The following is a 54,439-nucleotide window of genomic DNA, read 5'->3' on the forward strand; positions in this document are numbered from 1 at the left end:
GGACCGGGGCGGCCCCCCGGTCCCCGGCCTGCTGTACGCGCCCGCCCGGACCTCGGTCCGCCGTACCCGGACCCGCCAGGTTCCCGGTTCCCGGTTCGCCCCCGTCCGGTCCCCGGCCTGCCGTACGCGCCTACTCGGCCTGCCGTACCCGGGGACTATCACGATCTAGGTGTACGGCACCCGGTTGGCCTACGTGTTGATCTTCGTGGTGGGGTGTGGGCCAGGTGGCCTACGCCCGTCCGGCTGACAGGCGCCCGTCGAAGGCGATGTCGAAGGCGTTGAGGGCGGCCATCCAGCGGTTGCTCCAGCGCTGGCGGCCGCGTCCGGTGGGGTCGAGGGCGAGGGTGGCCAGGTAGAGCCGCTTGAGGGCCGCTTGGTCGTTGGGGAAGTGACCGCAGGCGCCGGCGGCCCTGCGGTAGCGAGAGTTCAGGCTCTCGATGGCGTTGGTGGTGCAGATGATCTTGCGGATCTCGGCGTCGAAGGCGAGGAAGGGGACCATCTCCGGCCAGGCCTTCTCCCACAATCGCACCACGGCTGGGTAAGTCGCCTCCCAGGCGGCCGCGAAGTCGGCGAAGCGGTCCAGGGCCGCTTGCTCGTTCGGCGCGGTGTAGACGGGCTTGAGGTCGCGGGCCACGGCCGCCCAGTCCCGCTTGGAGGTGTAGCGGAAGGAGTTCCGCAGCAGGTGGACGATGCAGGTCTGGACCACGGTCTGCGGCCAGACCTGGGCGACCGCGTCGGGCAGGCCGGCCAGGCCGTCGCAGATGAGGATCAGGCAGTCCTTCACGCCGCGGTTCTTGATCTCGGTCAGGACGGACTGCCAGTACTTGGCGCCCTCGCCGCCGCTGGAGGTCCACAGACCCAGGATGTCGCGGTAACCGTCGGCGGTGACGCCCAGGACCACGTAGACGGGTCGGTTGGCGACCTGGCCGTCGCGGACCTTGATGTTCACAGCGTCCACGAACAAGACCGGGTAGACCGCGTCCAGCGGGCGCGTGCGCCACTCGGCCATGCCCTCCAGGACCCGGTCGGTGATCGTGGAGACGGTCTCCTTGCTGGTCGTCATGCCGTAGACCTCGGCCAGGTGCGCGACGATCTCGCCGCTGGTCAGGCCTTTCGCGGTCAGCGAGACCACAAGATTGTCCAGGCCCTCGGTCCGGCGTGCGTGGCGGGGTACGACCTTGGGCTCGAATGTGCCGGCCCGGTCCCTGGGCACCTCCAACGTGACCGGTCCGGCCTCGGTCATCACGGTCTTCATCCGGTAGCCGTTGCGCGCGTTGCCGCCCTTGCGCACCGAGCGGCCCGGCTCCGCGGTCGAAGCCAGGTGTTCGTCCATCTCGGCCTCCAGGGCCTCCTGGAGCAGGTGCCGGGTCAACTGCTGCAGCAGCCCGCCGTCACCGAGCAGCTGCATCCCGCCGGCCCTGGCCTGCTCGGTCGCCAGCTCGGCGACCGAGGCCACTACATCCGACGCACCCGTACTCTTCCTCGGACCCATGCCCAAGGCATCGGCAGTTTCCGGCCCCGACGAAACCGACTCGTCAGGAACCGACCGATCTGCTGATCCGTCAGCGAGCTCATCAGTGTCTCCCTTGAACAGGGTGTCCACCTGATTCATGACACTCCCCGTACCCGTCCCCGCGGCCTCCGGTCTCCGGTCCGCCCCGGCGGGTCCCCGGCCTGCCGAGCGGTGCTGACGGTCTGTCAATTTCCGTGTGGTCGGTGTCTGGAGCTCCTTATTTCGACAGTTGTGGATGTTTGATTGGCGGGGTGTGTCCGGGTCGGCTGGGTGTGGATGCGGGCTGCTGGCCGTGTGTACCGGGGGAGGGGTTTGTCATGCCCGGGGTCGTTGTCGTCGAGACTGCCGGGGGGCGGAGGTGCCGGCCGTGTGTGAGGTGTCGTGCCCGAGCTCGGGGTGCGGCGGGTTGCGCCTGTGTCGTGGTGATCGGTCTCGACCCGGGCCGAGGCCTTCTTCCGTGCCGGTGCCTGCCTGGAGTGGCCGCGTCTGCCTGCCGTCCTCGGTGGCGAGGCCTGGGGTGCGGTGGAGGTCGTCGGTGAGGGCGTCGTCGCTTTCGTGTCCGGCCGGTGTCGAGACCGTGCCCGCGTTCTCCCGGAAGGACTACGGCGTCTGCGGCGCCTGCGTGCTGGTCCCCGCCCGCGCGGCCGTCCCCCGCCTCGAACACCTCGCTCCGGTCGTGGGGTGTCGCTGTGTGGATGTCCTGCCTCACTGCCTACGGCCCTCACCGCCTGCGGGGTGCTCGCCGGGGACGGCTGTCTGCGCCCTGGTGGCGACGTGCTGATCGCCGCCGTCTGTGGTGTGGGCCTGGCCGCTATTGGTGCCGTCCGTCGTCTGGGTGCCCACCCCGTCGCCACCACCCCCCGGCACCCGCGCCCGCGCGGCCGTTCCCTGCCTTGAACGCCTCGCCCTGGTCCCGGGGGTGTCGCTGTGTGGATGTCCTGCGTCACTGCCTGCGGGGTGCTCGCCGGGGATGGCTGTCTGCGCCCTGGTGGCGACGTGCTGATCGCCGCTGTCTGTGGTGTGGGCCTGGCCGCTATTGGTGCCGTCCGTCGTCTGGGTGCCCACCCCGTCGCCACCACCCCCCGGCACCCGCGTCCGTGCTGAGGCGCGGCGTCGCCGGCGGGGAGGGCTTTCTCGCCGGGGTCGATGCTGCGAGTGCCGGACGCGGTGTGTGCATCGTTTTCGGCCCCTGTTGTGGGACCTGGCGTCCTCGTTCTCGCGCGCGTCCTCGCCCCGACCCGGATGCCTGGTCGTCTACGGCGGCTTCGACCCGGGCGTCACTCCAGGGCCCGGCTGGGATGCCTTCGTCCTCGTCGCGGGCGGCTGCCTGCGCCCTGGTGGCGACGTGCTGGTCGCCGCTGTCTGTGGTGTGGGCCTGGCCGCTATTGGTGCCGTCCGTCGTCTGGGTGCCCGCCCCGTCGCCACCACCCGCGCCCGCGTCCCGTGCTGAGGCCCGGCGCCTGCTGGACGCCGGCGGCGTCGTTGTCACCGGCGGGGAGGGCTTTCTCGCCTGGGTCGATGTCGCGAGTGCCGGATGCGGTGTGTGCATCGTCTTCGGCCCCCGTCGTGGGACCCGGCGTCTTCGTTCTGGCGCGCGTCCTCGCCCCGACCCGGTCGCCTGGTCGTCTACGGCGGCCTCGGCCCGGGCGTCACTCCGCGACCCACAGCCGGTTCGGCGCCGTCGCGGTGAAGTCGCGCCGTCGCCGGCTGCTTTTTCGGTATGCGTGAGGTGGCCCGCGGTGACGAACGCCTGCGCTGCGCCCACGTGTTCGTCACCGCGGGCCTGGCCGGCGGCTCGTTCACCCCTCCCGGTCATCGACCGTGTCTTCGAGGACGCCTGGACGCCGTCGCCGAAGTCCACCGCTATCTCGAATCCGGTACCCGGATCGGCGAGATCGTCCTCACCGTCCGAGACCGACCCGCCCTCACGCCCCCGGGGCCCGACCCGCTCTCACGCTCCCGGGGCCAGGGTTCCTCTCACGCCCCTGGGGCCTGCTGTGCTTCCGCGTCCGCAGCGGCCACTACTGCCGACAGCAGGCCCGGGAAGCGCTGTTCCAGCTCCTCGGTGCGCAGTGCGTTCATCTTGGTGGTGCCGACGTAGTACTGGCGTAGTACGCCGGCTTCGCGTAGCACGCTGAAGTGGTGGCTGGAGGTCGAACGTCCGACCGGGAGGTCGAAGGAGCCGCAGCTGAGGTCGGCTCCGGAGTGCGCGAGTGTGCGCACCACCGTCCTGCGGGCCGGGTCAGCGAGTGCCTCCAGTACCTGCTGGACGCTCACGTCCTCCACACCAGGGTGCACGATCACCCGCGCCGCCACGCGTGCCCGTCCCACACCCACCACCCCTTCCCAATGCTCGACCCCCGTCCGTTCGATGGTCAAAGTCCGCGCGGTGCGCGTGACTTCACGCGCATGACGCTACCAGGGCCGATCGCCTGGCCTGCCGGTGTTCAGTGCGGTGGGTGGAGCCGCCCGCCCCCGCTGGGGCACCCGCGAGCGCGCCCCCCGCCGCGCGGCGGGGGCGTGCGACCCGCCGCGAACGACCCGCCGTGAACAGGACGGGCAGGACAGGACAGGACAGGGCGGGAGAGGGGGTGCGGGAGGGGAGGGGTGCGGGAGGGGGGTGCGTGAGGGGAGGGGTGGGCAGGGCAGGGGAGGGGAGGGGGTGCGGGAGGGGGTCTGTGGTCTTCGGGTGTCGGTGGGAATGCCGTGTCGCCTGGGGTGGTTGCGGTGGAGAGTCCGCGTGTCCGGTTGTCGGTGTGTGGTGGGCTTATTGACGTGTGGTCGCGGGAGGGTGTGCGGATGAGGATCGGTGGCATCGAGGTTCTGGCGGTCATGGACGGAACGGGTACGGAGAGGGCTGCGGATATCCTCACTCGTCCCGGTGTCGATGATCCGTGGGCCTGTCACGGTCATCATCTCGGGCCCGGCGGTACTCTTAACCTGCCGCTCGGCGGGTTTCTGGTACGTGGTGGTGAGCGTACGGTGCTGGTCGATGCCGGGGTCGGTCCGCACGACGACGGCCGTTACCGCGGGGGTGCCCTGCTGGACTCGCTCGCCGCGCACGGTACTGCCCCTGGTGACGTGACCGATGTCGTTTTCACCCACCTCCATTTCGATCATGTCGGGTGGGCCTGTGTCGAGGGCCGGCCCGTCTTCCCTAACGCCGTCTACCGTGCCCACCGCGCGGACTGGCGGCATTTCGTCACCGGTGACACCGCGACCCCCGAAGCCGTCGCCAAACTCAGCCCTCTCGAGGGCCGGTTGGAGCTGTTCGACACCGACTTCACCCTCGCTCCCGGTATCGATGCTCTCCACCTGCCCGGCCACACCCCGGGTACCACTGTCTACGTGCTCTCCGGTGGCGGGCGCCGGGCCCTGCTGCTCGGGGACGTCGTGCACTCCGTCGTCCAGTTCGGTGAACGGGACTGGCAGGTCGTCTGGGACGTCGACCCTGTCGCCGCTTCGGCCGTGCGCAACCGCCTCGCCGACCAGGCGGCCGACACCGACGACCTCCTCGTCGCCGCCCACCTGCCCGGTATGCGCTTCGGCCGTATCCTCGCCGCCGACGGCCACCGCCGCTTCGTCGCCGTCTGAACCCCCGGCCCCCGCCCCGGCACCGCCCCCGGCCCCCGGCCCCGGCACCGCCCTCGGCCCGGCACCGCCCTCGGCCCGGCGCCGCTCCGGCACCGGCGCCGCCTCGCCCTCGGCACCGCCCCCGGCCCCGACCCGGCACCGTCCCCAGGCCCGGCACCGCCCCTCCGGCACCGGCACCGCTCCGCTCACGTGCCGTCCCGCCCCCGGCACCGGTGCCGCCTCGCGCTCGGCACCGCTCCGCGCACGTGCCGTTCCGCCCTCGGCCTGGCACCGCCCCCCGGCCCGGCATCGCCCCGGCCCCGGTGCCGCCCCGGCCGCGGTGCCGGTGCCGGGTGCTGTCGGCTGTGGGGCGCGGCACACTGGGGGGCCGGACATGTGACGCCGTATGAGGGAGCAGTGATGGCACAGGTCGCCGTGGTCACCTTCGACGGGTTCAACGAACTCGACAGTTTCATCGCCTCCGCACTGATCAACCGCTGCCGCAACGACGGTCTGGAGGCCTTCATCACCACACCGACGCCGCAGGTCACCTCGATGAACGGTGTCCGGGTCGCCGGGCAGCGTCCGATCGAGTTCGTCGCCGAGGCCGACGTCGTGCTGATCGGCAGCGGGGTACGGACCCGCGACGTGGTCGCCGACGCCCCGTTGCTCGCCCGGCTGCCGCTGGAGCCCGCCCGGCAGCTGATCGGCTCCCAGTGCTCCGGCGCGCTGGTGCTGGCCCATCTGGGCCTGCTGGGTTCCATGCCGGCCTGTACCGACCCGACGACCCGGCCCTTCCTCGAGGCCCTCGGTGTCACCGTGCCCGACGCGCCGTTCCACGCCGAGGGCAACATCGCGACCGCGGGCGGCTGCCTGGCCTCCCAGTACCTCGCCACCTGGGTGATCACCCGCACCCTGGGCGAGGACGCCGCGCGTGCCGTCCTCGACTACGTCGCCCCGGTCGGCGAGCACCGGGAGACCACCGCCCGCGCCCTGCGCGCCGTCGGCGTGGGGGAGCCCGCCCGCGCCTGACGGGCCCTGCCGGCCGGCGGGCACCGATCCGCCCCCGACGCCCCGGTGTCGCCACTTTGCCCCGGGGCCGTCACTGCACCGCGGTGTCGCCGTACCGGAAGTGGCCGGCGCCGGGGCGCGGACCGCCACCACCCGCCGCCCGTCCGTCCGGTGGCCGCCCGCCGCCCGTCCGCCCGGTGGATGCCCGCCGCCCGCCGCTGCGCCGCCGCGCTGCTGCGCTGCTGTGCCGGGGCCGGGGTGGGTGTGCCCGGGGGGGGTGAACCGCTGGGACGGCATCCGGCCGCCGTGCGGTGGGGTTCCGGCCCGGGCGGCGGCGTGTGGAAACGGCCGCGCCGGGCCGGGCTGCGCACGCCGTGGTGCACGGCCGGGGTGTGGCCGCCGTCCCGGCCCCGCGTCGGGACGGGTCCCTGCGGTGGCGGACCGGCCCGCCGGCGCCCGGCCCTCCCTCGAGCCACTTCTCGTCCAGGGAGAGCGGGCACGTGCCGGGAGTCACCGCGGATGTCTGCTGCGGCCGGGCCGACCCGGTCGCCGCGCCGTCCTCGACGGCGTCGCCCTGCTCGGTGAGGAGCGGGCGGCTGTCGAGGACGGTCCGGGGTCACGGGCGCCAGACGGCGGCCATGTGGTGCGGGTAGAGGTTGCCGGCCATCCGGGGCAGCCACAGGCCGACGACCAGGCCGCCGTCGTTCACCAGGCGGGCGCTGTTGGTGGCACCGGTCGGGTCGAGGTTCTCGGGGGCGCCGCCGCTCGGGGCCCAGATCCGGCCCGACTGGTACTCGCGGGCGGGTATGCCGTCCCAGGCGTAGCCGACCGCGGTGCCGAAGTCGTTGACGTCCGTTGCGGTCGTCCGCCCGGCCGGCCGGGTCGGGTCGAGCGGGGTCAGCACGCCCTGCGGGCTCCACCGTGCGGCATACGTCCGCAGGACCTGGGGGTCCGGCTGGTAACTGCCCACCACGGTACCCGAGTTGTTGATGCTGCCGGGGTAGGTGTCGGGGCCCAGGTCGTGCAGGACGCCGTCGGCCGAGCGGATCAGCCCGTGCCGAACGCTGCCGCCGCCCGCGAGCGGCAGGTCGACCCCGCCGGTCACGGCTCCGGCCTCGTTGATCCGCGAGGCCCAGCTCCCGACGGCGGCGGCGTCGGACGTGAACGCGTGGGGGATGCCGTCGGGGCCCCAGACGGTGCCGTGCCTCGCCCCGATCCAGGTGTAGGAGACGCCGACCGCGAAGCCGGCGCTGTTGACGTCGAAGGCCAGCCCCTCGGCCTCGCCGGGCAGCGGGGCGAGGGCGACGGTGGTGCCGTCCGGATGCCAGGCGACGGGGTGGCGCTGCGCCCCGTGGGAGGACGTGCCGACCACGATGCCGCCGGCGCTGATCGCGACGGGCTTGCCGGCGGTGTCGCCGGGCAGCGGTGCCAGGGCGGTGGGCGTGCCGTCGGCGGCCCAGCGCACGGCCGTCGCCTGGTCGCTGCCCCGTGAGGCGGGCCAGGAGATGCCGATGACGGTCCCGGCGTCGTTCACCCCGAGGGCCTGCGCGTAGTCCTCGCCGGGCAGCGGGGGCAGGACGGTGGGCGAGCGGTCCGCGTTCCAGCGGATGGCGCTCGCCCCGCGGCCCTGCCCGTCGGCCCAGGCGTAGCCGACGACGACGTCGGCGTTGTTGAGCCCGGTGGGCTCGCTGTAGGGATTGGCGGGTATGCCGGTCGACAGCACCGTCATCGGCAGCGCGGCCACGGCCACGGCCGGTGCGGCGGGTGCGGCCGGTGCGGCGGCGGGGGGTGCGGCGGCGGCGGGGGCGGTCAGCAGCGCCCCGGCGGCGAGCGCGGCCACGGCGGCGGCTGCTGTCCGGCGGCGGACGGTGGGGACGGTCATGACACGGGCTTCCTCGTCTGCTCGGCGACATGGCGGCCCCGCCGTGGCGCCGGCCGTGCCGCGAAGGGCCGGACGCGCGCCGGGCGGGGCCGGTGGATGCGGTGGTGCGGGACGGGCCGTGTGCTGCCCGCGCCGGTGCGTGAACACCCCCGGCGACGGGCTGTCATGGCCGCGACTCTAGCCGCCCGTCTCCGCCCCGCGGAGCCGAACCGGGCACTCCGGTCGTCCGCGGCACCACCCGCCGACCCCCCGTCTCCGCGGCACCTCCTACCGACCCAGGTCGTCCGCTACGCCCGTGGTGTCGGCCGGGGCCGAACCCGCCTGCCCGGCGGTTCTCGGCTGCCGGGGCCCGCGCGTCGTTGCCGGCCCGCACGCCGCCGCCCCGGGGATCGCCGTGGGCGGCGGGGTCGTGATGCTGCCCGCCGCGGACGGTCCGCCGCGCCGCCTGCGGGACCCCGGGCGGGCCCTGGAACGCCGGCTCCTCGACCAGGGTGCCGGGGCCCTGGACCCCGTGGTCCTTGCCACGGCCTGCCGGGAGCTCGCGCGGGTAGCCCGCAGCGCAAAGGCGCCGGGGGAGGGGTTACCGCCCGTCGCCGCCCTGGGCCGGGGCGGCGGCACGCAAGTGCCGTCAGGTGGTGCGGAGTTCGCCGGTGCGGGCGGCGGTGACGAAGGTCTGCCAGGCGGGGGCGGGGAAGAGGAGGGTGGGGTCGTCGGGGTTCTTGGAGTCGCGGACGGGGATGAGGTCGGGGATGCTGTCGGCGACTTCGACGCAGCCGTTCTGGCCGCCGTTGTGGGTGCTCTTGCGCCAGACGACGGGGGTGCTGCTGCTCATGGCGGTTGCCTTCTGGATGAGCTGCGGAGTGGGAAGTCGGCGGGGTCGACTTCTCATGCCGGGTGTTCGGGGGAGGAGGGGCCCTGCCCGGACGGCACGAGGAGGGTCCGACATGCAAGTGCCGTCAGGTGGTGCGGAGTTCGCTGTCGCGGGCGGCGGTGATGAAGGTCTGCCAGGCGGGGGCGGGGGAGAGGAGGGTGGGGTCGTCGGGGTTCTTGGAGTCGCGGACGGGGATGAGGCCGGCGACCTCCATGCAGCTGTTCTGGCCGCCGTTGTGGGTGCTCTTGCGCCAGACGACGGGGGTGTTGTGGTTCATGGCGGTTGCGTCCTGGATGAGCTGCGGAGTGGGAGGTCGGCGGGGTCGACTTCCCGTGTCGGGTGTTCCGGGGGAGGAGGGGCCCTGCCCGTACGGTACGGGCAGGGTTGTCCGGCGTCGCTGCCCCGGGCCGGGGCGCGACGGGCACGTGCCGTCAGGTGGTGCGGAGTTCGCCGGTGCGTGTGGTGGTGGCGAAGGTCTGCCAGGTGGAGGGCGGGAAGTCGAGGCGGGGGCCGTCGGGGTGGTCGCTGTGGTGGGTCGGCTTCCCGGGCTCGACGGGCCGGCCGTGCAGCGCGCGCGTACTCCAGGGTTCCAGGGCGGTGAGGACCGGGTCGGCGTTCGCGTGTTCGGAGGTGTGCCGGCCCACGGTCCGGCGGGAGAAGGCGTCGCGGATCGTGGCCGGCCGCCACGGTCCCTCGTCGGTCGGGATCAGTGAGATGTCGGCCACCCGCAACCGGTTCGGCGCGGTCGGCGGTGGAATCGCGCTGCGCCAGGGCCGGGGCGGGGTCGGCGGCCGGGTCGCGGTGGGTGAGGGATCGGGGCCGGCGCGGGCCGGCGTGGGCTGACGCCCTGCGGGCCGGCCCGGCGCGTCAGGCGTTCGTCCGGCTTGCGGCCGACCCGGGTGTTCTCGTGGCGCAGGACGGCGTGGGCGCGCGGGGAGCCGTGGGTGGTGTCGGAGCCGGCGTGGATGCGGCGGATGTGCTCGGTGGGTTCGGCGTCGTGGCGTTTGCGCGCGCACGGCTCGGTGGTCTCGTGGCGTCGGCGGTGAGGAGGAGGCGGGGATGTGCGGTTCCCGCAGGTCGGGTTCGGCCCCGGAGCGGTCGTGGTGCTCGTCGGTGGGCTTCAGTGCCGTCGCCGGGTCGGGTCGAGCTCCTGGGCGAAAAGAGGCGAGAAGAGCCGAGGCGGCGTTGAGGATTTCGCGGGACCGGTGGAGTTCGGCGTTCTCCTTGCGCAGCGCGGCCGGTTCCTTCTTCTCCGTGGTGGTCTGCCGGTCGTCGCGCTCGCTTCGAGGACGAGCAGGCGCGGGGCGCTGACCAGGGCCTGGGCGACCCGTGGTCCGCGTCGTCCTGGTGGATCCGGTGGTGCGGGGCCTCGTGGTGTGCGCTCGGGTCGCGGGCCGTCGTGCGGTCGGCAGTGCGGTGCATCTCCACCGCACGTCGTCGCAACTCGGGCGGGTGCTTCATTGGTGCGGCCGTGGCAGAGGCTCCCTTGTCATGGCCGACCAGGCCGTTTGCGGCAACCTTGCGCACGTCGGGGGAGTCTCGGGTCGCTGTTCTCCGGTACGACGGGCCGGCGGCCGGCTGCCAGGCACAGCTGTGTGGGAGGCGGGTTCTGCGGTGGGGAGTCGATGACGTCCGGGTCGTGGTCCGTAGCGATGTTCTGGCGCGCGACCGCCGGCATCGGCGACTGCGTGATCGGCTTGTTCGCCGAAGCGCGGCGCGAGGTGCCCCGGCAGGTCGCGGTCCGTTTGCCGTCCACGATCACGTGGGGGTTCGGACGGTGACACGGCGAGGGCCTGAGCGCAGGCGGCGGGTTGGAGGACAGCCGCAGCTTGCGCGCCCCCCTGGTCGCGCGGCGATCAGGGGGGCGCGGTACCGGCGGCCGGCGGCTTCGTCTGAGGCGCGGTGAGTGGTGTCGCTGGTCCGCCACCGGGGCGAGGAGAGCCGCTTCGCCGTCGCAGGGGACGCGGCCGCCCGTCGCCCGTCGCCCGTCGCCCGTCGCCCGTCGCCCGGCCGCCCGTCGGCCGGGCGGCCGGGCGGCCGACGGGCTGAGTGGTGTCGGGCGGGAATAGTCGCCGGCTGTTCGGACAGACGCCGGGTATGGCGCTGTTTCGCAGACGTACGCGTGGCTTGACGGGCGACGAGCCGCAGGCCCGCGGCCCGGGCGGCGAGAAGGCCGCTCCGAAGGGCCCGTCCGATGTTCCGGGGCGGGGTTGGTTCGCTGTGCTGAGGCGCACCGGGCGGGAGTTCTTGGACGATGAGCTGCCGGACCGTGCGGCCGCTCTCACCTATTACGGTGTGCTGGCGATCTTTCCTGCGCTGCTGGTGCTGGTGTCGGTCATGGGTCTGGCGGGCAGCTCGGCCACCAACCAGATCCTGGACAACCTGCAGAAGCTCACCCCCGGGTCCGCGCGGGAGATCCTGCACTCGGCCGTCACGCAGGTGCAGGGCAGTCGTGGCACCGGCGGCGTTCTGGCGGTGGTGGGTCTGGCGGGCGCGCTGTGGTCCGCCTCCGGGTACGTGGCGGCGTTCACGCGTGCGGCGAACGCCGTCTACGACATCCGTGAGGGCCGGCCCGCGTGGAAGGTCACGCCACTCAGGTTGGGCCTGACCCTGTTGATGATGGTGCTGCTGGCGGCAAGCTCCGTGATCGTGGTGTTCACCGGTCCGCTGGCGAAGCGGGTCGGCGACGTCCTGGGCCTGGGCGACACGGCGCTCACCGTGTGGGCGATCGCGAAGTGGCCGGTGCTGGTCGTCCTGGTGGCGTTGATGATCGCCCTGCTGTACTGGGCGGCGCCGAACGTGCGCGGGCGGGGTTTTCGCTGGATCTCGCCCGGCAGTGTGCTGGCCGTGCTGCTGTGGATGCTGCTCTCGGGCGGCTTCGCCCTGTACGTGGCCAACTTCGGCTCCTACAACAAGACCTACGGCACCTTCGCCGGGGTGATCATCTTCCTCGTGTGGTTGTGGCTGTCGAACCTGGCGATTCTGCTCGGCCTGGAGTTTGACGCCGAGCTGGCCCGCGAACGCGCCATCCAGGGGGGCATGCCGTCGGCCGAGGAGCCCTATGTCGAGCCCCGCGACACCCGCAAGTGGCCGCACGACGAGAGGGACGGCCGTCAGCGATGAAGCCCCCGGGCGGCCGCGGGTGGCCACGCCGCACCGCGGTAGGCGCGCGGGGTCCGGGAAGGGCGACGTGATCCCGGAGGGGAGTCTCGGGTGACACGACGGGTCGGGGCCGTGCGGGCCGGAGCGCAGGGAACGGCGATCGCGGGCCCCGCTGCCCGAGGGCCCGCTCGCCGACTGCTCGACCCCGAGCGGGGACTGCGCCCGCGACGCCGAGCGCCGCCGCGACGCCCGAGAGGTCCTCACGGTCCTCGTGCGCCGCAACGCCCGCCGGCCCGCGGCGGCCGATGGACGGCCTCGGTCCCGGACACCGGCTGGTGTCCGGGACCGAGGCCGTCGCGCTCGGGGCAGCACGGGCGGACCCGGCCTGCCATGCGCCGGCGCTCCCGGCTGACATGCGGGGGCCGGAAGCCGGCCCCCGCCGAGGGGCCGCAGCCCGTACCGCTGCGGTGCGTCGTTCAACCGGGCGTCGCTTTCCGGAAGGGCGCTCGCGCAGCAAGGGCGCTCGCGCAGCTCGGCCGGGAGCCCGGCGGGCGGTCGGCTCAACGGGCCTCCTCGGTCAGGGGCCACACGCCGAACCACTGCTCGGCGTCGAACTCCTCGAACCTCTCCGCCTCGGTGAACCCCGGCTTCACCGCCGGGCGCACCGGGCGGTCGTGGGCGGCCTGCGTGCACAGCGCCACCGGCTCCCCGGGCAGCGCCCCGGCGAACCGGCCCAGCGCCACCGGCTCCCCGGGCAACGCCCCGGCGAACCGGCCCAGCGCCGCCGCGCACGCCTCGGCTGCATACCGCCGCCCCCGACCCGATGCGAGCGGGCCTCGCTGCCGGCGCCTGGCTAATAGTGGAAGAGTACTTCCGGGTTGTTCGGCGAGGGGCCGTCCAGCAGCGGACTGTGGATTCCCTTCAGTGTCTGGCCGAAGAACGCTGTCACGTACTCGCGGGTGATCGCCACCCCGCGTTCCGGGGCCAGGGGCGGCGTCGGGAACCCGGCCTGCTCCAGGAGGAGGTCCAGGTCGGTGAAGCTGGTGTGGTCGGCGTCGGTGACCGTCAGCCACTTCTTGTAGCCGCCGAGGGCGGCCCAGGTCTGCTCCCACGTGCGGTCGGCCGAGTGGTGGTCGGCGGTCGCGCCCAGCATGAGGAACGGCCGGTTGATCTGGCCGGGCATCGGGGCGGGGTGGAAGGAGCCGTCCATGTTCACTGCGGCCCGTACTCGCGGGTCGGCGATCATCGTGGCGGCGGCCGCCGCTCCGCCGAGGGAGTGTCCGGCCATGCCGATCTCGTGCTTGTCGATGAGGTGTGCCAGGCGCCACGAGGTATTGCCGTGCGTCAACTGGTCGATCACGAAGGACACGTCCAGCGCGCGGCCGGCGGCGACGGAGTCGAAGTCGAGGCCCGCCGGGCCGTCGCAGATCGCGCACGGCGGCGTCTGGCCGTTCGCCAGCGTCTCGCCGCTGTCCTCGTAGGTGTGGCCGACGAGCGCGACGACGTAGCCGTGACTGGCAAGGTCGGTCGCGAGCGAGGTGAGCGTCATGCGCGGGTTCTCGTACGCGGGTGAGAGGACCACCAGCGGATGCTTGCCGCTGTGCGGCCGCGCGCCGTCGAAGGCGTGGGTGGTGACGCCGGCGAGGTTCTGCGCCGTGATGCCGGAGCTCGCCGGCGTCTTCTGGCGCTGGAGGATTCCGGCTGCCTCGCCGAGGGTCATGTAGGGGGCCGGAGTCCCGGTCCCGGGGACGGCCGGGTAGATCATCGTGACGGTCAGTTGGCGGGGGCCGGATGACGGCACCCAGGGGTCGGGACGGCTCGCGTCGGTGAGGTGGATGATGTCCTCGCCGGCGGCGTAGGGGCCGGTCGGCGCGGGGAGCGTGCCGTGGAAGGACCGCGTGGGCGCGGTGGCCGTGGCCGGTGCGGTGTCGAACGCGTGCGTGGCCACCGGCGTGGCCACCGGCGTGGCCGACGGTGTGGTCGTGGCGGCGAACCCGGCGCCGGTTGCGGTGGCGAGGGCGGCGAGCGCCAGCACCGCGACAGCGCTGATACGGCGATTGCGTCTCATCCTGCCGACCGGGCAGGGGCGGCCGGCGGCTTTCGAGTGTCGATCGGTCATGGCCCCACGGTGTCGCACCGGGCGGCGCCGGGTCGGCAGCGTGAACCCACCGGCCGGACGGGGGGTAAACCCTACCCCCCGCTGGTGGGCTCTCCTTGCTGTCGACGGGTGGTCGGGTCGGTACCGTCCCCTTGTCGAATTCGAGGCGCGGACGGTGACCTCCAGCCGCCCTGTGACGTCCGCCGACTCCGGTAGCGTCCTTGACGCATCGTCACGCGACACGCTGGCGCGGCTGGAGGGAACTCGCGGCGCCGACGGCGATGGTCCTCACTGGGACACGACCTGCGTGGGACACGGCGGGTGCAGTGACAAGGCAGGTGCGGACGGCGGTGACGAAGGCCGGCCGGGGGAGGGCGGGACGTCGAGGCGGGGGCCGTCGGGGTCCGCGCAGTCCCGCACGCGGCCGGGGCGCGGGTCGTCCACTTCGACGCACAGGCCGCCGCCTCCGCTGTGGTGCTCTTGCGTCAGGCGGTGGGGGTGGTGCGGTTCACGGCGGTTGCGTCCTGGGCGAGCTGCGCAGTGGGAAGTCGGCGGGGCCGACTTCCCATGCCGGGTGTCCGGACGAGGGGCCCTGGCCGTGTGGTGTGGGAGGGTTCTCCGGCGTCGCTGCCCCGGGCCGGGGCAGCGGCGCGCAAGTGCCGTCAGGCGGTGCGGAGTTCGCCGTCGCGGACGGCGGTGACGAAGGCCTGCCAGGCGGGGGCGGGGAAGAGGAGGACGGGGCCGTCGGGGTCCTTGGAGTCGCGCACGGGCATGAGGCCGGGGACGCCGTCGGCGACCTCCACGCAGCCGTTCTGGCCGCCGCTGTGGGTGCTCTTGCGCCAGGTGACGTGGGGGGTGGGGTTCAAGGGATTCCCTCCGGGTCGGGCCGTGTGGGTGGAGTGGGAAGTCGATGGGGTCGACTTCCCACTCCGGGGGCCAAAGAGGGAGTCGGGCCACGGCACTTGCTCATCAACCCCTTGCGCTGGACCGGCGGTGGGACCGCTGCGCGCCGCCGCCCCGGGCAGGAGCGGCGGCGCGCGGACAGGATCAGCCGGCGTCGAACTCGCCGGTGCGGACGGCCGTGACGAAGGACTGCCAGGCGGCGGAGGGGAAGACGAGGGCGGGGCCGCTGGGGTCCTTGGAGTCGCGCACGGGCATGACACCGTTGAAGCCGTCGGCGACCTCCACGCAGCCGTTCGACCCGCCGCTGTAGGTGCTCTTTCGCCAGCCAGCGTGGGTCAGGTCAACATCCATCCTCATAGTCCTTCCGTACCGCTCGCATCTTCTCCACCGACGCGGCCTGGTTCAGCGCCTCGATCTGAAGCCGATCGTAGCCCCTGGACAGCGGAAGAACGGCGTTGATATCGCGATCAAGGTACCCGCGCAGCTCGGTTTCCGTATATCCGAGCAGCTTTCGGTCGGGCATAGTCAGGAGAATCACGGGAAGTGTGAACGGACGGTCCTCGCCCAGGGAGAAGGGGGCTACCTGCAGCAGGATGTTCGGAGACGCGGCGAGCTGTTCGAGGTGCAGCAGCTGTTCGATCATCACCTCCGGCCCGCCGACAGGTCGGCGCAGGCAGCTTTCGTCGAGAACCGCATGAAGCAGCGGTGTCGGCGTGCGGGCCAGGAGTTGCTGGCGCGTCATGAGGAAGTTGACCCGCTCCTCGGCCTGTTCGGGAGTCGCAGTGCCGCGCCTGACGTTCGCCGCTTCCCAGGCGTCAGCGTAGGCACGGGTTTGCAGCAGCCCGGACACGATGTCGATCGAGAACAGCCTGACCTCTGAGGCGCGGTTCTCGTAGTTGGCGTACTCCGGGAAGCCCGGCACGAGCGCGGTGTGCTTGTGCTGCCACCACATCAGCATCAAAGTCCCGCCCGTTTCCAGGACTTCGTCGGCCTTGGTGGCAAACTTTTCACTCGGCGGTCGACGCGCAAGTTCAACGAACGAGACGTACGACGCGCTGACTCCGCACTTGCGCGCGAGCTGGTGCTGCTTGAGGCCCTTCGCCCGCCGTGAGTTGCGGAGTTGGATGCCGAAAGGGGCCCAGGGGCTCGACGACGGCTCGATCTCCTTGATGTTGACCATAGGTGCTCCGACTCAACGTGGCCTCGAAGTCAAGTTGTTTGCGCTTCCGATGCTAGGGGTCGCTGGGCCACGATGTACACAGAACGTGAAACTCCGATCGCAGAGGGTTCCATCCGTATGCCCCACGACCAAGCCCCCCGCCTCCACGGCTACGGCGTCCGCTTCGACACCGAGGCCCAGCGCTACCGGGTCCGCAACGAACTCACCGGCGAGTGGCTGCGCCGGCCCGGCGGCGAACTCGCCGCCTTCGTCTTCTTCGGCGACGCCTACAGCGCCTGGCGCGCCTTCGAGGTCCACAAGCGCCCCGGGGAGCGGTGATGTCCACCCTCTCCCGCGCCACCGCCGAGCAGCGCCGCGAGGCCGCCGACGTCCTGGACGACCTCACCACCGTCCTCGACCTCGGCGGCGTCTGCCTCCCCACCCTCGAAGTCGACTGGGAGGGCGGCCGCCTGACGTGCAGCTACCTGCTGCACCTCACCGCCCGCCCCCTCGACCTCCTGCGCCTGGTCGACCTGCTCCGCAAGGGCCTGCGCTACGAACGCCTCACCCACCACCACCCCCACGGCCACGACCCCCACCACGACGGCTGAAAGCGACCACCCCCGTGTACGACCCCCGCCTGCTCGCCAAGCCCCCCGTCTGCCGGCTCGGCTGCCTCGTCCTCGTCCGCAACCCCCGCGGCGACGTCCTCCTCGTCGACCCCGACTACATGGACGGCATGATCCTCCCGGGCGGCTCCGCCCGCCCCAACGAGCCCCCGCACCTCGCAGCCGCCCGCCACCTCAACGCCGAGACCGGCCTCCACCTGCGCCTGACCGACATCCTCGCCGTCGACTTCACCCCCGCCGACCGCTACCTCCAGCGCCTCAGCCTCGTCTTCGACGGCGGCACCGTCCCCGACACCACCCCCCTCACCGTCCCGCCCCGACACCACAGCGGCCTGCTCGGCGCCCGCTTCGTCCCCGTACGCCAACTGCCCGACACCATGGCCCCCGCCCAGTACGCCCGCACCACCGAAGCCCTCGCCAACCGCACCCTGCCCGCCCTCGTCCACGGCCAGCGCACCACCTGACAACCCGCCCACCCGACAACCCGCCCACCCGCCCGCCCGACAACCCGCCCACCCGGCAACCCGCTGCTCGGTGACACCATCGGGGAACCTCGACCGCGCGCTGCGCACCTTCCCCGAGCGCGACGCCCTGGCCGACCGGGCCACCGCCCGCCGCCGGACGTGGGCCGAACCCGCCAACGACGTCGACGCCCTGGCACCCGGCCTGCTGGAGCTCGGGACCGCCCAAGGGAACCGGGTCGGCATCCGGGCCCCCGACTGTGCCGGGTGGACGCTCACCCAGTACGCCACCGCCAAGCTCGGCGCGATCCTGGTGTCGGTCAATCCGGCCTACCGGCCCATGAGTTGGAGAACGGTCCATGGCCCGCTTCGCCGGGGCCCGTGCCGCAAAGGTTGAACCGGTACTCCGGGTCGCCGGTCGCCTTCCGGCCGCTCGATCGTCATGCCCCAGCCCACACCCGCCGCCCCCGCTGCCCTGTCCGCCCTGTTCGCGGTGCGGCACCCGCACGAATGCCGGACACACCGTAGGGCCCGCGACGGCGCCCGGACCGGCGGCTTCCGCGCCCGGCCCACCGCGCGGACCGCCACCGCCGCGCGGTGGGGCGAGAGGAAGCGCACCGGCGAATCCCGGGGTGACACCCGGCCGCCGGGCGAGGAGACCGCCGACCGGCACACGGACGCGGCGACGCGGCACGGACCGACCGGAAGACAGCACGGTGACACGGGCCACGAAGGGAACCCGGCGCATCGTCGTCGACGGCGCCGAGTACCGCCGGCGCGTCAGCCGCCGGCACTGGTGCCGCGACCACGAGGGCACCACCCTCGGCTACGCGGTGCAGGACGCGCGCCACCCCGCGACCACACTCGTCGTGGACACCGGCCGGCCCACCGCCCGCGCCCCGGCCGCGGTACCGGCGCAGGTGGTCATGCCGCAGGTGGTCATGCCGCGGGAGGTCGCCGCCGGCATCCGCCGCGCGCGGGCGAACGGCTGGACACCGCGCACGGCCGGGCCGCCGTTCAGGCTGCGCCTGTCCGCGCTCTGACGCACTCCCCTCCGGGCGCCCGGCCCCTCCCCGGACTCCCGGACGCCGCCCGGCCCCCCGGGCTCCCGGGCTCGCCGGGTTCCCGTGGGTCGGTGCGGGCGGGTCAGGAGAGCCAGTCCGTGTAGCGGGTGGGGGCGAGCCGGGCGTTCCCGTCGGTGAGGACGTCGCCCCGGACGGCGGCGAACATGCCGGCGGTGGGGTCGGTGACGACGGTGCGGTGGTCGCCCTTGGCGGCCAGGGTGATCCGGCCCAGCTCGTCCAGGGGGAAGACCTCCGGGCCGGCGATGTTGCGGATGCCGTTCAGCGGGGTGCCCGCCGCGACCAGCGCCACCGCTTCGGCGACGTCCTTGGAGGCGATCGGCTGGATCGGCGTGGCGGGCAGCCGGACGGTGTCGCCGTCCGTGGTCCAGGACAGGACGGCGTCGACGAAGTCCATGAACTGCGTCGCCCGGACGATCGAGTAGGGCAGCGGCCCGGCCGCGAGGATCTCCTCCTGGAGCGCCTTGGCGCGGTAGTAGGCCAGTTCCGGCACCCGGTCGGTGCCGACGATCGACAGGATCACGACGTGGCCGACGCCGGCGCGCTCGGCGGCGGCCAGCAGGTTGTCCATCGAGGTCCGGAAGAAGGCGGGGGAGGCCTCGTCGAAGGTCGGGGAGTTCGTCAGGTCGACGACGACGTCGGCCCCCGCCACCGCCTCGTCCAGCCCCCGGCCGCTGATGACGTCGACCCCCGTGGACTTCGAGTGCGCCACCGCCTCGTGACCCGCGGCGTTCAGGTTCCTGACGACCTGCGACCCGATCAGCCCGGTGCCGCCGATGACTGCGAACTTCATGACCTGCCCTCTCGTCGTGACCATGTCCGCAATATGGCACAGCGGCACCGGGCGGGCGCCGCATCGCCGCCGGACGCCGCCACGACCCCCGGACGCGCCGAGGACGCCCCGGGGACGCCCCGGGGACGCGCCGCCGGGACACCGGGCTGACACCAAGCCGGCAGTCCCGTGGGTGACAACCCGAAGCCGTTCCACCCGCTGCCCCGGGCCCACAGGATGGTGACCACAGGATGGTGACCACAGGATGGTGACCACAGGAACGGGGGTGAGGACGACCCCCGGATCCGGGCGGGTCCGCGCCGGCGGCCCGCACCACCGAAACGTTTCTCCGGGGGAACCGCCAAGCTCCGCGCCGTCCCGACCACCATCACCGCCGCCGCCACCGGGCCCGCCCTCCCGCACGCCGCGGCCGGGGCCGCGGTCCGCGCCGACACGGGCTCCTCCTCGACGGTCATCGGCTGGGACTGAGCCCCCGCCCGCCCCCCGCCCGCCCGCCGGCGGCCCGCCCCCCTTTTCACCACCACCGCCCCGGACGAACAACGCACCGGCCCCCGGGCGCGCCCCCAACCGCCGCCCCCCGCCCGCCGCCCCCCGCCCGCCGACCCCCGCCCGCCGACCCCCGCGCCGGGGGAGGAGGGGACAGGCCGCCGGGCCGCCCGCACCGGCGCGGGCGGGCCGGCGCCGGCGCGTCAGGACGCGTGGATGCCCTGCCCGGGCGTCAGGATCCCCGCCGGGTCCCAGCGCCGCTTGGCCGCCACCACCCGCTCCCACAGCCCCCCGTAGTGACGCTGCCAGTCCGCCCGCGTCATCCCCGGCACCGCCCCGATCAGGTACCGCTTGCCGCCCAGCTCCACCGCCAGGTCGTACAGCAGCCGGTTGCGCTCCAGCATCGCCGCCGTGTCCGCCCCCGGCCCCGGGAACGCCAGCAGGTCGAAGTGCCAGCCCACCTCCTCCTGCCCCGGCAGCACCGCCAGCGGCGCCCGGACCTTCGAGCGCAGGTACGGGTAGAACAGCAGCAGCCCCGCCCCCAGGTCCGCCGCCGTCAGCACCTGCGCGGCCCGCGCCATGAACGCCCGCGCCGACGCCGCCGGCAGGAACACGCTCAGCCACGGCTTGGGCAGCGCCCAGAACCCCGCCGCCCGCAGGTACCCGGAGAAGCCGTCCACCCGGTACGCGTACTCCCGCCAGCTCTGCTCCACCACCTCCGTCTCCACCGGGACGAGCCCCGCCAGCAGCGTCGCCCGGTCCACCTGCTGCCCGGCGTCCGCGAACGCCACCAGCTCCGCCTTGTAACGCCAGCGCGAACCGTCCGCGCTGCGCACCACGTCACCGACCTGGAAGTCGAAGCGCCGCCCGGCCAGCACCTTCTCCTGGTCCGCGAGGTAGGCGTCCAGGTCGTCGTAGTACAGCGAGAACACGTGGGCGCGTTCGCGTACCTTCACCAGGGCGAGGGTGACGCGCACGATCACGCCGACCTGGCCGCCGCCGGCCAGCACCGCCTCGAACAGCTCCCGGTTGCGGGTGGGGGAGGCCGTCACCAGCTCGCCGGTGCCGGTCACCACGTCCAGCTCCAGCACGTTGTCGACCTGCATGCCGTAGCGCTGCACACCGCCGCCGATGCCGCCCACGCTCAGCGTGCCGCCCACCGACAGGTGCAGGTAGTCGGTGAGCACCGGCGGCACCCAGCCCGCCGCCAGGCCCGCCTCGGTCACCTGCGCCCACGTCGCCCCGGCCTCCACCACGGCACGTCCCGCGCTCACCGACACGATCCCGGACAGGCCGCGGGCGTCGATGGCCACGCCGCCGCGCGGGTTGGCCTGGCCGTAGCTGGAGTGCGACTCCAGCCCCTCCTCGCCGAGCTGCGCGAGGTCCCCGCTCTGCCCGTTGACGGCCACCGGGATGCGGTGGCGGCGGGCGAAGGCGACCAGCTGCTGCACGTCGCGCACCGAACCGGGGCGCAGCACCGCCCGGGGCGCGGCGGTGACCAGGTGCCCGAAGTCGCCGCAGAAGCGGTCCAGGCCCTGGCCCTGCAGGGTCACCGTGCCGTCCAGGGCGGGCAGCCGGGCGATGTCGGGTACGGCTGCGTCGTCGGCTTCGGTGGCCCACGCGGCGGTGGCGGTGTTCCAGCCGATGACGGCGGTGACGGCCCCGGCGCCGGCGGAGGCGAGGAGGGCGCGGCGCGACAGCCCTGAGCTGCTCATATCAGGTCTTCTCCGATCAGTCGTCAAATGAAGGATTGTCGTTTGTATCGCACCTTCCGGGTGATCACCTACTGTCCTGCACAGCCGTTCTGCTGCTCCCTCAGCGCGGCGAGGCCGTGGAACACGGCGTCCACGACCACCGGCCGGTACGCCGGTCGCGTCCTGGTCCACCCACGCGGTCGCGGCCGCGGCCTCCTCCAGCAGGGCCGGCCGGGCCTGGGGCAGGTCGGCGACCAGCGGTGAGCGGCCGGCGTCCGGCAGCGTGTGGACGAGCTTGTGGGCGTACACGTGCGGGCTGACCGCGAACAGCGTCCGGTACACCCACAGCGCGTCCTCGCCGGTCAGGATCCACTCGTCGCTCAGCAGCAGCCGCACCCGCGTCCTCGGCACCAGGTCCTCGTGCACGCGCATCCGCCCGTCCCCCTCTTGTCGTCGTTCCTGTGGCCCCCTGTGCCCGTGCGCGGGCAGCACGCCGTGCGCGCCGGGCGCCCGCGAAGGGGGCGGCGGCGCGGTGGGCGCGAAGGGGGATGCGCACGAGTCTGCGGGCGCGCCCCCGCGCGGCAAGGCGAGAACGGGGTGTGCCGGGTCCTACCGCGGGGCCTTGCGCGAGGCGGCAGGACGGGGGTCGGCACCCTCCCGGCGGGCGCCGCGCGGGCAGGCCCTAGCCTGGGCCCCATGTTCGTACTGGAGCTGACGTACACCGCCGACCTGGAGTCGATCGACGCCGTGCTGCCGCAGCACGTGCAGTGGCTGCGGGAGCACTACGCGGCGGGCACCTTCCTCGCCTCGGGGCGCAAGGTGCCGCGCGACGGCGGGGTGATCATCGCGGTGGGCGAGGACCGGGCGTGCGTCGAGGCGCTGGTGGCCACCGACCCGTTCGTGCGGGCCGGGTTGACCGAGTACCGGGTGACGGAGTTCCTCGCCACCACCACCGCCGAGGAGTTGGCGGCCCACCGCCAGCAACTGCCCGCCTGACGCCCGCTCCGGCGCCCGCCCGGCGGCTTGCCTCAAGCCCGGCCGGGCGCCGCCTCAGCCCGTTGCGGCCGCCTGCCTCAAGCCCGTTGCGGCCGCCCGCCTCAAGGCCCGTTGCGGCCGCTTGCCTCAAGCCCGCCTGAAGCCCGCCTCAAGGCCGTCTCAAGGCTGCCCGTCCCCGTCCGTCGCCGCCCGTGAGCGGTGTCCCGGACCGCTCGCGCGGTTCGGGGCACGGTCGCGTTCTGGCTACGATCGGTGAACGCGCAGCGACGACGTATCGCGAGTACCGACTTTCGGCGGGAGAAGACGGATGGCACACGCACGGGCCGGGCAGCCGGCGCAGCCGGGCGACCTGGTGGACGTGGCAAGGCTGGTGACGGCGTACTACGCGCTGAACCCGGACCCGCAGGAGCCCGGGCAGCGGGTGTCGTTCGGGACCTCGGGGCACCGCGGCTCGTCGCTGGACGCGGCCTTCAACCAGGACCACATCGCCGCGACCACGCAGGCGATCTGCGAGTACCGGGCCGAACAGGGCGTCGCGGGCCCGCTGTTCCTCGGCGCCGACACCCACGCCCTGTCCGAGCCCGCCAAGGTCACCGCCCTGGAGGTGCTGGCCGCCAACGGCGTGCAGGTGCTGATCGACGCCGCCGACGGCTACACCCCCACCCCGGCGGTCTCGCACGCCATCCTCGCCCACAACCGGCGCAGCCCCCGGGCGCTGGCCGACGGCATCGTGGTCACCCCCTCGCACAACCCGCCGCGCGACGGCGGCTTCAAGTACAACCCGCCCAGCGGCGGCCCGGCCGGCTCCCGGGCCACCGGCTGGATCCAGGACCGCGCCAACGAACTGATCCGCGAGGGCATGCGCGGCGTCAAGAGGGTCCCCTACGCGCGGGCGCTGGCCGCCGCCACCACCGGGCGCCACGACTACCTCACCGCCTACGTCGAGGACCTGCCCTCCGTCCTGGACCTGGACGCGGTGCGGGACGCGGGACTGCGCATCGGCGCCGACCCGCTGGGCGGCGCCTCGGTGGCCTACTGGGCGCGCATCGCCGACACCCACCGCCTGGACCTGACCGTCGTCAACCCGGTGACCGACCCGACCTGGCGGTTCATGACGCTGGACCGGGACGGGAAGATCCGCATGGACTGCTCCTCCCCGGCCGCGATGGCCTCCCTCATCGGCCGCAGGGACGAGTACGCCATCGCCACCGGCAACGACGCCGACGCCGACCGGCACGGCATCGTCACCCCCGACGGCGGCCTGATGAACCCCAACCACTACCTGGCCGTCGCCGTCGACTACCTCTACCGCCACCGCACCGACTGGCCCGGCGACGCGGGCGTCGGCAAGACCCTCGTCTCCTCCTCGATGCTCGACCGCGTCGCCACCGACCTCGGCCGCCCCCTGGTCGAGGTCCCGGTCGGCTTCAAGTGGTTCGTCGACGGCCTCCTGGAGGGCTCGATCGGCTTCGGCGGCGAGGAGAGCGCCGGCGCCTCCTTCCTGCGCCGCGACGGCGGGGTGTGGACCACCGACAAGGACGGCATCCTGCTCGCCCTGCTCGCCTCCGAGATCACCGCCGTCACCGGCGCCACCCCCAGCGCCCACTACCGCGAGCTGACCGAACGCCACGGCGCCCCCTCCTACGCCCGCGTCGACGCCCCCGCCGACCGCGAGCAGAAGGCCCGCCTGGCCCGACTGTCCCCCGAACGGGTCGGCGCCGGCGAGATCGCCGGGGAGAAGATCACCGCCGTCCTCGCCAAGGCCCCCGGCAACGGCGCCCTCATCGGCGGCATCAAGGTCTGCACCGAGAACGCCTGGTTCGCCGCCCGCCCCTCCGGCACCGAGGACGTCTACAAGATCTACGCCGAGTCCTTCCACGGCGACGAACACCTCGCCCGCGTCCAGGACGAGGCCCGCGCCCTGGTCGGCGAGGTCCTGCGCGGCTGACCCCCCACCGGCACCCCACCGGCACCGCCACGGGGCGCCACCGCACCGGCTGCCACCGCCACCCGGGGTGCCACCACACCGGGTCCACCGCCACGCCGGATGCCACCGCACCGGGTCCACCGCCACGCCGGGTGCCACCGCGCCGGCTGCCCCGGTCCGTCCCACGGACCGGGGCACCCGCCCCCTTCCGGGCCCCGCCCGGGCGCCCGCCCCCGCTCAGGCGCGCACCGCACCCCGGCCCGGCGCCGCCGCCCGCACCGCCCGCACGTCCCGGGTCGACGCCGCCGCCACCGCACACGCCACCAGCGCCAGCCCCGCCGCCGCGAAGGGGAACCACCGCCCGCCCAGCACCGCGATCGCCGCCGACCCCGCCACACCCCCCGCCGCCGTCCCCAGGTACAGCGCACTGCTGTTCAACGAGATCAGCAGCGGCGCGTTCGCCGGATCGATCGACGCCAGCCGGTGCGGCAGCGCCACCGACACCGCCCACCCCGCCAACGGCACCACCAGCGCGTACCCCAGCGCCCCCGGCATGCTGCGTCCCAGCCACGGCAGCGCGGCGAACGCGCCCGCGGCCACCGCCGAGCCGGCCAGCAGCACCCGCCGCACCCCGATCCGGTCGACCAGGCGCCCGCCCAGCCAGCTGCCCGCCACCGACATCACGCCGCAGGTCAGCAGGACGACGCTCAGCCGGTCGGCGTCGCCGCCGGTGGCGCCCGAGACGGCGGTGGCCAGGTAGATGTAGACGCTCTGGAAGGCGAGGAAGAACACCAGCGTGGTGGCCGCGGCGCCCAGCACCCGGGGCCGGCCCAGCGGCGCCAGGCGGGCGCGCAGGGTGGGCGCGGCGGTGGGGGCGGGCAGGTCGCGCAGCAGCAGCGCCAGGCCGGCCAGCGCCGCCAGGCCGAGCGCGGTGACCAGCCACATCGTCATCCGCCAGTCGGCGCGCCCCACCCAGGTGCCCAGCGGCACGCCGAGCGCGGTGGCCACCGTCATCCCGCCGAGCACCGTCGCCAGCGCCCGGCCGCGCCGCTCGGGGGCGACCAGGGTGGTGGCCACCGCGTTGGCGGTCGGCGTGTAGAGGGCGGCGCCGGCCGCGGCCAGGACGCGGGTGGCCAGCAGCAGCCCGTAGGAGGGGGCGAGGGCGCTGAGCGCGTTGGCCGCGCTGAACACCGCCAGCGCGGTCAGCAGCAGGCGCCGGCGCGGCCAGCGGGCGGTGAGCGTGGCCAGCACCGGGGCCAGCAGCGCGTAGCCGAGCGCGAAGACGGTGACCAGCTGGCCGGCGGCCGGCACCGACACCCCCAGGTCGGCGGAGATCGGGCCGAGGATGCCGGCGACGACCATCGAGTCGGTGCCCATGGCGAAGGTGCCGAGGGCGAGCAGGAGCAGACGTACGGGCACGGGAGGGCCCCCCGGGGCGCAAGAAACGATTGTTGGATAGACATGCAACAGTTTGACGCTCGCCAAACACTCGGGCATGGGTGGATGATTGTCAAACCGTCCTGATCCCCCTGCGGCCCCCGAGGAGCGTGCGCCATGAGCGACGACGAGCGGCTTCCCCAGCCCGCCACCGCCGACATCGAACTCGTCACGGTCCTGCACGCCCTCGGCGACCCCGTGCGCATGACCCTGCTGCTCAGCTACGCCGACGGCGGCGAGCACTCCTGCGACCCGCGCGGCCTGGGCCTGGAACACCTCCACAAGTCGACCGTCTCCCACCACATGCGGGTCCTGCGCGAGGCCGGCGTCACCACCACCCGCGTCGCCGGACGCAACCGCTTCGTCAGCCTGCGCCGCGCCGACCTCGACGCCCGCTTCCCCGGACTGCTCGACGCACTGCTGGCCTCGTCGGCTGCACCCGCGGCAACTCCCGTGCCGTAGCGGCCGGTTGACCCCTAGGGGAAGGGGCCGCGGGGGTGGCGCCGCAGGCGTAGGCCCGCGGACGCAACCGCCCCGGGGCGACTCCTGCCGCGGGCGGACGCGCCCGGGCGGGCCCACGCGGCACGGTGGACGCGCACCCGCCGCACCCGCCGCCCCGCCCGCCGAAGGAGCCACGCCCATGACCGGACCCCAGCCCGGCCGCCCGCCCACCCGCCGCCGCGTCCTCGGGGCACTCGCCCTGGGCGCCGCCGCCACCGCCGCCGGCGCCGGGCCCGTACGCGCCGACACCGCACGCGCCGACACCGCACGCGCCGACACCGTACGTGCCGACACCGCGCCCGCCGGCGCTCCCGCCGGTGGGGCGGGGGAGCCCCGCCTGAGGCTGCCCGCGCCCACCGGCCCGCGCCCCGTCGGCACCACCCTGCTCCACCTGACCGACACCGCCCGCACCGACGCCTGGGCCCCCACCCCGCGCCCGCGCGAACTGCGCGCCCGCCTCTGGTACCCCGCCGCGAGCGGCGCCCGGGGCCCGTACGCGCCGTGGATGAGCCCCGCCGAGACCGCCCACCTCCAGGCCGCCTACTTCGGCGTCCCCGACGCCCGCCTTACCTGGCCCACCACCCACGCCCGCCCGGGCGCCCCCGCCGACCGCACCCGCCGCCACCCCGTCGTCCTCAACTCCCACGGCTCCGGCGCCGACAGCGCCTTCAACACCGCCCTCGCCGAGGAACTCGCCTCCCACGGCCACGTCGTCGCCGCCCTCGACCACACCTACGACGCCGGCGAGGTCGAATTCCCCGGCCGGCGCCTGGAAGTACGCGACAAGGCCCGCGTCCAGGCGATGACCGACGCCGAGATCGTCGCCTACCGCGCCGCCGACGTCCGCTTCCTCCTCGACCACCTCGCGAGCGGCCCGCTGCCCGCCGGCCTGGACACCGCCCTCGACCTCGACGCCGTCGGCATGTTCGGCCACTCCATGGGCGGCGCCACCACCGCCCAGGCCCTCCACGACGACCCGCGCATCCGCGCCGGCGCCATCCTCGACGGCCCCCTGTTCGGCACCAGCGCCACCGCCGACCAGACCCGCCCCCTGCTGCTGATGGCCTCCGCCTGGGACAGCCCCGCCCGCGACACCATGTGGGACACCCTGTGGCCGCACCTGACCGGCTGGCGCCGGCGCCTGACCCTCACCCACTCCGGACACCTGTCCTACTGCGACCTCCAACTACTCGTCCCCCAGGGCCAAGGCGCCTTCGCCTGGCCCCCCGACCAACTGGAGCACTTCCTCGGCACCGGCGACCCCCACCGCGCCGTCGCCGCCCAACGCGCCTACCTCACCGCCTACTTCAACCTCCACCTGCGCGCCGTCCCCACCCCACTGCTGGACGGCCCCACCCCGCACTGGCCCGAGATCCGCTTCGACGCCTGAACAGGCACCGACACAAGGACCCCCCCATGCCGATCCGAGGCGTGCTCTTCGACGTCGACGACACCCTGTTCGACTACTCCGGCTCCGAACAGGCCGGCATCCTCGCCCACCTGCACCACCTCGACCTGCTGCGCCGCCTGCCCGGCCCCCAGGCCGCTGTGGCGCTGTGGCGCGAGGTCACGCGGGAGCAGTACGCGCGCTTCCTGTCCGGCGAACTGACCTTCACCGCGCAGCAGCACGAACGCACCCGCCACTTCCTCGCCCGCCTCGGCGAGGACACCGCCGCCATGCCCGAGGAGACGGCCGCCGCCTGGTTCGCCGGCTACACCGCCCACCGCGACGCCGCCCAGGCGGCCTTCCCCGACGCCGCACCCGTCCTCGCCGCCCTCGCCCCCACCCACCGCCTCGGCATCGTCTCCAACTCCTCCACCGCCCACCAGCGCCGCAAGCTCCACGCCACCGGCCTGCTGCACCACTTCGAGGACACCGCCATCGTCTGCTCCGACGAACACGGCGAAGCCAAACCCGCCCCCGGCATCTTCCTCACCGCCTGCGCCCGCCTCGGCCTGCCCCCGCACGAGGTCGCCCACGTCGGCGACGACTACACCCTCGACGCCCTCGCCGCCCTGGACGCCGGCCTCCACCCCTTCTGGCTCGACCGCACCGCCACCCACCCCGCCCCGGCCGAGCACGACATCCCCGTCCTGCACACCCTCACCGCTCTGCCCGCCGCCCTCCCCGCCTGAGACACCCCCTGCGCACGCTTCCTGCGCCGGGCCGCACCGGAAGCCGGCGGGGCCGACTTTCCACTCCCGGGTGAGTCGGCCGCAGGGCGCCCGCCGGTCGGGCTGCCGGTCCGGGGGGGCGTACCGGAAGCCGGCGGGGCGGGCTGCCGGCGCGGGGGAGCCGATGGTGGCGGGCCGGTGCGGGGCCGTGGCCGCGCGCCGGGGACGGCCGGGCGAGTCGCCCGCTCGTGCGGGAGGTCAGCCGGGCAGGCCGAACAGGGTGCGGCAGCCGTCGCTCAGGCCGGTGACGGTGACCGGGGTGCGGGCGTGCTCGGCCCAGGCCTCGGGAGTCAGGCGCAGGCGCCGGGAGACCACCACCCGGCCGTCCAGGACGTCGCGGTCGATGCCGTCGTCGCGGTAGCCGAGCTTGCGGGAGACGGCCAGGGAGGAGTGGTTGTCGGCGAAGGACAGCGAGGTCGCCGACCGCGCGCCCAGCTCCGCGAAGGCCAGGTGGAGCATCGCGGCGCGCATCTCGGTGCCCAGCCCCTTGCCCTGGTGCTCCAGGCCGAGCCAGGAACCGGAGACGATCTCGCGCCGCACCCCGAACTCCTTGGCCCGCATGTCCTGGATGCCCACCGGGCGTCCCTCGTGGAAGGCGACCAGGTTCAGCGTCCAGTGCTCCGGGCTCCGGCTGCCCAGCCGCGTCCAGTGCAACTGCAGCACGTGCCGGGCGCGTTCGGCCGCCGGCAGCTCGCCCCAGGGCGTCAGGAAGGGACGGTCCTGGGGCAGGTGGACGCCCCGCGCGGCGACGTCCGCCACCTCGGCCAGTTCGTCCTCGCCGGGCAGGCGCAGCTCCAGGCGGGGCGAGGTCACGCGCAGCCCCCGCAGGGGCCAGTGGTCGGTCATCATCGGATCAGTGTGCCCAGCGGGCCCGCGCCGCGCACCGGCATTTCCGCCTCCCGGCCGCCTCCCGGCCGCGTCCCGGCCGCGTCCCGGCCGCGGGCCGGGCGTCAGCGGCCGCCGGGGCCGGGGCGGGGGCCGGGGTGGTCGAGGGCGGCGACCTCGCGGACGGCGTCGGCGACGGCACGGAAGTCCTTCTTCAGGATCGTGTCGTGGGTGGAGGGGACCTTCGCGCTGAGCCTGATGTGCGGGTTGCGTTCGGTCACCGCCGGCACCGCCGCGCGGATCAGTTCCTGCTCGTCGCCCTTGCTGCCCAGCGAGGCGCCCGAGGCGAGCACGTACCGGGTCGGCACGGTGACGGCGTCCAGGACCGCGCCCAGCGCGTCGGCGCCGCCGATCCTGCCCAGCTCGATGTTGCACTGCGCCATCTGCCGGGGCGTCATCCGCGGGGTCAGGCCGGTGGGGCGCATCAGCACCATGAGCGGGTACCACAGGCGGAACTGGCGGCGGATGCGCTGTTCCAGGTCCTCGGTGAGCCAGTCGTACGGTTCGGCGCCCTCCACCAGGACCGCGCCGACGGCGCGCTGCGGGTTGCGGGAGGCCCAGTGCGCGGCGACGAACGCGCCGTAGGACCAGCCGACCGCCAGGGCCCGCTGCACGCCGCGGGCGGCGAGGACGGCGTCGACGTCGCGGACGGCGGCTTCGAAGGAGTAGTCCGCGGAGCGCCGGGACCTGCGGCCGCGGGCCCGCTCGTCGTAGGTGATGTGCCGCAGGTTCGGGCCGAGTTCGCCGATGACGCGGCGCCAGTAGCCCTGGGTGGCGAACTGGCCGTTGAGGTAGACCACGGGCAGGCCGGGGCCGCCGGTGTCGGTGACGGCCAGGGCGGTGTCGTCGACCGGGACCATGCCGGTCCAGGTCTTCGCGGTGGTGGTGGGTGCGGTGTCGGCGGTCATGGCGTTTCCCCCTGGATGGTGTCGGGTCCGGGCGGGTGTCGGAGGCTGGGGGCGGGTGTCAGAGGCTGCGGGCGGTGATGTCGCCGTGGGCGGTGGTGGCGCGGACGGCGAGCGCGGGGGTGCCGTCGTTGCGCAGGGCGTTGTCGATGCGGCCGTGGCCGGTGCCGGCGTCCAGGGCGGCGCTGACGCCGGCGGCGGCGCCGACGGTGATGTTCCCGGACTGGGTGCTCAGCTCGACGGTGCCCTGCCGGGCCTCGGTGACGCGGATGTCGCCGCGGGTGGTGGTGATCCGGGCGGGGCCGGTGAGGCGGGCGACCTCGACGTCGCCGTCGACGGCGCTCAGTTCCAGGCTCGCGGCCTCGTCGATCGTGGTGCTGCGGTACGCGCCGTCGAAGGCGACGGCGCCGAGGCGGCCGACGGTGCGCAGTTCGGCGGCGGCGGCCTTGCCCCGGACGGCGGAGCCGGCCGGCACCTGGACGGTGACCTCCAGCGAGCCGGTGGGGCCCACCGGCTGGTGCCCGGCGGCGGCGGTGACGATCCGCAGGACGCCGTCGGCCAGGTCGACGGTGGTCCGCTCGGCGGCCCGCGCGTCGCGGCCGCTGCCGGCCTCGGCGGGCCGGACCTCGACGGTGGTGTCGCCGCGCTCGGCGGCGATGAGCCGCACGCGCCCGCCGGGGATGTCCAGGACGACGGTGACGGGGGCGGGGGTGTCGAACTTCTGCACGGTGCTCTCCTGTTGTGACGCGGTCCATCGGTGTTTCCGACATTGGAAACGCTACGTTGCTTTCAAGATCTCGGCAAGCAGTTCATTGCATCAAAACACCATTGCCGCAGGTGAATTGTGGGAAAGTGTTGCAACGGGCATGTCCGGTAATGCAACGATGAGGGAGGCGATCATTGCAATGAGTGAAAGGTGAACGCTATGGTGGGCGCGACGGCGCGGGAACCGCCCGCCCACCCACCACCGAGGAGAGACGCGATGCCGGGAGGCAGGCTCACCCAGCAGGAACGCCAGCAGATCGCGCTCGGGCTGGCCGACAGCCTCCCCTACGCCGAGATCGCCCGGCGCCTGGAACGCCCCACCTCGACCGTCACCCGCGAGGTCATGCGCAACGGCGGCCCGCTCGCCTACCGCGCCGACCTGGCCCACCGCGCCACCGAACACCGTGCCCGGCGCCGCCCCGCCGCCCCCGGCGGGCCGGCCAGCGCGGCACGCCCGCACGGGCGCGACGACGAGGCCGTCGCCGCGTACGAGGAGCAGCTGACCACCGTCCTCATGGCCTCGGGCCTGAACCGGATGGCGGCCCGGGTGGTCACCTGCCTGTCCACCACCGACGCGGGCAGCCTCACCGCCGCCGAACTCGCCCGGCGCCTGCAGGTCAGCCCCGCCTCCATCTCCAAGGCCATCGCCTTCCTGGAGAGCCAGAGCCTGGTACGCCGCGAACGCGACGAACGCCGCCGCGACCGCTACATCGTCGACGACGAGCTCTACTACCAGGCGGTCATCGCCAGCGCCCGCGCCAACGACAGGATCATCGACACCGCCCGCCAGGGCGTCGCCGTCCTCGGCCCCGACACCCCCGCCGCCGTCCGCCTGGAGAACATCGCCCGCTTCCTCGCCTTCATCAGCGAGAGCATCGTGCGCGCCGCCGAACAGGCCCGCGAGGTCCTCCACACCAAACCCGCCACGGCAGCCGAGGACCCGGCCGACCCCGCGGGCCCGGGCCGGCCGGCCCCCGCGGACCGCGGCCGGGCGCCGGGTGGGGCGGAAGATCGACCGCAGGGCCGGCGTACGCTCGGGAACCTGTGAGCCGCCCCGCCCCCGAAGCCCGCGCGGCCGTCGCCACCCCCCGAAGCCCGCGCGGCCGTCGCCACCCCCCGAAGCCCGTGCGGCCGTCGCCGCGCGGGCTTCGGCCGTGGCCGGGCGCGGCCGTCCGCAGGCCGCGCCGGGCGGCCGGTGGCCGCCAGGGTGGAGCCGGCCGGCGGGGCACGGCGGGTCGAGGGCCCGCGGCGTGGTGAGGCCGTCGGGCCGGCGGTCCGGCCGGCCGTCAGGCCAGGGCGGCGGCCAGGCGTTCGGGGAGGGTGGCGTACGGGCGGCAGTCGACCACGGGCAGGGCGTGGGCGCGGGCCTGGTCGGCGAGCCAGGTGCTGTAGCGGGCGCTGACGGCGGCGCGTTCGGGCTGGGGGCCGCAATCCGGCTCGCGGTCGGCGTAGTTGGCGCCGATGCGCCGCGGGTCGTCCTCGTGCAGGAAGACCGCGCGCACGCGCCGGCCCTGCCCGGCGGCCTCGGCGCCGGCGCGGGCGGCGGCGGCCGGGGTGAGGTAGTCGCCCTCCACGATCGCGGGCACGTCGACGGTGAGCCGGTTGCGCACGACGCCGAGCAGCGCGTCGTCCAGGGCGCGGGCGGTGGCGATCTGCAGCTCCAGGATGCGGTCGGCGGGCAGCGCGTCGGGGTCGGGCACGGCGGCGAAGTGGTGCAGGGCGGGGTGGCCGGCGGGGGTGGTGGCGGCCTGCAGGGCGGCCACGACGTCGTCGAACTCGACCACGAACGCGCCGTGCCGGGCGGACAGCAGGGCGGCGGCGCGGCTCTTGCCGAGGCCGGACGCGCCGCCGATCAGCAGGACGTCCCACGGGCTTTCGTCGGTATGCATACCGGCACGGTAGACGGTCCGGAGAACGGACCGGCCCCGAGGGGCGGGGCGAGAGGGCGGGCCCGGGCGGGTCAGGTGCGGTCGCGGGCGGCGCGGCGGCGCACCGCCCAGGGCAGGGCGAACCACAGCACGGCGAAGATCAGCGCGATCGCGCAGGTGATCGGCACCGCCGGCGCCGGGCCGAGGACGACGTCCAGGACCAGCAGCACGGCCCCGGTCAGCGCGCAGGCGAGCAGCAGCAGGCCCACCTGGGCGATGCGGACCGAGACGGTGACGATCCGTTGCTTGCCGGGGTGGTGGTACAGGCCGCGGTGCAACGCGACCGGGGTGGCCAGCACGGCCGCGGCGACGACCGACAGCAGCAGCGTGGCGACGTAGATGTCCTGCTGGGCGTCGGTGAGTTGGGTGAAGCGCGGGGTGAAGGCGACACCGAGCAGGAAGGCGAAGACGATCTGCACACCGGTCTGGAGCACCCGCAGCTCCTGGAGCATCTCCACCAGGCGCCGGTCGGCCCGCACCTCCGGATTCTCCCAGCCGGGCGGGGGAGCGGGGGAGGGCGTCGGGGCGTCCGGCGGCGGGGGTGGGGGCGGTGCGCTGGTCATGCGTCAGCTTCCCACGGCCCGCCCTCCCCGCCGACGGAGCCGCCGACGCAACCGCCCCCGACGGAGCCGCCCCCGACGGAACCGCCCCCGGTGCCGGCGCCGTCCAGGCGGTGCTGCCAGGCGGCGAGCAGGCCCCGCAGGGCGGCGGCCTCCTCGGGGCTCAGGTGGGCCAGCAGCCGGTGCTCGTTGCGGATGTGGGCGGTGAACGCCTCGTCGAACAGCCGCCGCCCGGCATCGGTGAGGGCCACCACCCGCCCGCGCCGGTCGTCCACGGCGGGACGACGGGTGACCAGCCCGGCCCGCTCCAGACGGTCGACCCGCTTGGTCATCGCCCCGGTGGTCACCATCGTGTGCGCGGCCAGCTCGCCCGGGGCCCGCTCGTACGGGGCGCCGGCGCGGCGCAGCGCGGCGAGCACGTCGAACTCGCCCTCGCCCAGCCCGTAGCGCTGGTACACCAGGGTCAGCTCGGCGGTCAGACGGGCGGCGAGGCGGTGCAGGCGCCCGATGACGGCCAGCGGCGAGACATCGAGGTCGGGACGCTCACGCCGCCACGCGGCCTGGATCTGGGCGACGTGGTCCGCGTACGGGGCCTCGCGGGGGTCCGCGTACGGGTCCTCGGGCTGGTCGGGCTCCATGGACACCACCCTACCCGCAATCGCTTCCCAGGAAGCTATATTGCCTTCCATGGAAGCCAATGCGCGGTGGGTACTGCTCACCGCCCTCGCCCCCGTCGCCTGGGGCGCCAACTACTGGGTCACCCACACCCACCTGCCCGCCGACCGCCCCCTGTGGGGCGCCGCCCTGCGCGCCCTGCCCGCCGGCCTGCTGCTGCTCGCCCTCGCCCGCCGCCGCCCGCACGGCGCCTGGTGGTGGCGCAGCGCCCTGCTCGGCCTGCTCAACACCGCCGCCTTCTTCGTCCTGCTCTACCTCGCCTCCCAACTGCTGCCCACCAGCGCCGCCGCCACCGTCATGGCCGCCTCCCCGCTGGCCATGCTGCTCACCGCCTGGGCACTGGTCGGCCGGCGCCCGCGCCGCGCGCACCTGGCGGGGTCGGTGGTGGGCCTGGCCGGGGTCGCGCTGGCACTGGCCGGCCCCGGGGAGGGGATCGGCTGGGCCGGGCTGGCGGCCTCGGGCGCGGCGATGCTGGTCTCCTCCGTCGGCTACGTGCTGGCCGCCCGCTGGCGCGAGGGCGCCGACCCGCTCGCCGCCACCGCCTGGCAGCTGACCGCGGGCGCCCTGGTGCTGCTGCCGCTCGCCGCCGCCGTCGAGGGCGCGCCCCCGCCCGCGGACGCACCCACCCTGCTCGCCTTCGGCTACAGCACCGTCGTCGCCACCGCGCTCGCCTTCACCTGCTGGTTCGCCGGACTGCGTCACCTGCCGGCCGGCACGGTCGGCCTGCTCGGACTGCTCAACCCGCTCACCGGCGTCCTGCTGGGCGCCGCGCTGGACGGCGATCCCTTCGGGGCGCGCCAGGGCGCGGGGCTGGCCCTGGTGGTCGCCGGAATCCTGCTCGGCCGCCCCCGCACCCGCGCCGCCGGGCCCGAGCCCTCGGCGGGGCCCGGCACCGCCGCGGGGCGGGACGGGTGCGGGTCCCGAGACCTTGATCTCAAGTCGACTTGAACTCCTAGGCTCCGTGGTGCGCGGCCGCACCGGCCGCGACCCGCACCGCGATCCCGGGGAGCCCCGCCATGACCGCCGCCACCACGACCGCCGCCACCGGCACGCCCACCGCCGCGGACTTCGCCGCTCTCGAGCAGCGGGTCCGGGTCCTCGCCGACCGCGCCGACATCACCGGCCTCATCGACGGCTACCTGCTCAGCCTCGACGCGGTGCCCAGCGGCGGCGGGCGGTTCGACGAGGCGTGGTCGCGGCGCTACTTCACCCCCGACGTGCGGATCACCTCGCCGGTGGGGGAGCACGAGGGGATCGACGGGCTGGCCGAGTCCGAGCAGGCCACCCTCGGCAAGTTCGAGCGGACCCAGCACGTGGGCGCCAACTACATGATCGACCTGGACGGGGACCGGGCCGCGGTGCGCTGGAACGCCGTCATGACCCACGTCCACCTCGCCTCGACCCAGCAGGCGCGCGGCGAGGAGCCCGGCGGCCACTTCGACGTCGGCGGCACCTTCACGGGTGAGGCGGTGCGCACCCCCGACGGCTGGCGCCTGCGCAGCCTGGACGTGCGGGCCGTGTGGACGACCGGCAAGGGCCCGCTCACCTTGACCCCGAAGGCCGAGGCGACCCTGCGCGACCTCGCCGGCGGACAGTGACACCAGGCAGCGACGGCGGGCAGTGGCGGCGGCCCGGAGACCGGCCGAAACCGGCAGCGCGCTTGCCCGCCGGTCGGGACGCGTGATCGGATGGCGTGAGCATCGCGTGCCGGTGACGGGCTGCGTCAGGCATGGAGGTGCGCAACCGAAGGGACCGCCCCCGTGGCCTCCCGCCCCACCGGCCGTACGGCCGCCCTCAGCCTGCAACTCGCCCGCGCGCACCAGGACTTGCGCCGCCGCCTCGCCGACCTGCGCGCCGACCTCGGCCGCCCCCGCCGCCCGGACGGCCCGGACGGCCACGACGACCCGCTCCTCGCCCACTGCCTGGCCTTCTGCACCGCCCTGACCCACCACCACCAGGGCGAGGACACCGGCCTGTTCGCCCAACTCCTGCGCGAACGCCCCGACCTGGCACCGGCCATCGGCAAACTCGTCGAGGACCACGGCCTCATCACCCACATCCTCACCCGGGTGCGCGACCTCGCCGACCAGGCCGCCACCACCGCCACCGCCGAGGCGGCCCTCAGCGCCGACCTGGAGGCCGTCGGACGCGAACTCGACGGTCTCGCCGCCATCATGGACTCCCACTTCGCGTACGAGGAACGCGCCATCGGCGCCGCCCTGGACGCCGGGGCGGGCGACGACGGCTGGTCCGAGGCGGTGCTGCGCTTCCGGGCCCCGTGAACCGCAAACCGCGAGCCGTAAGCCGCGAGCCGCAAGCCGCGAGCCGTAAGCCGCGGGCCGTGAAAACCCGTCGCCCCGTACGGCCCGCCTTCCCTACACTCGCCACGCGGCCGCGCCCCGATACGCGGCCGGACCGCGACGACCGCGACGACGACAGCAACGAGGAGAGGGGCGGGCGGCCATGCCGAAGCGCAGCGCCGCCGCCCCCTCTCCCGCGTCGCGGTACGAGGTGATTCTGGTGTCCCGCCCCTCCCGGTGCCCGCTGCGCGGCCGGCACCGGAGCAGTGCCGCCACCGTCTGACACCCCAAGCGCCCCGCCACGTCCTCGCACGAGCCGGCCACGACACCGGATCTGACGGTCGATCAGCGGCACTGCACGATCGCGCGCCCACCCAGAAGCGAACCGCCTCGAAAGGCACCCGGGCCATGCGCACCCACACCACCACCGCCGCGAACGCCACCGCCGCGAACACCACCACCGGCACCGCGAACGACGCCATCGCCGCCGTCCGCAACCTCGGCATCCTCGCCCACGTCGACGCCGGCAAGACCACCGTCACCGAGCGGATCCTCTACCTCACCGGCACCACCCACAAGCGCGGCGAGGTCCACGACGGCACCACCGTCACCGACTGCCACCCCCAGGAACGCGAACGCGGCATCACCATCTTCGCCGCCGCCGTCACCTGCGCCTGGGCCGGGCACCGGATCAACCTCATCGACACCCCCGGCCACGTCGACTTCGCCGACGAGGTCGAGCGCTGCCTGCGCGTGCTCGACGGCGCAGTGGCGGTGTTCGACGCGGTCGCCGGCGTCGAGCCGCAGAGCGAGTCGGTGTGGCGCCAGGCCGAACGCCACGGCGTGCCGCGCATCGCCTTCGTCAACAAGCTCGACCGCGCCGGCGCCGACCTGGACGCCGCCGTCGACGCCATCCGCGAACGCCTGCACCCGCGCCCGCTGGCCGTCCAACTGCCCATCGGCGCCGAGGAGTCGTTCACCGGCGTCGTCGACCTCGTGCACCTGCGCACCCTCACCTGGCACGACGACGGAACCCCGCACGAGGGCCCGGTCCCCGCCCACCTCGGGGCCGAGGCCGCCGAGCGCCGCCACGCCCTGGCGCAGGCGGTGGCCGAACTGCACCCCGACGCCCTGGAGGAGTTCTGCGCCGACGCCACCCTGAGTGCCGCCACCCTCACCACCGCCCTGCGCGACCTCACCCGCACCGGCGAGGCCGTCGTGGTGCTGTGCGGCTCCGCCTACCGCAACCGCGGCATCGAACCGCTCCTGGACGCCGCCGTCGCCTACCTGCCCTCCCCGCTCGACGTCCCGCCCACCCGCTCCGCCGACGGCACCCAGCAACGCGAGGCCGACCCCGAACAGCCCCTGACCGCCCTGGCGTTCAAGGTCACCGCCGCCCCCACCGGGCGCCTGACCCACCTGCGCCTGTACGCCGGAACCCTGCGCAAGGGGGACACCGTGCTCGACACCACCACCGGCCGCCGCGAACGCGTCGCCCGCATCTTCACCGACCCGGCCGGCCGCCACACCGAGACCGACGAGGCGCGCGCCGGCGACATCGTCGCCGTCGCCGGCCCCAAGCACACCCGCGTCGGCGCCACCCTGTGCGACGCCGAGCACCCCATCGTCCTGGAGGCCCCCGTGAGCACCGAACCGGTCGTCACCGTCGCCGTCGAGGCCCGCCGCGCCACCGACACCGACAAGCTCGCCACCGCCCTCGCCCGCCTCACCGAGGAGGACCCCGCGCTGCGCGTGGCCACCGACCCCGAGACCGGCCAGCGCACCCTGTCCGGACTGGGCGAACTGCACCTGGAGGTCGCGGTGGAGAAGATCCGGCGCGAGGCCGGCGTCGAAGCCGTGGTCGGGCGCCCGCGCGTCGCGCTGCGCGAGGCCCTCCTCCAGGGCGTCACCGGCTTCACCTACCGGCACGCCAAACAGGACGGCGGCGCGGGCCAGTTCGCCCACCTCGTCCTCGACGTCCACCCCCTGCCGGCGGGCACCGAGGGGGACTTCGCGTTCACCTCCACCGTCACCGGCGGACGGGTGCCGCGCGAGTACGTCCAGGCCGTCGAGGCCGGCTGCCGCGACGCCCTGACCGACGGCCCGCTCGGCGGGCACCCGGTCACCGGCGTCGCCGTCACCCTCACCGACGGCGCCACCCACCCCAAGGACTCCTCCGAACTCGCCTTCCGCACCGCCGCCCGCCTCGGCGTGCGCGAGGCCCTGCGCGCCTCGCGCATGCACCTGCTCGAACCGCTCGCCGAGGTGAGCGTCACCGTGCCCGAGGACGCCCTGGGCACCGTCCTCGGCGACCTCGCCGCCCGCCGCGGCCACATCCGGGCCACCGAACCCGGCCCCGGCACCGCCACCGCCCACGTCAGCGCCCTGGTCCCGCTCGCCGAACTCTTCGGCTACGCGGGCCGCCTGCGCGGCCGCACCCACGGCCGCGGCACCTTCACCACCCGCCCGGCCGGCTACGCCCCCGCCCCGGCCCCCACACCGGCCGGCTGACCCGCACCGCCCGGCCCTCCCCACCCCGGGAGGGCCGGGCACCACCGGCCGCCAACCCCGCACACACCGCCAACCCCGCACACACCGCCACCCCGGCCCCGCCCCCGCCCGGGCCCCGCCGCCCACCCCGGGCCCCGCTGCGCCCGCGCCCGGGCCGGGGCCCGTAGGCTGGTCCGGGCCGTCGGCGGCACAGACCGTCACCAGTAGGGCGGAACACGACAGAAACGGGCAGGCAGGGGCACATGCAGTTCGACGACCAGGGCGACCTCGACACCTCGCAGGTGGACGACCGGCGCGGCATCCCCGGCGGGAAGCTCGCCATCGGCGGCGGGGCCGTGGGCCTGATCGCGGTGCTGGTCGCGGTCGTCCTCGGCGTCGACCCGCAACTGCTGGGCCTGTCCTCCGGCTCCGGCTCCTCCACCAACTCCTCCGGCGTACGCACCGAAGGCGAGGCGCAGAAGGCCTGCAAGACCGGCGCGGACGCCAACAAGCGCCAGGACTGCCGGATCGTGGCGGTCACCAACAGCCTCCAGGAGTTCTGGCGCACCGAACTGCCGCGCGCCGCCAAGGTCCCGTACAAGAACGCCGAGACGGTGCTGTTCACCGGCCAGGTCTCCACCGCCTGCGGGCCGGCGACCTCCTCGGTGGGCCCGTTCTACTGCCCCGGCGACAAGAAGGCCTACTTCGACCTCGGGTTCTTCAACGACCTGTCCGCCCGCTTCGGCGCCAAGGGCGGCCCGTTCGCCGAGTCCTACGTCGTCGCCCACGAGTACGGCCACCACATCCAGAACCTCACCGGCGCCATGCAGAAGGTCGGGGGCGACCGCCAGGGCGCCACCAGCGGCTCGGTGCGCCTGGAACTGCAGGCCGACTGCTACGCCGGGGTGTGGGCGCACCACGCGACCACCACCCCGCAGCCCTCCACCGGCCGTCCGCTGATCGCCTCGCTCACCGACCAGGACATCGCCCAGGGCCTGGACGCGGCCGCGGCGGTCGGCGACGACCGGATCCAGCAGCAGGCCACCGGCCGGATCAACCCGGAGGCCTGGACGCACGGCTCCGCCGAGCAGCGCAAGGCCTGGTTCACCACCGGCTACCGCAGCGGTGACCTCGCCCAGTGCGACACCTTCTCGGCCGCCAGGCTGTAGGCCCGGCGCCGGTTCTCAGAAGCCCCCGCCCGCCCGACCGTCCGCCGGCCCGCCCCGCTCCCAGTCCCACCCGGTGACGGCGTCGCGCAGCAGGCGCGCGGCGGCGGGCAGGCGCTCCCCGGAGCCCCAGAAGAGGGTGAGGGCGCGGCGGCAGTCCGGGGCGTCGACGCCGACCCACACCAGCGGCAGGCGGGGGGAGGTGCGCCGGGCGACGTCGGGCACCAGGCCGATGCCCAGGCCCGCGCCGATCAGCTCGGCGATGGCGCTGACCTCGTCGCACTCGCAGACGATCCGCGGCTCCAGGCCGCGGGCCGCGAACAGCCGCTCCAGCAGGCGGCGCTGCCAGTGCCCGGGCCGGGCGGCGATGAAGGGCTGGTCCGCGACCTCCTCGATGCCCACCGCGGTGCGCCCGGCCAGCGGGTGGCCGTGGGCGACGGCCAGCCCGACCTCCTCGTCCAGCAGCAGGGCGGACTCCAGGCCCTCGGCGGCGATCGCCTGGGAGACCACCGCGAGGTCGACGTCCTGGGCCCGCAGCCGGCGGGCCATCTCCTCGGCGGACAGCTGGTGCAACTCGACCTCCACGTCCGGGTGGGCCGCCTTGAACGCGGCCAGCGGCCCGCTGAAGGCCAGGAAGGTCTCCGAGGCCAGCCGCACCGTGCCGAAGCCCTGCCCGGCGGCCTCCGCCACCGCCCGCCGCCCCGCCGCCAGTTCACCGAGCGAGCGCTCGACGTAGCCGCGGAACAGCTGCCCGGCCGCGTTCAGCCGCAGCCGCCCGCCCCGCTCGAACAGCGGGGTGCCCAGCTCGGCCTCCAGACGGGCGATGGAGCGGCTCAACGACGGCTGGGCGACGCGCAGTTCCTCGGCCGCCCGGCTCAGGTGCTCCAGCCGCGCCACGGCCAGGAACTGGGTGAGCGTGTGCAGATCCACCGGGTGCTCCCATGTCTCCTTCGGCATAACGCCATAGCAATATTGATCTTAGACGCGATAACAGGGGAGTCATATCTTCGGGGGTGGGTCGGCGCGGGGACACCGCGCACCCGAGACCCGCGCGCCGCAAGCCGCACGGGAGACGGCGCGGCCCGACACCGTACGAGGAAGGACGCCCCCCATGGCCACAGCCGCCGACAGGACCCCACCGGAGCCCGTGGCCCGGCCCGGCACGGGCGAGCGGACCGGCCCCGCCGGCTGGGTGCTGCGGGCCGTGGCCGCCGTCCACACCGTCGTGATCTCCGGTCAGCCCGTCTTCGCCGGCGCCTACCTCACCGGCGACTACGACGCCCTGGGCCTGCACGTCCTCGGCGCCAACACCGTCACCTCGATCAGCTACGTCCAGGCGGTCGCCGCCCTCGTGGTCTGGGTCCGGCTGCACCGCTCCTGGCCCTTCCTCGCCGCCCTCGCCCTCGCGGCGGCCGAGTTCGTGCAGTACCTCGCCGGGCTGCAGGGCTCCCTGTGGCTGCACCTGCCGCTGGGGGTGGCGACCATCGCCGGCACCGTCGTCTTCACCATCGCCCTGTGGCGCATCCCGTGGCCCCCGCGCCGCCCCACCCGCTGGGAGCCCGCGCCGAAGACCCGGCCGGACAGCGGGCCGGGCAACGGGCCGGGCAGCGGGTCGGGCAGCGGGTCGGGCAGCGGGCCGGGCAGCGGGTCGGTCAGCGGGCCGGACAGCCTGCGGGAGGACGACCGTGCCTGAGCCCCACACCAGCGGCCCGACCCGGCGCCAGATCCTCGGCATCGGCGGCGCCTTCGGCCTGCTCACCACCACCGGCCTCGCCGCCGCCGCCACCCTCGCCCGCCGCCCCGCCGCCACCGGCGCCCAACTGCGCAGCACCGCACAGCTCCCGCCCCCCTACCAGGTGCCGCTGCCCCTGCCCGCCGCCCTCAAGCCCCTCTCCACCGACGGCCCCGCCGACCGCTACGAGATCGTCCAGCGCGAGACCGACGCCGAGATCCTGCCCGGCCTCACCACCCGGCTGTGGACCTACGGCGGCTCCTTCCCCGGCCCCACCATCGAGGCCCGCCGCGGCCGGCCCGTCACCGTCACCCACCACAACGAACTGCCGGTGCCCACCGCCGTCCACCTCCACGGCGGCCGCACCCCCGCGGAATCCGACGGCTACCCCACCGACCTCGTCCTGCCCGCCGGCTGGCCCCAGACCCCCCACACCATGCCCGGCACGGCCGGCGGCCACGGCGGCGCCATGGGCGCCATGACCGACCCACGCGCCGTCACCACCCGCCTCAAGCGCGACTACACCTTCCCCAACGACCAGCGCCCCACCCTGCTCTGGTACCACGACCACCGCATGGACTTCACCGCCCCCGCGATCTGGCGCGGCCTGGCAGGCCTGTACATCGTGCGCGACGACGCCGAGGACGCCCTCGGCCTGCCCGCCGGCCCCCGCGAGATCCCCCTGATGATCGCCGACCGCGCCTTCACCGCCGACGGCGCCCTCACCTACCCCAGCCTCGACCCCACCCTGCGCGAACGCCCCGGCGTCACCGAGCCCTACACGGCCGGCGTCCTCGCCGACGTCATCCTCGTCAACGGCGCCCCCTGGCCCGTCCACGAGACCGACGCCGCCCGCCACCGACTGCGCCTGCTCAACGCCTCCAACGCCCGCCACTACGAACTCGAGGCCCGCACCGAGGACGGCCGCCGCCTCGACCTCGTCCAGGTCGGCGCCGACCAGGGCCTGCTCACCGCCCCCGTCACCCACCAGAGCCTGCGCATGGCCCCCGCCGAACGCCACGACGTCGTCGTCGACTTCGCCGCCGCCCCGGTCGGCTCCCTGGTACGCATCGTCAACCGCCTCGGCACCGGCCGCACCCGCGACGTCATGGCCTTCCGCATCACCCGCCGCCCCGCCACCGACGACACCCGCATCCCGCCCGTCCTCTGCACCGACCTGCCCCAGTGGCGCCGCGAAGACGCCGTCCGCACCCGCGACTTCGCCTTCCGCGCCGGCCGGATGAACGGCGGCCACGGCTGGCTGATCGGCGGCATGCCCTTCGACCCCGCCCGCACCGACGTCACCGTCCCTCTCGGCGACACCGAGATCTGGCGCCTGATCGCCGACGTCCACCACCCCGTCCACCTCCACCTCGTCGGCTTCCGCATCCTCACCCGCGCCGGCAAACCCCCACTGCCCCAGGACGCCGGCCTCAAGGACACCGTCTCGCTGCGCCCGGGGGAGTCGGTGGAGATCATCACCCGCTTCGACGGCTACCGCGGCCGCTACCTCTTCCACTGCCACAACGCCGAGCACGAGGACATGGGGATGATGGCCAACCTCGAAGTCGTCTGACCACCCGGCACCCCGCCACACGCGGCCCGCGGACCGGGGCGCGCGCCTTGACCGGCCCATTGCGCACACCCCGCCCACCGGGCCCCAGGCGGCCAGCGGGCGGGGCGGGCCGGCGGGCGGACCCCGCCCGTCCCCACGAGAGAACGCCCGGAACATGACGGTTCATCCGCTTCGGGGCGAAGTGCCGGACCTTCACGGGTCTGACATCAGATGCTCACTCTGCTGCCGGAATCCCGACCCCCGCAGTACGGGGTGGTCCACTCCAATTCCCTTCGCACACCCCCGAACCGCGAAAGGCCACCACCCCCCATGACCCGCCCCGCCGACCGCCCCACGCCCGACCGGATGCTGCGCGAGGCCGCCGCCCGCCTGGACCGGCGCCGCTTCCTGACCGTCACCTCGGCCGCCGCCGCGCTCGCCTTCAGCGTCAACCTGCCCTCCGCGCACGCCGCCGACAACGAGATCGCCCCGCGCGCCATCGGCGACAACCCCTTCACCCTCGGCGTGGCCTCCGGCGACGCCACCTCCGAAGCCGTCGTGCTCTGGACCCGCCTGGCCCCGCGCCCCCTGGAACCCGGCTCCGGCATGCCGCCCGCCGGCTCGGTCAAGGTCGGCTGGGAGATCGCCCGCGACGAGAAGTTCCGCCGCGTCGAGCGCCGCGGCACCGCCCGCGCCCACGCCGAGTTCAACTACGCCGTCCACGTCGACGCCGACGGCCTCGACGCCGCCCGCACGTACTGGTACCGCTTCACCGTCGGCTCCTGGACCAGCCCCGTCGGCCGCACCCGCACCGCCCCGCCGCGCGGCCGCAAGCTCGACAGCGCCCGCATCGCCTTCGTCTCCTGCCAGGCCTACGAGGACGGCTACTTCACCGCCTACCGCCACCTCGCCGGCGAAGACCTCGACGCCGTCTTCCACGTCGGCGACTACATCTACGAGTACGGCATCGACGCCGTCGGCGGCGACCGCAAGTACACCGACCGCACCCTGCCGGCCCACTTCAACCACGAGACCACCACCCTCGAGGACTACCGGCTGCGCTACTCCCTCTACAAGACCGACCCCGACCTCCAGGCCGCCCACGCCGCCCACCCCTGGTACGTCACCTGGGACGACCACGAGGTGGAGAACAACTACGCCGCCGGCATCCCCGAGAAGAACCAGGACCCGGCCCCCTTCGTCGCCCGCCGCGCCGCCGCCTACCGCGCCTACTGGGAGAACCAGCCGCTGCGCATGCCCCAGCCCGACGGCACCGACCTGACCCTCTACCGGCGCGTCCACTTCGGCCGCCTCGCCCAGTTCGACATCCTCGACACCCGCCAGTACCGCGACGACCAGGCCAACGGCGACGGCTGGCAGTACCCCACCCCCGAGTCCGACGACCCCAAGCGCACCCTGATGGGCCCCACCCAGGAACGCTGGTTCGCCGACGGGCTGCGCCACTCCAAGGCCACCTGGAACGTGGTGCCCCAGCAGGTCGTCTTCTCCCGCCGCAAGAACACCACCGCCGAGCGCTCCAAGCTCTCCATGGACGCCTGGGACGGCTACCCCGCCGCCCGCGAGCGCTTCCTGCAGGCCGTCGACCAGGCCGGCGTCGAGAACCTCGTGCTGCTCACCGGCGACGTGCACGTCGCCTACGCCCTGGACGTCAAGCGCAACTTCGATGACCCCGCCTCCCGCACCGTGGGCGTGGAGTTCGTCGGCACCTCGATCAGCAGCGACGGCGACGGCGAGGAGAAGCCGTCCAACTGGAACAACCTCATGTCCGCCAACGCGCACATGAAGTTCTACGACGGGCGCCGCGGCTACACCGTGCTCACCCTGGACCACCACCGCGCCCGCGCCGACTACCGGGTGGTCTCCCACATCACCCGCCCCGGCGGCACCCTGTCCACCGCCGCCTCCTTCACCACCGAGGCCGGCAACCCGGGCATCCGCCCCGCCTGACACCCCGTCGGGGCCTGTCCTCCAACCGCGGGGGAGTCGGCTAAGGCACAGGGGTGGGGCTGCGCAGCCCGAACGCGCAGCCCCACCCCTGCGCCCGTCGCTCCGCGGCGATCGGCACCCAGGTGCGGCGCCGGCGGCGGGTGCGCGGACCGGCCGGAACGAGTGCGCTGCGTGTAAAGGCGGGGCGGACACGGGGTCCTAGCCTGGGGCCTTGCCCTCTTCGACCACCGAGAGGCGACCCAGGAGTCTCCCCATGCGCACCGTCCCCTTCCGCTTCAACCGCAAGATCGCCGCCGCCGCGGCCGCCGCCCTCGTCGCCGGGGCCACGATCGCCGCCAACGCCTCGGCCTCCCCCGCCCCTGCGTCCGCCAAGTCGACTGCCCCGGTCCTGGAGAAGGACGCCCAGGCGTTCGCCGACGCGGCCGCGAAGAATCCGCCGATCTACACGCTGTCCTACGACGACGCCCGCAAGGCGCTCGACAGCGCGCAGAGCGGGCCCGTCGACACGCTGCCGGCCGACGTCAGTCACCGCACCCTCAAGGTGGGACCCACCGGTGAGGTGACCATCCGGATCGTCCGCCCCGCCGGCGTGAGCGACAAGCTCCCGGCCGTCATGTACTTCCACGGCGGCGGCTGGGTCCTCGGCAACGAGAACACCCACGACCGGCTGGTTCGCCAGATCGCCAACGGCGCCCAGGCCGCCGTCGTCTTCGTCGACTACACGCCCTCACCCGAGGCCCGCTACCCCATCGCCATCGAGCAGGCCTACGCGGCCACCACGTGGGTCGCCGAGCACGGTGACGAGATCAACGTCGACGGCTCCCGGATCGCCGTCGCCGGCGACAGCGTCGGCGGCAACATGACGGCCGCCGTCACGCTCATGGCCAAGCAGCGCGGCGGCCCCGCCCTGCGCGAGCAGGTGCTCTTCTACCCCGTCACCGACGCCAACTTCGAAACCCCCTCCTACCGGGAGTTCGCCGACGGCCCCTGGCTGACCCGCAAGGCCATGAAGTGGTTCTGGGACGCCTACGCCCCGAACGCCAAGGACCGCCAGCAGATCCTCGCCTCCCCGCTGCGCGCCGGCCTCGACCAGCTCAAGGGCCTGCCCAAGGCCCTGGTCATCACCGACGAGGCCGACGTCCTGCGGGACGAGGGCGAGGCGTACGCCGCCAAGCTCCGCGCCGCCGGCAACGACATCACCACCGTCCGCTACTCCGGCGTCATCCACGACTTCGCCATGCTCAACGCCCTCGCGAACACCAACGCCGCCGAGGCAGCCGTCGACCAGGCCAACCGCTTCCTCTACACCGGCCTGCACAGCACCTCCTGACCCCACGCCAGGGCGGCCCGGCTCCGCCCGGGCCGCCCCCAGGCGCCCCGCACCCCCATGGCCGGACGCCGCGCACCGCGCAGACCCTTCCGGCCGACCGTGCCGGCTCAACCGACCTCTTCGGTTTGGTCGTTCAACCATCGTCGCTGGTCAAAGCGGTTCGAAACGCGGCACACCCCGCGCCTTCCTGCCAGACCGTGTCCCGGCGACCGCCTTTCAAGGAGACCGTCATGCCCCGTTCCTCCCGGAGCCGTTCGGCTCTGCGTGCCGTCACGACCGTGGCCCTCGCCTCTGCCGTGGCGGGCTCCCTGCTGGCCGCCACCACGGTGAGCAGCAGCGCCGCCTCGCAGAAGGCCGGGGCGAGCCAGGCCAAGCCCACCGTCGTGCTCGTCCACGGCGCCTTCGCCGACGCCTCCAGCTGGTCCGGCGTCATCCAGCGACTGCAGCGCGACGGCTACCCGGTCATCGCCACCGCCAACCCGCTGCGCGGCGTGAGCAGCGACGCCGCCTACCTGCGCAGCGTCCTGGACGGCGTGCACGGGCCCGTGGTCCTGGTCGGCCACTCCTACGGCGGCTCGGTGATCACCCAGGCCGCCGCCGGCGACCCCGACGTGAAGGCGCTGGTCTACATCGCCGCGTTCATCCCGAACGTCGGCGAGAGCGCCGGCGAGCTGGCCGGCAAGTTCCCCGGCAGCACCCTGGGCGAGACCCTCAACACCAGCTCCTACCCCCTGCCCGGCGGCGGCACCGGCACCGAACTGACCATCAGGCAGGACCTGTTCCGCCACCAGTTCGCCGCCGATGTCCCCGCTGCCACTGCCGCGATCATGGCGGCCACCCAGCGGCCGGTCTCCACCCTCGCCCTGGAGGAGAAGGCTTCACAGGCGGCCTGGAAGGACATTCCCTCCTACGCCCTGGTCGCCGGCCAGGACTACAACATCCCGCCGAAGGCCGAGCAGTGGATGGCCGAGCGCGCCCACGCCCGCACCGTCACCGTCGACAACGCCTCCCACGCGGTCGCGGTCTCCCGCCCGGGCGCGGTCGCCGACCTCATCCTCCGCGCGGCCCGCGACACCCGCTGAACCAGCACCGGCCGCGTCGGCCCTGACGGCCTCCCACCCGGATCGCCACAAGGTCAGCACCCCCCGTGCGCGGGAAGCCGGCCCCGCCGACTTCCCGCGCGGCGCGGTCGGCCTCCGGTGACGGGACGGGTCGCAGGCGGATTCGCGAGGACGCCCAGCGGTCCTTCTGCGGCGAGGAGATCCCGGCGCTCACACGCCGCCCGGGCGCCCGAACCCCTGCGGCTCACACGCCCGCGGTTCGGGCACCCCCCCCGGGGCGGGCGCGGCCGACGACGGCCGCGGCCTGCTCCGGGTGCTCCTCCAGCCACGCGCCCAGCTGCTCCCGGACGGCCTCGGCGACGCAACCGCGCACCGCGGCGTTGCCGAGCACGGAGCGGGTGGAGCCCTGGAACTCGGGATCGTCGAGCTTCACCGACACCATCGCCGTCAGGGCCGCGCCGACCGGCCCGGCGTCCGGCCCGGCGTCCGGCCCGGCGTCCGGCCCGGCGTCCGGCCCCGCCCGTCACCCGGGTCTCACCCGCCCCCGCCCGGGCGCACGACGCCGAGGCTGCCGTAGGCCTGCAGGGCGCCGGCCGGGTCGCCGGGGTCGCCCCGCAGGGCTGAGTCCAGGAAGGCGAGGGTGGCCGCGGCGACGACGCGCGGCCCCTCGCTGCGGCCCAGGGAGCCGACGAGCGAGGGCACCGGCGGCAGGTACAGGGGGCCGTCCATGAAGGTGAGGTGGGCGGCGCCGGGGACGGTGAGCCGGTAGCTCGTCGCGGTGTTGGAGGCGAGCGCCCCGGTGAGGCGGGGCAGGTAGCGCGGGTCGGTCGCCGGGGTGAGCGCCTGGGTGAGCGCGAGCACCGGCCGGCCGAGGGCGGGGGAGGCGGGGCCGTGGGGGAAGCCGTCCAGGTCGACGACGGCCCGGAAGCGGTGGTCCTGGCGGGCCGCCTGCAGGGCGGCCGCGCCGCCCATGGAGTGGCCGGCCACCGCGGCCCGGCCGGTGTCCAGGCGCCCGGCCAGCGGGTCTGCGCCCTCGCCCCGGTCCAGGGCCTCCAGCCGGCCGAGGACGAAGCCGAGGTCGGCGGCCCGCACCGCCGTCCAGCCGGCCGCCAGCTCCTCGTCCTTGTCCCGGTCGCCGCTGGAGGAGGTCTCGGAGGTGAGCGTGCGGCCGTCGGCGAGGACGACGGCCGCGGAGTCGTACGGGTGGTCGAGGGCGGCGACGACGTAGCCGTGGCTGGCCAACTCCTCCGCCCAGGCGGTGTTCTGGGTGCGCACCCCGCCCGAGCCGGGCGAGAACAGCACCACCGGGAACCGTTCGCCCCCACCGTCCACCGGGGCGTCGAAGACCGAGCGGCTGCGGGCCCGCGCGACACCGTCCATCAGGAAGCCCGGCAGACCGACGCCGCCGGCCAGCGCCGCGGCGACGGTGCGCGCCTCCTGCCGGGTGCGGCCGAGGTACTGGGCCCGCCGCGCGCCCGCGGGGCCCTGCCGTGCCGGGTACCAGAGCTGGACCACGACGGTGCGCCGGTCGTCCGGATCGGCGGTGAAGGTCTCGGGGCGGCCCTGGTCGGTCCACTGCACGACGCGGGTGCCCACCGCGAAACCGCCCGACGGCTCGGGGAACACGGGCACGGGGAAGGCCCAGGCGGACAGCGGGCCCGCGGCGATCAACCCGGCGCAGGCCGCCGAGGCCGGCAGCGCCAGCCACCAGCGGGCCCGCCACGCCGGCCGGCCGGGACGGCGCCGCAGCGGCCGCAGCAGGGGGAACAGGGCGAACGGCAGCACGAGGGCGGCGCCGGCCAGCACCGGCAGCAGCTGCCAGCGGATCCCCGTCACGCCCAGCGCGACGGCGCACGGCACGAGGACCGCCACCGCCGCGATCGTGGCGCGCGCTCGGGCGGCGGGGGGAAGCCAGCGCGCCGCCACCAGCGCGAGGGCGCCCAGCAGGGCGAGGATCTCCAGGGGGGACATGGGCAGTCCCGCGGTGTTCTCGGTCACCCGGTCATGCTCGGCGCCGGGCACGCGCCGCCGCATCGCCCACCGGTGGCCGCCGCACTGCGACCGGGGGCGCAGTGCGCGGCAGCGCCCGTACGACCGCGGGCGGCACCCGGGCACGCCGCGGCGTGCCCGGCCTGCGACCACGGGAGGTGGTCGGGCTCCTCCTGCGGTCGTACCCCGGCACTGTGCGCTCCGACGGTGGGATCATGTGCCGCGCGCTCCCGCGGCCTACCGTGACAGGGCCGCGGTACGTGCCGGGCGGCGCGCGCGGCGTACGGTCCCCGTACCCGGCCCCCGGGGGCCGGCTGTTCGCGGTGGCCGGCCCGGCGGGGGCGGCCGTGAGCCATGACACCGAATCGACAGGGACGTGTGATGACCGAGGCGGCCGCCGAACCCGGCCAGGCCCACCAGACCCAGCAGGCCCACCAGGCCCAGCAGGCCCAGCAGGCCCACCGGGCACGCCGGTTACACCGCTGGGACCGGGTGGAGGCTCGGGCACGGGCGCGCTGGGCGAGAGCGGCCCCACGGCTGACGGGCCGCGCCGACCGGGCCCGCGCACGCGCGGCGCGCCCGGTGGCGGCCGCCGGGCGCCGGGCCTCCCGGCTGCCGCCCGTGGTGTGGGAGGCGCTGCTGCCCGCGCTCCTGCTCCTCAACGCCGTCACCACCCGCGCACCGCACGAACTGCCGGCGGCCACCGCCCTGACCGCCGCCCTCGTGCTGCCCCTGTCGTGGCGGCGCCGGGCCCCGCTCGCCGTGTTCGGCGTCGTGGCGGCCGCGGCCCTCGTCCAGTGGCTGATGGACGTCCAACTCCCCGCCGACATCGCCCTGTTGGTGGCCCTCTACACGGTAGCCGCGCACACCGGCCGGCGCGGCACGCTCCTCGCCGCGGCCGTCACACAGACGGGCGTCCTGCTGGCCTGCCTGCGCTGGGCCCCGGACGGCGCGTTCCTGACCCCCTTCGTCGCCCTCACCGCGACGACCGTCGCCGCCGCCGTCCTCGGCGTGAACGCCCGCACCACACGCGCCTACCTCGCCGCCCTGGAGGAACGCGCCGCACGCCTGGAACGGGAACGCGAACAACGGGCGCGACTGGCCGTCGCCGAGGAACGCGCCCGCATCACCCGGGAGATGCACGACATCGTCACCCACAACCTGTCCGTCATGGTCGCGCTCACCGACGCCGCCCTCTACGCGCAGCACCGCTCGCCCGAGCGGGCCACCACCGCGATGCTCCGGATCTCCGAGACCGGCCGGCAGGCCCTGACCGACATGCGGCGCTCCCTGGGCGTCCTGCGCACCGACGAACCCGACGCGCAGCGCCACCCGCTGCCCGGCATCGCCCAACTCCAGGCCCTCGCCGACCAGATGGGCGCCGCCGGACTGCCCACCCGCCTCGACGTCCACGGCGGCCACACCCACATCCCCGCCACCGCGGGGCTCACCGTCTACCGCCTGGTCCAGGAAGCCCTGACCAACACCCTCAAGCACGCACCCGCCGGCACCCGCGCGATGGTCCGCCTGCGGTGCACGACCGCGGCCGTCACCGTGGACGTCACCGACGACGGCCCCCACCCGCCACACCCCGCACCCCGCGCCCCGGCCGCCGCGCCCGCCTGCGCACCGCCCGGCCACGGCAGCCCCGGCCACGGCATCCCCGGCATGCGCGAACGCGCCGCCGCCTACGGCGGGACACTGCGCGCCGGCCCCCGGCCCGGCGGCGGCTGGGCGGTCCACACCCGCCTGCTCCTCGACCCCCTCGACCCCCACGGCCCCGTCGACCCCCACGACCCCCTCGACAGCGGCGCGGCGGTGCCCGCATGACGATCCGCATCCTGATCGCCGACGACGAGGCACTGCTGCGCATGGCCTTCGCCACCGTCCTGGAGGCCCAGCCCGACATGGCACCGGTCGGCGAGGCCGCCGACGGCGCCCAGGCCGTCCACCTCGCCCGGCAGCTGCGCCCCGACGTCGTCCTCATGGACGTCCGGATGCCCGGGATGGACGGGATCGAGGCGACCCGCCAGGTCGTCGGCGCCTGCCCGGGCAGCAGGGTGCTGATCCTCACCACCTTCGACCTGGACGAGTACGCCTTCGCCGGGCTCAACGCCGGGGCCTCGGGCTTCCTACTGAAGAACACCAGGCCCGAGGAACTGCTCACCGCGATCCGCAACGTCGCCGCCGGCGACGCGGTGATCTCCCCGCGGATCACCCGCCGCCTGCTGGAGAACGTCCGCCCGCACCTGCCCGGCGGCCGCAGCGCCGAGAACGACGAGCGGCTGGCCCGGCTCAGCGCCCGCGAACGCGAGGTGCTCGTCCAGGTGGGCCGCGGCCTGTCCAACGCCGAGATCGCGGCCGCCCTGTACCTCGCGGAGGCGACCGTGAAGTCCCATCTGGGACGGATCCTGCACAAGCTCGACCTGCGCGACCGGATCCAGGCCGTGGTCTTCGCCTACGAGAGCCGCCTCGTCCACCCGGCCTGACCGGCCCGGCGGACGCGGGCGGCCCGCAGCACCGAGCGGCCCGCCGTGCACAGGAAGTCGAGCGGCCCGCCCCACCGTGCACAGGAAGTCGAGCGGCCCGCCCCACCGTGCACAGGAAGTCGAGCGGCCCGCCCACCGTGCACAGGAAGTCGACCCCGCCGACTTCCTGTGTACGGCGCGGCCCGCAGCACCGGGGTCAGGGCAGCAGGGCGCGTTCGGCGCGGCTGGCGGCGATCCGCTCACGCGCCAGCGCACCGGCGCGACCGCTGTCGCCGTCGCCGCCGAGCCGGGCGAGGATCGCCGCCAGCGGCCTGATCCGCCCCCACCCGCCCCAGTGGCCCTCCGGGATCTGCGTCGGGAAGACCCAGACGCGGCCCGGATCGCGCGGCCAGGCGCCGTCCTCGGCGTCCAGGATCGCCTCGGTGACCTCGGCGATGACACCCGCCCGCTTCCGCTCGTCGAGCTGCCCCTCGGGCACCGACGGCACGACCTTGTAGCGGGGCGCGTCCGCGGGCTTCCCGCCGACGAACACGGCCGCCGGCCGGTGAAGGAACAGCCACGACACCGACCGGGCCACCGGATCGGCCGGGTCGAACCCCTCATGGCGGATCAGGATCTCCGTGATCCGCTCCATCAGCGCCGCCTCGGCATCGGGCCGCAGCGCACCGTCCGGAACGTACACGTCGAGCATGGGCATGGCCGAACCCCCTGTGGGTTTAGTTTTTAAACTCAGAACCTGACCGGAGGCTACCCCCGCTGAGTACAGTTCGTAAACCCAGATCGGTAGGCTGGCCCCATGGAGACACGGCGGATCGACCCGGTGAACTGCTCGGTGGCACGCGCCCTCTCGGTGGTGGGGGAGCGCTGGTCCCTGCTGATCGTCCGCGAGGCACTCGACGGCGCCCACCGCTTCGGCGAGTTCCACACCCGCCTCGGCATCGCCAAGAACCTCCTCGCCAACCGACTCGACACCCTGGTCACCGCCGGAGTCCTGCGCCGCGTCCCCTACCGCGAACCCGGCGACCGCCAGCGCTTCGCCTACGAGCTCACCGAACAGGGCCACGCGCTGCGCCCGACCCTCATCGCGCTCCTGGAGTGGGGCGACACCTACCTCGCCGACCCGCAGGGCCCGTCGGTCGTCGTCCGGCACCAGCCCGCCGACGACACGAGCCCGTGCGACGCCCCGGTCAGGGTCGTCCTGGAATGCGCCGCGGGCCACGGCCACCTCGCCCCGCAGGACGTCCGCCGCACCCCGGGACCGGGCGCGATCGCCAGGTCCGACGCCGCAGCGAGCTGAGCGCCGCCGACCGGGTGGAGGCGGTCGTGCCCCGCGTCGGACGGCCGGCATCCGGCGTCCGTCTCCGGGTGCCCGCCACCAGCGCTGCTGGGTCCACAGAGCCCGAAATGTCACGAACACCCTGCCGAAGTCAGCACAGCCTGGCGCAACGAAGGCGAGGCGTGGCGCCGGCAGCCCGGCCGCCGCGCTTGCGATGGTGTTCAAGCTCGTGCGCCGGGTTCGAGAACGGCGTCCTGGTCGAACGCGAGGAGGCCGCCGCGGCCTGATCAGGTGACAGCGCCGGGGGAAAGCAGTTGCCGCGCTCCGGGCGCCCTGCTCGAATCGCCCTCGTGGACACCTACTTGGAAACAGGGCGCATGACGCTTCGCCGCTTCAGCGAGGCAGACGTCGACGACCTGGCCGCCTTGCACGGTCACCCCGACGTCATGCGGCACATCGACAACGGCCGTCCCGTGCCCCGGGCGGTCGTCGTGCAGCAGCTCCCGCGCATCCTGCGCGAGTACGAAGAGCTCCCGAGCGGACAGGGCTGCTTCGTTGCGGCGGAGAAGTCGTCCGGGAAGTTCCTCGGGTGGCTCTCACTGCGGCCCGCGGCAAGCGTCGGCCTGAACGGCGGAACGGAGCTGGGCTACCGCATGATTCCCTCCGTCTGGGGCCTGGGCTATGCCACCGAAGGCGCGCGGGCACTGGTGCATCACGCGTTCGCCGAGCTGGAAGTGGACCTGATCGTGGCCACCACGATGACGGTCAACGCCGCCTCCCGGCGCGTCATGGAGAAGGCGGGGTTGTCCTTGATCCGCACGTTCTTCGAGGAATGGCCGGAATACATCGAGGGGGCTGAGCACGGTGACGTGGAGTACGTGATCACCCGCGAGACCTGGGCTCAGCGGCACGGCCACCAGCAGCCATCACCAGAGCCGATCCACAGGTCCTGACAATAACTCGTCATGCACCCGCTACGGCTGGACCGGGAACTCGCCCGCCTTGACGGCGTCGAGGAAGTTCTGGAAAGCCGCGGGGGGTGAACTCCAGGACGGGGCCGCGCCGGTGCTGC

Annotated in this window: 53 protein-coding genes and 2 pseudogenes (1 of these 55 cut by a window edge); 28 read left to right on the forward strand and 27 right to left on the reverse strand. The window is 74.6% G+C overall.

Annotated features, from left to right (window positions below; genetic code table 11):
• Positions 1-229: 229 nt before the first annotated feature.
• Together ACZ5OX_RS32295 and ACZ5OX_RS32300 are read right to left on the reverse strand one after the other, a co-directional pair.
• On the reverse strand, positions 230-1,492 hold the full coding sequence (locus ACZ5OX_RS32295; protein WP_465634930.1) for an IS256 family transposase: 1,263 nt from the start codon (positions 1,490-1,492) through the stop codon (positions 230-232).
• 1,998 nt (positions 1,493-3,490) lie between these two features.
• Positions 3,491-3,844, reverse strand: coding sequence for an ArsR/SmtB family transcription factor (locus ACZ5OX_RS32300; RefSeq protein ID WP_465634932.1), 354 nt, complete (start codon positions 3,842-3,844; stop codon positions 3,491-3,493).
• A 468-nt stretch (positions 3,845-4,312) separates the two neighbouring features.
• Here ACZ5OX_RS32300 and ACZ5OX_RS32305 point away from each other — a divergent pair, with 468 nt between their 5' ends.
• Both ACZ5OX_RS32305 and ACZ5OX_RS32310 read left to right on the forward strand, forming a co-directional pair.
• Positions 4,313-5,107, forward strand: coding sequence for an MBL fold metallo-hydrolase (locus ACZ5OX_RS32305; RefSeq protein WP_465634934.1), 795 nt, complete (start codon positions 4,313-4,315; stop codon positions 5,105-5,107).
• A 399-nt stretch (positions 5,108-5,506) separates the two neighbouring features.
• Positions 5,507-6,118, forward strand: coding sequence for a DJ-1/PfpI family protein (locus ACZ5OX_RS32310; RefSeq protein WP_465634935.1), 612 nt, complete (start codon positions 5,507-5,509; stop codon positions 6,116-6,118).
• A gap of 595 nt (positions 6,119-6,713) precedes the next feature.
• Here the strand turns inward: ACZ5OX_RS32310 and ACZ5OX_RS32315 are convergent.
• The 5 genes from ACZ5OX_RS32315 to ACZ5OX_RS32335 form a co-directional block, all read right to left on the reverse strand.
• Complete coding sequence (locus ACZ5OX_RS32315; RefSeq protein ID WP_465634937.1) at positions 6,714-7,979, reverse strand: hypothetical protein; 1,266 nt, start codon at positions 7,977-7,979, stop codon at positions 6,714-6,716.
• Positions 7,980-8,607: 628 nt separating this feature from the next.
• A complete protein-coding gene (locus tag ACZ5OX_RS32320; protein WP_465634939.1) occupies positions 8,608-8,811 on the reverse strand; it encodes a DUF397 domain-containing protein in 204 nt (67 codons plus the stop codon).
• A 124-nt stretch (positions 8,812-8,935) separates the two neighbouring features.
• Positions 8,936-9,127 (reverse strand): DUF397 domain-containing protein, encoded by a 192-nt coding sequence (locus ACZ5OX_RS32325; protein ID WP_465634941.1) that lies wholly within the window; start codon positions 9,125-9,127, stop codon positions 8,936-8,938.
• 154 nt (positions 9,128-9,281) lie between these two features.
• On the reverse strand, positions 9,282-9,575 hold the full coding sequence (locus ACZ5OX_RS32330; protein WP_465634942.1) for a hypothetical protein: 294 nt from the start codon (positions 9,573-9,575) through the stop codon (positions 9,282-9,284).
• Entirely contained in the window at positions 9,557-9,826 is a 270-nt protein-coding gene (locus ACZ5OX_RS32335; RefSeq protein ID WP_465635025.1) for a hypothetical protein, read from the reverse strand. Before ACZ5OX_RS32335 ends, ACZ5OX_RS32330 begins: the two co-directional genes overlap by 19 nt.
• 1,121 nt (positions 9,827-10,947) lie before the next feature.
• Here ACZ5OX_RS32335 and ACZ5OX_RS32340 point away from each other — a divergent pair.
• Positions 10,948-11,973 (forward strand): YihY/virulence factor BrkB family protein, encoded by a 1,026-nt coding sequence (locus ACZ5OX_RS32340; protein ID WP_465634944.1) that lies wholly within the window; start codon positions 10,948-10,950, stop codon positions 11,971-11,973.
• A 539-nt stretch (positions 11,974-12,512) separates the two neighbouring features.
• On the opposite strand, the pseudogene ACZ5OX_RS32345 reads toward ACZ5OX_RS32340, so the two are convergent.
• The 6 genes and pseudogenes from ACZ5OX_RS32345 to ACZ5OX_RS32370 all read right to left on the reverse strand — a co-directional run.
• Positions 12,513-12,767: pseudogene (locus ACZ5OX_RS32345) on the reverse strand (hypothetical protein); the annotation flags it as partial.
• A gap of 38 nt (positions 12,768-12,805) precedes the next feature.
• The gene (locus ACZ5OX_RS32350) at positions 12,806-14,020 is read right to left on the reverse strand and encodes an alpha/beta hydrolase family protein (RefSeq protein ID WP_465634946.1); all 1,215 of its coding nucleotides are present in this window, start codon (positions 14,018-14,020) and stop codon (positions 12,806-12,808) included.
• A gap of 318 nt (positions 14,021-14,338) precedes the next feature.
• Entirely contained in the window at positions 14,339-14,764 is a 426-nt protein-coding gene (locus tag ACZ5OX_RS32355) for a DUF397 domain-containing protein (protein WP_465635027.1), read from the reverse strand.
• Positions 14,713-14,916, reverse strand: coding sequence for a DUF397 domain-containing protein (locus tag ACZ5OX_RS32360; protein ID WP_465634948.1), 204 nt, complete (start codon positions 14,914-14,916; stop codon positions 14,713-14,715). Before ACZ5OX_RS32360 ends, ACZ5OX_RS32355 begins: the two co-directional genes overlap by 52 nt.
• Positions 14,917-15,097: 181 nt before the next feature.
• Positions 15,098-15,310 (reverse strand): DUF397 domain-containing protein, encoded by a 213-nt coding sequence (locus ACZ5OX_RS32365; protein WP_465634950.1) that lies wholly within the window; start codon positions 15,308-15,310, stop codon positions 15,098-15,100.
• Positions 15,294-16,133: a helix-turn-helix domain-containing protein gene (locus ACZ5OX_RS32370; protein ID WP_465634951.1), complete on the reverse strand. Its 840-nt coding sequence runs from the start codon at positions 16,131-16,133 to the stop codon at positions 15,294-15,296. The genes ACZ5OX_RS32365 and ACZ5OX_RS32370 overlap by 17 nt, the downstream gene beginning before the upstream one ends.
• A 117-nt stretch (positions 16,134-16,250) precedes the next feature.
• Between ACZ5OX_RS32370 and ACZ5OX_RS32375 the strand changes: the two genes are divergently transcribed.
• The 5 genes from ACZ5OX_RS32375 (at position 16,251) to ACZ5OX_RS32395 (ending at position 18,245) form a co-directional block, all read left to right on the forward strand.
• Positions 16,251-16,451, forward strand: coding sequence for a hypothetical protein (locus tag ACZ5OX_RS32375; RefSeq protein WP_465634953.1), 201 nt, complete (start codon positions 16,251-16,253; stop codon positions 16,449-16,451).
• Positions 16,451-16,723: a hypothetical protein gene (locus ACZ5OX_RS32380; RefSeq protein WP_465634955.1), complete on the forward strand. Its 273-nt coding sequence runs from the start codon at positions 16,451-16,453 to the stop codon at positions 16,721-16,723. Before ACZ5OX_RS32375 ends, ACZ5OX_RS32380 begins: the two co-directional genes overlap by 1 nt.
• Before the next feature lie 14 nt (positions 16,724-16,737).
• Positions 16,738-17,205, forward strand: coding sequence for an NUDIX domain-containing protein (locus ACZ5OX_RS32385; protein WP_465634957.1), 468 nt, complete (start codon positions 16,738-16,740; stop codon positions 17,203-17,205).
• 70 nt (positions 17,206-17,275) lie between these two features.
• A complete protein-coding gene (locus ACZ5OX_RS32390; protein ID WP_465634959.1) occupies positions 17,276-17,599 on the forward strand; it encodes an AMP-binding protein in 324 nt (107 codons plus the stop codon).
• 319 nt (positions 17,600-17,918) lie between these two features.
• Positions 17,919-18,245 (forward strand): hypothetical protein, encoded by a 327-nt coding sequence (locus tag ACZ5OX_RS32395; RefSeq protein ID WP_465634961.1) that lies wholly within the window; start codon positions 17,919-17,921, stop codon positions 18,243-18,245.
• 103 nt (positions 18,246-18,348) lie between these two features.
• Here ACZ5OX_RS32395 and ACZ5OX_RS32400 read toward each other — a convergent pair whose 3' ends face one another.
• Positions 18,349-19,077 carry an SDR family oxidoreductase gene (locus ACZ5OX_RS32400; protein WP_465634963.1) on the reverse strand — a complete coding sequence of 243 codons (729 nt, stop codon included), beginning with the start codon at positions 19,075-19,077 and terminating at the stop codon, positions 18,349-18,351.
• 689 nt (positions 19,078-19,766) lie between these two features.
• On the reverse strand, positions 19,767-21,689 hold the full coding sequence (locus tag ACZ5OX_RS32405) for an FAD-binding protein (RefSeq protein WP_465634965.1): 1,923 nt from the start codon (positions 21,687-21,689) through the stop codon (positions 19,767-19,769).
• Between the two features lie 264 nt (positions 21,690-21,953).
• Between ACZ5OX_RS32405 and ACZ5OX_RS32410 the strand changes: the two genes are divergently transcribed.
• Both ACZ5OX_RS32410 and pgm read left to right on the forward strand, forming a co-directional pair.
• Entirely contained in the window at positions 21,954-22,253 is a 300-nt protein-coding gene (locus tag ACZ5OX_RS32410; protein WP_449790444.1) for a YciI family protein, read from the forward strand.
• Positions 22,254-22,560: 307 nt separating this feature from the next.
• Entirely contained in the window at positions 22,561-24,201 is a 1,641-nt protein-coding gene (gene pgm, locus ACZ5OX_RS32415) for a phosphoglucomutase (alpha-D-glucose-1,6-bisphosphate-dependent) (protein WP_465634967.1), read from the forward strand.
• A 216-nt stretch (positions 24,202-24,417) separates the two neighbouring features.
• Here pgm and ACZ5OX_RS32420 read toward each other — a convergent pair whose 3' ends face one another.
• The gene (locus tag ACZ5OX_RS32420; protein WP_465634969.1) at positions 24,418-25,599 is read right to left on the reverse strand and encodes an MFS transporter; all 1,182 of its coding nucleotides are present in this window, start codon (positions 25,597-25,599) and stop codon (positions 24,418-24,420) included.
• Positions 25,600-25,734: 135 nt separating this feature from the next.
• On the opposite strand from ACZ5OX_RS32420, the gene ACZ5OX_RS32425 reads away from it, so the two are divergent.
• The 3 genes from ACZ5OX_RS32425 to ACZ5OX_RS32435 all read left to right on the forward strand — a co-directional run bounded on the left by ACZ5OX_RS32425 (position 25,735) and on the right by ACZ5OX_RS32435 (position 28,254).
• Positions 25,735-26,079 carry an ArsR/SmtB family transcription factor gene (locus tag ACZ5OX_RS32425; RefSeq protein ID WP_449808934.1) on the forward strand — a complete coding sequence of 115 codons (345 nt, stop codon included), beginning with the start codon at positions 25,735-25,737 and terminating at the stop codon, positions 26,077-26,079.
• A 178-nt stretch (positions 26,080-26,257) separates the two neighbouring features.
• A complete protein-coding gene (locus ACZ5OX_RS32430; RefSeq protein ID WP_465634972.1) occupies positions 26,258-27,508 on the forward strand; it encodes an alpha/beta hydrolase family protein in 1,251 nt (416 codons plus the stop codon).
• Positions 27,509-27,534: 26 nt separating this feature from the next.
• Positions 27,535-28,254 carry an HAD family hydrolase gene (locus tag ACZ5OX_RS32435; protein WP_465634973.1) on the forward strand — a complete coding sequence of 240 codons (720 nt, stop codon included), beginning with the start codon at positions 27,535-27,537 and terminating at the stop codon, positions 28,252-28,254.
• A 237-nt stretch (positions 28,255-28,491) separates the two neighbouring features.
• Here ACZ5OX_RS32435 and ACZ5OX_RS32440 read toward each other — a convergent pair whose 3' ends face one another.
• The 3 genes from ACZ5OX_RS32440 to ACZ5OX_RS32450 all read right to left on the reverse strand — a co-directional run bounded on the left by ACZ5OX_RS32440 (position 28,492) and on the right by ACZ5OX_RS32450 (position 30,810).
• Positions 28,492-29,142 carry a GNAT family N-acetyltransferase gene (locus tag ACZ5OX_RS32440; RefSeq protein WP_465634975.1) on the reverse strand — a complete coding sequence of 217 codons (651 nt, stop codon included), beginning with the start codon at positions 29,140-29,142 and terminating at the stop codon, positions 28,492-28,494.
• A gap of 101 nt (positions 29,143-29,243) precedes the next feature.
• Positions 29,244-30,086 carry an alpha/beta fold hydrolase gene (locus ACZ5OX_RS32445; RefSeq protein ID WP_465634977.1) on the reverse strand — a complete coding sequence of 281 codons (843 nt, stop codon included), beginning with the start codon at positions 30,084-30,086 and terminating at the stop codon, positions 29,244-29,246.
• 58 nt (positions 30,087-30,144) lie between these two features.
• On the reverse strand, positions 30,145-30,810 hold the full coding sequence (locus ACZ5OX_RS32450; protein ID WP_465634979.1) for a DUF4097 family beta strand repeat-containing protein: 666 nt from the start codon (positions 30,808-30,810) through the stop codon (positions 30,145-30,147).
• 255 nt (positions 30,811-31,065) lie between these two features.
• On the opposite strand from ACZ5OX_RS32450, the gene ACZ5OX_RS32455 reads away from it, so the two are divergent.
• Entirely contained in the window at positions 31,066-31,896 is an 831-nt protein-coding gene (locus tag ACZ5OX_RS32455) for a helix-turn-helix domain-containing protein (protein ID WP_465634981.1), read from the forward strand.
• A gap of 238 nt (positions 31,897-32,134) precedes the next feature.
• Here ACZ5OX_RS32455 and ACZ5OX_RS32460 read toward each other — a convergent pair whose 3' ends face one another.
• The 3 genes and pseudogenes from ACZ5OX_RS32460 to ACZ5OX_RS32470 all read right to left on the reverse strand — a co-directional run.
• Positions 32,135-32,737, reverse strand: coding sequence for an AAA family ATPase (locus tag ACZ5OX_RS32460; RefSeq protein WP_465634983.1), 603 nt, complete (start codon positions 32,735-32,737; stop codon positions 32,135-32,137).
• 71 nt (positions 32,738-32,808) lie between these two features.
• On the reverse strand, positions 32,809-33,339 hold the full coding sequence (locus ACZ5OX_RS32465) for a DUF6328 family protein (protein WP_465634984.1): 531 nt from the start codon (positions 33,337-33,339) through the stop codon (positions 32,809-32,811).
• A gap of 101 nt (positions 33,340-33,440) precedes the next feature.
• Positions 33,441-33,974: pseudogene (locus tag ACZ5OX_RS32470) on the reverse strand (MarR family winged helix-turn-helix transcriptional regulator); the annotation flags it as partial.
• A 49-nt stretch (positions 33,975-34,023) separates the two neighbouring features.
• Here ACZ5OX_RS32470 and ACZ5OX_RS32475 point away from each other — a divergent pair.
• From ACZ5OX_RS32475 to ypfJ, 5 genes are all read left to right on the forward strand, one after another.
• Positions 34,024-34,959 carry a DMT family transporter gene (locus tag ACZ5OX_RS32475; RefSeq protein ID WP_465634986.1) on the forward strand — a complete coding sequence of 312 codons (936 nt, stop codon included), beginning with the start codon at positions 34,024-34,026 and terminating at the stop codon, positions 34,957-34,959.
• Between the two features lie 68 nt (positions 34,960-35,027).
• On the forward strand, positions 35,028-35,609 hold the full coding sequence (locus tag ACZ5OX_RS32480) for a nuclear transport factor 2 family protein (protein ID WP_465634988.1): 582 nt from the start codon (positions 35,028-35,030) through the stop codon (positions 35,607-35,609).
• Between the two features lie 162 nt (positions 35,610-35,771).
• Positions 35,772-36,293, forward strand: a complete 522-nt coding sequence (locus ACZ5OX_RS32485; protein ID WP_465634990.1) for a hemerythrin domain-containing protein — start codon at positions 35,772-35,774, stop codon at positions 36,291-36,293.
• Between the two features lie 426 nt (positions 36,294-36,719).
• Positions 36,720-38,822, forward strand: coding sequence for an elongation factor G (gene fusA, locus ACZ5OX_RS32490; protein ID WP_465634992.1), 2,103 nt, complete (start codon positions 36,720-36,722; stop codon positions 38,820-38,822).
• Positions 38,823-39,064: 242 nt separating this feature from the next.
• Positions 39,065-39,970, forward strand: coding sequence for a KPN_02809 family neutral zinc metallopeptidase (gene ypfJ, locus ACZ5OX_RS32495; RefSeq protein ID WP_465634994.1), 906 nt, complete (start codon positions 39,065-39,067; stop codon positions 39,968-39,970).
• 15 nt (positions 39,971-39,985) lie between these two features.
• Here ypfJ and ACZ5OX_RS32500 read toward each other — a convergent pair whose 3' ends face one another.
• The gene (locus ACZ5OX_RS32500) at positions 39,986-40,924 is read right to left on the reverse strand and encodes a LysR family transcriptional regulator (protein WP_465634995.1); all 939 of its coding nucleotides are present in this window, start codon (positions 40,922-40,924) and stop codon (positions 39,986-39,988) included.
• 154 nt (positions 40,925-41,078) lie between these two features.
• On the opposite strand from ACZ5OX_RS32500, the gene ACZ5OX_RS32505 reads away from it, so the two are divergent.
• The 5 genes from ACZ5OX_RS32505 to ACZ5OX_RS32525 all read left to right on the forward strand — a co-directional run bounded on the left by ACZ5OX_RS32505 (position 41,079) and on the right by ACZ5OX_RS32525 (position 47,634).
• Positions 41,079-41,660: a hypothetical protein gene (locus ACZ5OX_RS32505; protein ID WP_465634997.1), complete on the forward strand. Its 582-nt coding sequence runs from the start codon at positions 41,079-41,081 to the stop codon at positions 41,658-41,660.
• Positions 41,653-43,275, forward strand: coding sequence for a multicopper oxidase family protein (locus ACZ5OX_RS32510; protein WP_465634998.1), 1,623 nt, complete (start codon positions 41,653-41,655; stop codon positions 43,273-43,275). Before ACZ5OX_RS32505 ends, ACZ5OX_RS32510 begins: the two co-directional genes overlap by 8 nt.
• Before the next feature lie 309 nt (positions 43,276-43,584).
• Entirely contained in the window at positions 43,585-45,222 is a 1,638-nt protein-coding gene (locus tag ACZ5OX_RS32515; RefSeq protein WP_465635000.1) for an alkaline phosphatase D family protein, read from the forward strand.
• Between the two features lie 253 nt (positions 45,223-45,475).
• Entirely contained in the window at positions 45,476-46,552 is a 1,077-nt protein-coding gene (locus ACZ5OX_RS32520) for an alpha/beta hydrolase (protein ID WP_465635002.1), read from the forward strand.
• 230 nt (positions 46,553-46,782) lie between these two features.
• A complete protein-coding gene (locus ACZ5OX_RS32525; RefSeq protein WP_465635004.1) occupies positions 46,783-47,634 on the forward strand; it encodes an alpha/beta fold hydrolase in 852 nt (283 codons plus the stop codon).
• A 223-nt stretch (positions 47,635-47,857) separates the two neighbouring features.
• Here the strand turns inward: ACZ5OX_RS32525 and ACZ5OX_RS32530 are convergent, their stop codons facing one another.
• Both ACZ5OX_RS32530 and ACZ5OX_RS32535 read right to left on the reverse strand, forming a co-directional pair.
• Positions 47,858-48,064 (reverse strand): hypothetical protein, encoded by a 207-nt coding sequence (locus ACZ5OX_RS32530; RefSeq protein WP_465635029.1) that lies wholly within the window; start codon positions 48,062-48,064, stop codon positions 47,858-47,860.
• A gap of 83 nt (positions 48,065-48,147) precedes the next feature.
• The gene (locus ACZ5OX_RS32535; protein ID WP_465635006.1) at positions 48,148-49,647 is read right to left on the reverse strand and encodes an alpha/beta hydrolase family protein; all 1,500 of its coding nucleotides are present in this window, start codon (positions 49,645-49,647) and stop codon (positions 48,148-48,150) included.
• A 336-nt stretch (positions 49,648-49,983) separates the two neighbouring features.
• Here ACZ5OX_RS32535 and ACZ5OX_RS32540 point away from each other — a divergent pair, with 336 nt between their 5' ends.
• The gene (locus ACZ5OX_RS32540) at positions 49,984-51,432 is read left to right on the forward strand and encodes a sensor histidine kinase (protein WP_465635008.1); all 1,449 of its coding nucleotides are present in this window, start codon (positions 49,984-49,986) and stop codon (positions 51,430-51,432) included.
• Positions 51,429-52,091, forward strand: a complete 663-nt coding sequence (locus ACZ5OX_RS32545) for a response regulator (protein WP_465635009.1) — start codon at positions 51,429-51,431, stop codon at positions 52,089-52,091. Before ACZ5OX_RS32540 ends, ACZ5OX_RS32545 begins: the two co-directional genes overlap by 4 nt.
• 196 nt (positions 52,092-52,287) lie before the next feature.
• Here the strand turns inward: ACZ5OX_RS32545 and ACZ5OX_RS32550 are convergent, their stop codons facing one another.
• On the reverse strand, positions 52,288-52,788 hold the full coding sequence (locus tag ACZ5OX_RS32550; RefSeq protein ID WP_465635011.1) for a hypothetical protein: 501 nt from the start codon (positions 52,786-52,788) through the stop codon (positions 52,288-52,290).
• Between the two features lie 99 nt (positions 52,789-52,887).
• Between ACZ5OX_RS32550 and ACZ5OX_RS32555 the strand changes: the two genes are divergently transcribed.
• Together ACZ5OX_RS32555 and ACZ5OX_RS32560 are read left to right on the forward strand one after the other, a co-directional pair.
• Positions 52,888-53,388 (forward strand): winged helix-turn-helix transcriptional regulator, encoded by a 501-nt coding sequence (locus ACZ5OX_RS32555; protein ID WP_465635012.1) that lies wholly within the window; start codon positions 52,888-52,890, stop codon positions 53,386-53,388.
• Positions 53,389-53,717: 329 nt separating this feature from the next.
• Positions 53,718-54,320, forward strand: coding sequence for a GNAT family N-acetyltransferase (locus ACZ5OX_RS32560; protein WP_465635013.1), 603 nt, complete (start codon positions 53,718-53,720; stop codon positions 54,318-54,320).
• A gap of 10 nt (positions 54,321-54,330) precedes the next feature.
• Here the strand turns inward: ACZ5OX_RS32560 and ACZ5OX_RS32565 are convergent, their stop codons facing one another.
• A protein-coding gene (locus ACZ5OX_RS32565; protein WP_465635015.1) for a DUF397 domain-containing protein crosses the window boundary here: on the reverse strand, positions 54,331-54,439 show its end. The gene runs 131 nt beyond the window's last position; only the last 109 of its 240 coding nucleotides appear in the window; its start codon lies beyond the right edge, outside the window — the gene reads right to left on this strand; the stop codon is at positions 54,331-54,333.

The organism is Kitasatospora sp. NPDC032121 (assembly GCF_055580145.1).

Bases quoted from the DNA above. Each gene is read 5' to 3' on its own strand.
- ACZ5OX_RS32375 (WP_465634953.1), top strand. From the start codon at position 16,251: ATGCCCCACGACCAAGCCCCCCGCCTCCACGGCTACGGCGTCCGCTTC.
- ACZ5OX_RS32435 (WP_465634973.1), top strand. From the start codon at position 27,535: ATGCCGATCCGAGGCGTGCTCTTCGACGTCGACGACACCCTGTTCGAC.
- ACZ5OX_RS32445 (WP_465634977.1), bottom strand. From the start codon at position 30,086: ATGACCGCCGACACCGCACCCACCACCACCGCGAAGACCTGGACCGGC.
- ACZ5OX_RS32535 (WP_465635006.1), bottom strand. From the start codon at position 49,647: ATGCGGCGGCGCGTGCCCGGCGCCGAGCATGACCGGGTGACCGAGAAC.
- ACZ5OX_RS32480 (WP_465634988.1), top strand. From the start codon at position 35,028: ATGACCGCCGCCACCACGACCGCCGCCACCGGCACGCCCACCGCCGCG.
- ACZ5OX_RS32365 (WP_465634950.1), bottom strand. From the start codon at position 15,310: ATGAGGATGGATGTTGACCTGACCCACGCTGGCTGGCGAAAGAGCACC.
- ACZ5OX_RS32405 (WP_465634965.1), bottom strand. From the start codon at position 21,689: ATGCGCGTGCACGAGGACCTGGTGCCGAGGACGCGGGTGCGGCTGCTG.
- ACZ5OX_RS32410 (WP_449790444.1), top strand. From the start codon at position 21,954: ATGTTCGTACTGGAGCTGACGTACACCGCCGACCTGGAGTCGATCGAC.
- ACZ5OX_RS32545 (WP_465635009.1), top strand. From the start codon at position 51,429: ATGACGATCCGCATCCTGATCGCCGACGACGAGGCACTGCTGCGCATG.
- ACZ5OX_RS32520 (WP_465635002.1), top strand. From the start codon at position 45,476: ATGCGCACCGTCCCCTTCCGCTTCAACCGCAAGATCGCCGCCGCCGCG.
- ACZ5OX_RS32315 (WP_465634937.1), bottom strand. From the start codon at position 7,979: ATGACCGTCCCCACCGTCCGCCGCCGGACAGCAGCCGCCGCCGTGGCC.
- ACZ5OX_RS32515 (WP_465635000.1), top strand. From the start codon at position 43,585: ATGACCCGCCCCGCCGACCGCCCCACGCCCGACCGGATGCTGCGCGAG.
- ACZ5OX_RS32455 (WP_465634981.1), top strand. From the start codon at position 31,066: ATGCCGGGAGGCAGGCTCACCCAGCAGGAACGCCAGCAGATCGCGCTC.
- ACZ5OX_RS32305 (WP_465634934.1), top strand. From the start codon at position 4,313: ATGAGGATCGGTGGCATCGAGGTTCTGGCGGTCATGGACGGAACGGGT.
- ACZ5OX_RS32555 (WP_465635012.1), top strand. From the start codon at position 52,888: ATGGAGACACGGCGGATCGACCCGGTGAACTGCTCGGTGGCACGCGCC.
- ACZ5OX_RS32430 (WP_465634972.1), top strand. From the start codon at position 26,258: ATGACCGGACCCCAGCCCGGCCGCCCGCCCACCCGCCGCCGCGTCCTC.
- ACZ5OX_RS32325 (WP_465634941.1), bottom strand. From the start codon at position 9,127: ATGAACCACAACACCCCCGTCGTCTGGCGCAAGAGCACCCACAACGGC.
- ACZ5OX_RS32425 (WP_449808934.1), top strand. From the start codon at position 25,735: ATGAGCGACGACGAGCGGCTTCCCCAGCCCGCCACCGCCGACATCGAA.
- ACZ5OX_RS32350 (WP_465634946.1), bottom strand. From the start codon at position 14,020: ATGAGACGCAATCGCCGTATCAGCGCTGTCGCGGTGCTGGCGCTCGCC.
- ACZ5OX_RS32440 (WP_465634975.1), bottom strand. From the start codon at position 29,142: ATGATGACCGACCACTGGCCCCTGCGGGGGCTGCGCGTGACCTCGCCC.
- ACZ5OX_RS32295 (WP_465634930.1), bottom strand. From the start codon at position 1,492: ATGGGTCCGAGGAAGAGTACGGGTGCGTCGGATGTAGTGGCCTCGGTC.
- ACZ5OX_RS32370 (WP_465634951.1), bottom strand. From the start codon at position 16,133: ATGGTCAACATCAAGGAGATCGAGCCGTCGTCGAGCCCCTGGGCCCCT.
- ACZ5OX_RS32505 (WP_465634997.1), top strand. From the start codon at position 41,079: ATGGCCACAGCCGCCGACAGGACCCCACCGGAGCCCGTGGCCCGGCCC.
- ACZ5OX_RS32540 (WP_465635008.1), top strand. From the start codon at position 49,984: ATGACCGAGGCGGCCGCCGAACCCGGCCAGGCCCACCAGACCCAGCAG.
- ACZ5OX_RS32525 (WP_465635004.1), top strand. From the start codon at position 46,783: ATGCCCCGTTCCTCCCGGAGCCGTTCGGCTCTGCGTGCCGTCACGACC.
- ACZ5OX_RS32380 (WP_465634955.1), top strand. From the start codon at position 16,451: ATGTCCACCCTCTCCCGCGCCACCGCCGAGCAGCGCCGCGAGGCCGCC.
- ACZ5OX_RS32460 (WP_465634983.1), bottom strand. From the start codon at position 32,737: ATGCATACCGACGAAAGCCCGTGGGACGTCCTGCTGATCGGCGGCGCG.
- ACZ5OX_RS32320 (WP_465634939.1), bottom strand. From the start codon at position 8,811: ATGAGCAGCAGCACCCCCGTCGTCTGGCGCAAGAGCACCCACAACGGC.
- ACZ5OX_RS32465 (WP_465634984.1), bottom strand. From the start codon at position 33,339: ATGACCAGCGCACCGCCCCCACCCCCGCCGCCGGACGCCCCGACGCCC.
- ACZ5OX_RS32550 (WP_465635011.1), bottom strand. From the start codon at position 52,788: ATGCCCATGCTCGACGTGTACGTTCCGGACGGTGCGCTGCGGCCCGAT.
- ypfJ (WP_465634994.1), top strand. From the start codon at position 39,065: ATGCAGTTCGACGACCAGGGCGACCTCGACACCTCGCAGGTGGACGAC.
- fusA (WP_465634992.1), top strand. From the start codon at position 36,720: ATGCGCACCCACACCACCACCGCCGCGAACGCCACCGCCGCGAACACC.
- pgm (WP_465634967.1), top strand. From the start codon at position 22,561: ATGGCACACGCACGGGCCGGGCAGCCGGCGCAGCCGGGCGACCTGGTG.
- ACZ5OX_RS32340 (WP_465634944.1), top strand. From the start codon at position 10,948: ATGGCGCTGTTTCGCAGACGTACGCGTGGCTTGACGGGCGACGAGCCG.
- ACZ5OX_RS32500 (WP_465634995.1), bottom strand. From the start codon at position 40,924: ATGCCGAAGGAGACATGGGAGCACCCGGTGGATCTGCACACGCTCACC.
- ACZ5OX_RS32400 (WP_465634963.1), bottom strand. From the start codon at position 19,077: ATGAAGTTCGCAGTCATCGGCGGCACCGGGCTGATCGGGTCGCAGGTC.
- ACZ5OX_RS32475 (WP_465634986.1), top strand. From the start codon at position 34,024: ATGGAAGCCAATGCGCGGTGGGTACTGCTCACCGCCCTCGCCCCCGTC.
- ACZ5OX_RS32310 (WP_465634935.1), top strand. From the start codon at position 5,507: ATGGCACAGGTCGCCGTGGTCACCTTCGACGGGTTCAACGAACTCGAC.